General features: G+C 54.7%; 39 protein-coding genes, 2 tRNA genes and 2 pseudogenes (1 of these 43 running past the window's edge). 20 read left to right on the plus strand and 23 right to left on the minus strand.

What is annotated here, in order from left to right:
* From rplO to KB554_RS11955, 11 genes are all read left to right on the plus strand, one after another.
* Positions 1-189 carry the 3' portion of a 50S ribosomal protein L15 gene (rplO, locus tag KB554_RS11905; RefSeq protein ID WP_211036295.1) on the plus strand. 258 nt of this gene lie to the left of the window's left edge, so only the last 189 of its 447 coding nucleotides appear in the window; the start codon falls outside the window, past its left edge; it ends in the stop codon at positions 187-189.
* Positions 190-208: 19 nt separating this feature from the next.
* Complete coding sequence (secY, locus tag KB554_RS11910) at positions 209-1591, plus strand: preprotein translocase subunit SecY (RefSeq protein ID WP_211036296.1); 1383 nt, start codon at positions 209-211, stop codon at positions 1589-1591.
* A gap of 30 nt (positions 1592-1621) precedes the next feature.
* Positions 1622-2398: a type I methionyl aminopeptidase gene (map, locus tag KB554_RS11915; RefSeq protein WP_141428688.1), complete on the plus strand. Its 777-nt coding sequence runs from the start codon at positions 1622-1624 to the stop codon at positions 2396-2398.
* Positions 2399-2404: 6 nt separating this feature from the next.
* On the plus strand, positions 2405-2623 hold the full coding sequence (gene infA, locus KB554_RS11920; protein ID WP_009597667.1) for a translation initiation factor IF-1: 219 nt from the start codon (positions 2405-2407) through the stop codon (positions 2621-2623).
* Positions 2624-2643: 20 nt separating this feature from the next.
* Positions 2644-2760 carry a type B 50S ribosomal protein L36 gene (gene ykgO / locus KB554_RS11925; RefSeq protein WP_010262443.1) on the plus strand — a complete coding sequence of 39 codons (117 nt, stop codon included), beginning with the start codon at positions 2644-2646 and terminating at the stop codon, positions 2758-2760.
* Between the two features lie 36 nt (positions 2761-2796).
* On the plus strand, positions 2797-3177 hold the full coding sequence (rpsM, locus tag KB554_RS11930; RefSeq protein ID WP_087311269.1) for a 30S ribosomal protein S13: 381 nt from the start codon (positions 2797-2799) through the stop codon (positions 3175-3177).
* A gap of 13 nt (positions 3178-3190) precedes the next feature.
* A complete protein-coding gene (rpsK, locus tag KB554_RS11935) occupies positions 3191-3580 on the plus strand; it encodes a 30S ribosomal protein S11 (RefSeq protein WP_022307380.1) in 390 nt (129 codons plus the stop codon).
* A gap of 53 nt (positions 3581-3633) precedes the next feature.
* Positions 3634-4242 carry a 30S ribosomal protein S4 gene (gene rpsD, locus KB554_RS11940; protein ID WP_141428690.1) on the plus strand — a complete coding sequence of 203 codons (609 nt, stop codon included), beginning with the start codon at positions 3634-3636 and terminating at the stop codon, positions 4240-4242.
* 21 nt (positions 4243-4263) lie between these two features.
* The gene (locus KB554_RS11945) at positions 4264-5256 is read left to right on the plus strand and encodes a DNA-directed RNA polymerase subunit alpha (RefSeq protein ID WP_141428692.1); all 993 of its coding nucleotides are present in this window, start codon (positions 4264-4266) and stop codon (positions 5254-5256) included.
* A 2-nt stretch (positions 5257-5258) separates the two neighbouring features.
* Positions 5259-5864 (plus strand): 50S ribosomal protein L17, encoded by a 606-nt coding sequence (gene rplQ / locus KB554_RS11950; protein WP_211036297.1) that lies wholly within the window; start codon positions 5259-5261, stop codon positions 5862-5864.
* Between the two features lie 433 nt (positions 5865-6297).
* Positions 6298-6741, plus strand: a complete 444-nt coding sequence (locus KB554_RS11955; RefSeq protein ID WP_211036298.1) for a PepSY-like domain-containing protein — start codon at positions 6298-6300, stop codon at positions 6739-6741.
* Between the two features lie 121 nt (positions 6742-6862).
* Here the strand turns inward: KB554_RS11955 and tpiA are convergent, their stop codons facing one another.
* From tpiA to KB554_RS11990, 7 genes are all read right to left on the minus strand, one after another.
* On the minus strand, positions 6863-7621 hold the full coding sequence (gene tpiA / locus KB554_RS11960) for a triose-phosphate isomerase (RefSeq protein ID WP_141428698.1): 759 nt from the start codon (positions 7619-7621) through the stop codon (positions 6863-6865).
* 67 nt (positions 7622-7688) lie between these two features.
* A complete protein-coding gene (lysS, locus tag KB554_RS11965; RefSeq protein ID WP_211036299.1) occupies positions 7689-9413 on the minus strand; it encodes a lysine--tRNA ligase in 1725 nt (574 codons plus the stop codon).
* Between the two features lie 67 nt (positions 9414-9480).
* Positions 9481-10149 carry a phosphatase PAP2 family protein gene (locus KB554_RS11970; RefSeq protein WP_211036300.1) on the minus strand — a complete coding sequence of 223 codons (669 nt, stop codon included), beginning with the start codon at positions 10147-10149 and terminating at the stop codon, positions 9481-9483.
* A 6-nt stretch (positions 10150-10155) separates the two neighbouring features.
* The gene (locus KB554_RS11975) at positions 10156-11661 is read right to left on the minus strand and encodes an MBOAT family protein (protein WP_211036301.1); all 1506 of its coding nucleotides are present in this window, start codon (positions 11659-11661) and stop codon (positions 10156-10158) included.
* Positions 11658-13256: a hypothetical protein gene (locus tag KB554_RS11980; RefSeq protein WP_211036302.1), complete on the minus strand. Its 1599-nt coding sequence runs from the start codon at positions 13254-13256 to the stop codon at positions 11658-11660. Before KB554_RS11980 ends, KB554_RS11975 begins: the two co-directional genes overlap by 4 nt.
* 10 nt (positions 13257-13266) lie before the next feature.
* Positions 13267-14031, minus strand: coding sequence for a zinc metallopeptidase (locus KB554_RS11985; RefSeq protein WP_141428705.1), 765 nt, complete (start codon positions 14029-14031; stop codon positions 13267-13269).
* 146 nt (positions 14032-14177) lie between these two features.
* A complete protein-coding gene (locus tag KB554_RS11990; RefSeq protein WP_211036304.1) occupies positions 14178-14936 on the minus strand; it encodes an SDR family NAD(P)-dependent oxidoreductase in 759 nt (252 codons plus the stop codon).
* A gap of 86 nt (positions 14937-15022) precedes the next feature.
* On the opposite strand from KB554_RS11990, the gene KB554_RS11995 reads away from it, so the two are divergent.
* From KB554_RS11995 to KB554_RS12015, 5 genes are read left to right on the plus strand one after another with little or no spacing between them, the layout of a single operon-like run.
* A complete protein-coding gene (locus tag KB554_RS11995) occupies positions 15023-16267 on the plus strand; it encodes an ABC transporter permease (RefSeq protein ID WP_211036307.1) in 1245 nt (414 codons plus the stop codon).
* 7 nt (positions 16268-16274) lie between these two features.
* On the plus strand, positions 16275-16991 hold the full coding sequence (gene ubiE, locus KB554_RS12000) for a bifunctional demethylmenaquinone methyltransferase/2-methoxy-6-polyprenyl-1,4-benzoquinol methylase UbiE (protein ID WP_211036308.1): 717 nt from the start codon (positions 16275-16277) through the stop codon (positions 16989-16991).
* Positions 16988-17521: an LEA type 2 family protein gene (locus KB554_RS12005; protein ID WP_141428711.1), complete on the plus strand. Its 534-nt coding sequence runs from the start codon at positions 16988-16990 to the stop codon at positions 17519-17521. Before ubiE ends, KB554_RS12005 begins: the two co-directional genes overlap by 4 nt.
* Complete coding sequence (locus tag KB554_RS12010; protein WP_242116343.1) at positions 17518-17991, plus strand: hypothetical protein; 474 nt, start codon at positions 17518-17520, stop codon at positions 17989-17991. The genes KB554_RS12005 and KB554_RS12010 overlap by 4 nt, the downstream gene beginning before the upstream one ends.
* 58 nt (positions 17992-18049) lie before the next feature.
* A complete protein-coding gene (locus tag KB554_RS12015; protein WP_141428713.1) occupies positions 18050-18664 on the plus strand; it encodes a flavodoxin family protein in 615 nt (204 codons plus the stop codon).
* 246 nt (positions 18665-18910) lie between these two features.
* On the opposite strand, the gene KB554_RS12020 is transcribed toward KB554_RS12015, so the two are convergent.
* From KB554_RS12020 to KB554_RS12045, 6 genes are all read right to left on the minus strand, one after another.
* Complete coding sequence (locus tag KB554_RS12020; RefSeq protein WP_211036310.1) at positions 18911-21457, minus strand: DUF6562 domain-containing protein; 2547 nt, start codon at positions 21455-21457, stop codon at positions 18911-18913.
* Positions 21458-21610: 153 nt separating this feature from the next.
* Complete coding sequence (locus KB554_RS13320) at positions 21611-24628, minus strand: DUF6562 domain-containing protein (protein ID WP_242116345.1); 3018 nt, start codon at positions 24626-24628, stop codon at positions 21611-21613.
* Between the two features lie 132 nt (positions 24629-24760).
* Positions 24761-25555, minus strand: a complete 795-nt coding sequence (locus tag KB554_RS12030) for a membrane lipoprotein lipid attachment site-containing protein (protein WP_211036312.1) — start codon at positions 25553-25555, stop codon at positions 24761-24763.
* Between the two features lie 12 nt (positions 25556-25567).
* Positions 25568-26608 (minus strand): DUF6562 domain-containing protein, encoded by a 1041-nt coding sequence (locus tag KB554_RS12035; RefSeq protein ID WP_211036314.1) that lies wholly within the window; start codon positions 26606-26608, stop codon positions 25568-25570.
* 14 nt (positions 26609-26622) lie between these two features.
* Complete coding sequence (locus KB554_RS12040; RefSeq protein WP_242116346.1) at positions 26623-27780, minus strand: DUF3575 domain-containing protein; 1158 nt, start codon at positions 27778-27780, stop codon at positions 26623-26625.
* A gap of 568 nt (positions 27781-28348) precedes the next feature.
* Positions 28349-28439 (minus strand) — tRNA-Ser (locus KB554_RS12045).
* Positions 28440-28686: 247 nt separating this feature from the next.
* On the opposite strand from KB554_RS12045, the pseudogene KB554_RS13425 reads away from it, so the two are divergent.
* Positions 28687-28888, plus strand: a pseudogene (locus KB554_RS13425) (DNA primase); the annotation flags it as partial.
* A gap of 147 nt (positions 28889-29035) precedes the next feature.
* Here the strand turns inward: KB554_RS13425 and KB554_RS12050 are convergent.
* The 5 genes from KB554_RS12050 to KB554_RS12070 form a co-directional block, all read right to left on the minus strand.
* Positions 29036-30070: a glycosyl hydrolase family 18 protein gene (locus KB554_RS12050; protein ID WP_211036316.1), complete on the minus strand. Its 1035-nt coding sequence runs from the start codon at positions 30068-30070 to the stop codon at positions 29036-29038.
* A 449-nt stretch (positions 30071-30519) separates the two neighbouring features.
* On the minus strand, positions 30520-30933 hold the full coding sequence (locus KB554_RS12055; protein WP_211036317.1) for a lipocalin family protein: 414 nt from the start codon (positions 30931-30933) through the stop codon (positions 30520-30522).
* Positions 30934-30942: 9 nt separating this feature from the next.
* Complete coding sequence (locus tag KB554_RS12060; protein ID WP_211036318.1) at positions 30943-31482, minus strand: DUF1643 domain-containing protein; 540 nt, start codon at positions 31480-31482, stop codon at positions 30943-30945.
* Between the two features lie 2 nt (positions 31483-31484).
* Positions 31485-31688, minus strand: a complete 204-nt coding sequence (locus KB554_RS12065; protein WP_211036319.1) for a peptidase — start codon at positions 31686-31688, stop codon at positions 31485-31487.
* Between the two features lie 104 nt (positions 31689-31792).
* Positions 31793-32515: a hypothetical protein gene (locus KB554_RS12070; RefSeq protein WP_211036320.1), complete on the minus strand. Its 723-nt coding sequence runs from the start codon at positions 32513-32515 to the stop codon at positions 31793-31795.
* A gap of 559 nt (positions 32516-33074) precedes the next feature.
* On the opposite strand from KB554_RS12070, the gene KB554_RS12075 reads away from it, so the two are divergent.
* Together KB554_RS12075 and KB554_RS12080 are read left to right on the plus strand one after the other, a co-directional pair.
* Positions 33075-33380, plus strand: a complete 306-nt coding sequence (locus KB554_RS12075) for a helix-turn-helix transcriptional regulator (protein ID WP_211036321.1) — start codon at positions 33075-33077, stop codon at positions 33378-33380.
* Positions 33381-33382: 2 nt separating this feature from the next.
* On the plus strand, positions 33383-34642 hold the full coding sequence (locus tag KB554_RS12080; protein WP_211036322.1) for a HipA domain-containing protein: 1260 nt from the start codon (positions 33383-33385) through the stop codon (positions 34640-34642).
* A 19-nt stretch (positions 34643-34661) separates the two neighbouring features.
* Here KB554_RS12080 and KB554_RS12085 read toward each other — a convergent pair whose 3' ends face one another.
* The 5 genes from KB554_RS12085 to KB554_RS12105 all read right to left on the minus strand — a co-directional run bounded on the left by KB554_RS12085 (position 34662) and on the right by KB554_RS12105 (position 41479).
* Positions 34662-36467: a hypothetical protein gene (locus KB554_RS12085; protein WP_211036324.1), complete on the minus strand. Its 1806-nt coding sequence runs from the start codon at positions 36465-36467 to the stop codon at positions 34662-34664.
* A complete protein-coding gene (locus KB554_RS12090; RefSeq protein WP_211036327.1) occupies positions 36464-38980 on the minus strand; it encodes an ATP-binding protein in 2517 nt (838 codons plus the stop codon). Before KB554_RS12090 ends, KB554_RS12085 begins: the two co-directional genes overlap by 4 nt.
* A gap of 4 nt (positions 38981-38984) precedes the next feature.
* Entirely contained in the window at positions 38985-40322 is a 1338-nt protein-coding gene (locus tag KB554_RS12095; protein ID WP_211036328.1) for a hypothetical protein, read from the minus strand.
* Between the two features lie 188 nt (positions 40323-40510).
* A complete protein-coding gene (locus KB554_RS12100) occupies positions 40511-41158 on the minus strand; it encodes an IS1 family transposase (RefSeq protein ID WP_211036330.1) in 648 nt (215 codons plus the stop codon).
* 234 nt (positions 41159-41392) lie between these two features.
* A tRNA-Ser gene (locus tag KB554_RS12105) sits at positions 41393-41479 on the minus strand.
* A 303-nt stretch (positions 41480-41782) separates the two neighbouring features.
* Here KB554_RS12105 and KB554_RS12110 point away from each other — a divergent pair.
* Positions 41783-42500: pseudogene (locus KB554_RS12110) on the plus strand (hypothetical protein); the annotation flags it as partial.

Genomic DNA, 42500 nt, shown 5'->3' on the forward strand with positions numbered 1-42500 from the left:
GCCAAGAAGTCGCTGACGGAGGTTACGATCGACACGCTCGTGGACGCAGGTTTCATCTCGTCGAAGGACAAGGTGAAGATTCTGGGCAACGGCTCGATCACGAAGGCGCTGGCCGTCAAGGCGCACGCCTTCTCGAAGAGCGCCGAGGCGGCGATCACGGCGGCCGGCGGCAGCGTCGAAAAACTGTAACCTTTAGCACTTCACTATTATGAATCAGTATCTCATTGTTGGTATCGTCTTTATAGTGGTCATCGCTCTTCTGGCGACCAACAAGAAATTGGTTGAAACGCTCAAGAACATCTACAAGATCGAGGAGCTGCGCAAGCGTGTGTTGTACACGATCGGGCTGCTGCTGGTCTATCGCTTGGGCAGTTTCGTCGTGATTCCGGGCATCAACCCCAACGCCCTGGGCGAGGGGTCGGCGTATGCCAGCCAGTTGGAAGGCAACGGGCTTCTGGGCCTGCTGAACGTCTTCTCTGGCGGTGCATTTGGCAACGCCGCCATTTTCGCGCTCGGAGTCATGCCGTACATCACCGCCTCGATCATCATTCAGCTCATGGGCATGATGGTCCCGTATTTCCAGAAAATGCAGAAGGAAGGTGAGAGCGGCCGCCGCAAGATGAACCAGTGGACCCGTTTCCTCACGATCGGCGTGCTGATCCTGCAGGGCCCGGCCTACATCGCCAACCTGTACCATCAGGTCCCCACGGCGTTCGTCTACGGCAATACGTTCGGCTTCGTCGCCTATGCCACGACGATTCTGATCGCCGGCACCATGTTCATCATGTGGCTGGGCGAGAAGATCACGGACAAGGGTATCGGTAACGGCATTTCGCTGATCATCATGATCGGTATCGTGGCCCGTCTTCCCCACGCGCTTCTGGCCGAGGTCAATGCGCGTTTCCAGACGGCCTCGGGCAGCGCGATCATGCTGATTCTCGAACTGGTGCTCCTGTTCCTCGTCTTCATGGCGACGATCGCCCTGGTGCAGGCGGTCCGCAAGGTCCCCGTGCAGTATGCGAAGCGTATCGTCGGCAACAAGCAGTACGGCGGTGTGCGGCAGTACATTCCGCTGAAGATGAATGCGGCCAACGTGATGCCCATCATCTTCGCGCAGGCCCTGATGTTCATTCCGGCGCTGTTCTCCAACGCCGCTCCGGGTTTCGCCGCCGCATTCACCTCGATAACCGGCTTCTGGTACAACTTTACGCTCGCGGTGCTGGTAATCGCGTTCACCTACTTCTACACCGCGATTATCATCAATCCTCAAATGATGGCCGATGACATGAAGCGCAATGGCGGCTTCATCCCGGGAGTGAAACCGGGCAAGCAGACCGTGAACTACATCGACACCATCATGACGCGTATCACGCTTCCCGGCTCGTTCTTCCTCGCCATCGTGGCCATTCTGCCCGCGCTGGCGATGAAATTCCTGGGCATCCAGCAGGCGTTCGCCTACTTCTACGGAGGTACGTCGCTGCTGATCATGGTGGGCGTGGTGCTCGACACTCTGAAGCAGATCGAGAGCTACCTGCTGATGCGCCACTACGACGGTCTGATGAAGACCGGCCGTATCCAGGGGCGTCATTAGGATTTTCCGAAGAGTTCTTAACGCGAAGAAATGATTTACTTGAAGACAGACGAGGAGATCGAACTGCTCCGTGAAAACAACGTCCTGGTGTCGAAGACGCTGGCCGAGGTGGGTCGCCACATTCGTCCGGGCGTCACGACCAAGGAGTTGGACACGATCGCCGAGGATTTCATCCGGGCGCACGGAGCGGTTCCCGCTTTCCTCGGGTATCAGGGATTTCCCGCTTCGTTGTGCATTTCGGTAAACGAGCAGGTTGTTCACGGTATCCCATCCTCGAAATGCGTCCTCAAAGAGGGCGACATCGTTTCGGTCGATTGCGGTACGTTTATGAAGGGGTTTGTTGGTGATTCGGCATATACGTTCGCCGTGGGAGAGGTCGCCGAGGAAGTACGGCGGCTGATGGAAGTCACCAAAGAGGCTCTTTATAAAGGTACGGCGCAGGCCAGGGCCGGTAATCGCGTGGGCGACATATCGGCCGCCGTGCAGGAGCACGCCGAGCGTTTCGGCTACGGCGTGGTGCGCGAGCTGGAGGGACACGGTTTGGGTCGGAAAATGCACGAAGACCCCGGTGTTCCGAACTACGGCGCGCGCGGCAGAGGACCCCTTCTCAAAGAGGGCATGGTCATCTGCATCGAGCCCATGATCAACATGGGGACCAAGGCGGTGGTTTTCGAGCAGGATGGCTGGACGGTCCGTACGCGGGACCGCAAGCCGGCGGCGCACTTCGAGTTCGCCGTGGCGGTCCGCAAGTCGGGTCCCGACGTGCTGACGGACTACAGTATCATCGAACAGGCACTAAAAAATTAAGACTCTATGGCAAAACAGGCTGCTATCGAAAGGGACGGCACGATCATCGAGGCGTTGTCCAACGCCATGTTCCGCGTCGAGCTGGACAACGGTCACGTGCTTACGGCCCATATCTCGGGGAAGATGCGCATGCATTACATCAAGATCCTTCCCGGAGATAAAGTAAAAGTGGAGATGACGCCCTACGATCTGACGAAGGGACGTATATCTTTCCGGTACAAATAACATTAGATTGCTTGAAAATCATGAAAGTAAAAGCATCCATCAAGAAGAGAAGCGAGGATTGCAAGATTGTGAAGCGCAAGGGCAAGCTCTACGTCATTTGCAAGAAGAATCCCAAGTTCAAAATGCGCCAGGGTTAATGTTTTAACGGTTAATTAAAGAAGAGAAGATTTTATATGGCACGTATAGTCGGTGTAGATTTACCGAAAAATAAGAGAGGCGAGATCGGCCTGACCTACATTTATGGCATCGGTCGTTCGACGGCTCGCAAGATTCTCGACGCCGCTGGTATCAGCTACGACGTCAAAGTACAGGACTGGACGGACGATCAGGTGGGCGCCATCCGTTCGCAGATCGCCGAAATGGGCATCAAGGTCGAGGGCGAGTGCCGTTCGATGGTCCAGCTCAACATCAAGCGCCTGATGGATATCGGCTGCTATCGCGGCATCCGTCACCGTCTGGGGCTGCCCGTTCGCGGTCAGTCTACCAAGAACAACGCGCGTACCCGCAAGGGCCGCAAGAAGACCGTCGCAAACAAGAAAAAGGCAACGAAGTAATCTTTAGAGAATTATGGCAAAGAAAACTGGAACAGTTAAGAAAAAGGTTGTTAAGGTCGGTGCCGTGGGCAATGCCTATGTGCACTCCACTTTCAACAATGTGATCATCACCATCACCAACGAGGTGGGTGACGTCATCAGTTGGTCGTCGGCCGGCAAGATGGGTTTCCGTGGTTCGAAGAAGAATACTCCGTACGCCGCACAGACGTCGGCCGCCGATTGCGCCAAGGTCGCCTACGACATGGGCCTGCGCAAGGTGAAGGTTTACGTCAAGGGTCCGGGTGCGGGCCGCGAGTCGGCCGTGCGCACCATCCACGGCGCGGGCATCGAGGTCATGGAGATCATCGACGTCACGCCGCTGCCGCACAATGGCTGCCGTGCTCCTAACCGTCGCCGCGTATAGTTTCGGGGAAGAGGTTCAGGACAAATTCAAGGTTTTTTAATTACGTTAAGACAATGGGAAAATACATAGGACCAAAATCGAAAATCGCCCGTAAGTTCGGCGAAGCTATCTATGGTGCGGACAAGGTGCTCGAGAAGCGCAACTTCCCTCCCGGACAGCACGGTCTGGCGCGCAAGCGCAAGAAGGTGTCGGAGTACGGCACGCAGCTCAGCGAGAAGCAGAAGGCGAAGTACACGTACGGCCTGCTGGAGAAGCAGTTCGCCCGTACCTACGAACAGGCTGCGCGCATGGGCGGCATCACGGGCGAGAATCTGCTCAAGCTGCTCGAGTGCCGTCTGGACAACGTCGTTTACCGCTTGGGTATCGCCCCGACGCGTGCAGCTGCCCGCCAGCTCGTTTCGCACTGCCACATCTGCGTGAACGGCAGTGTCGTGAACATTCCCTCGTACTCGCTCCGCGCGGGTGACGTGGTGTCGGTTCGCGAGAAGTCGAAGAGTCTGGAGGTGATCACGGCATCTCTGGCCGGCTCGTCGAAGAGCCGCTACGCCTGGCTCGAATGGGACAACGCCTCGATGAGCGGCAAGTTCCTGCAGAAGCCCGAGCGTGAGGAGATTCCCGAGAACATCAAGGAGCAGCTCATCGTCGAGTTGTACTCGAAGTAGTAATCTATCAAATCAACTATTATGGCAATATTAGCATTCCAGAAACCTGAGAAGGTTATAATGCTCGAGTCCACTTCATCGTTCGGAAAGTTCGAGTTCCGACCGCTGGAGCCCGGATTCGGCATGACTGTCGGTAACGCTTTACGTCGTATTCTGCTCTCTTCGCTGGAGGGTTACGCAATCACGACTGTCAAGGTAGCCGGTGTCGATCACGAGTTTGCCGCTATCCCCGGAGTGATGGAGGATATGTTGAACATCATCCTCAATCTGAAGCAGGTTCGTTTTATCCGCACAGTCGATAATCAGGATGCCGAAAAAGTATCCATTAACGTTGCGGGTGTTACGGAGCTGACTGCCGGATATATCTCGAACTATCTGTCGTTCTTCAAGGTGCTGAATCCCGACCTGGTGATCTGCCACCTCGCTCCCGGTACGAAGATGCAGATGACGCTCACGATCGGCAAGGGCCGCGGCTACGTGCCTGCCGAAGAGAACGCCCCTGCCGAGAGCGAGTTCGGAACGTTGCCGATCGACTCGATCTTCACGCCGATCAAGAACGTGAAATACTCGATCGAAAACTACCGTGTCGAGCAGAAGACCGACTACGAGAAGTTGAATTTGGAAATTACTACCGACGGGTCGATTCACCCCAAGGAGGCTCTGAAGGAGGCCGCCAAAATCCTTATCCAGCACTTCATGCTCTTCTCCGACGAGAAAATCACCGTCAATATGGAGGATACGAACGGAACCGAGGAGTTCGACGAGGATGTGCTCCACATGCGTCAGTTGCTGAAAACCAAGTTGTCGGACCAGGACCTGAGCGTTCGCGCGCTCAACTGCCTGAAGGCCGCCGACGTGGATACGGTGGGCGACCTGGTGAAGCTCAACCGCAACGACCTGCTGAAGTTCCGCAATTTCGGCAAGAAGTCGCTCACGGAGCTGGACGAGCTGCTGGCTTCCCTGAACCTGAAGTTCGGTATGGATGTATCAATCTACAAACTTGACAAAGACTAATTATGAGACACAATAAGAATTTCAACCACCTCGGCCGTCAGGCGGGACACCGCAAGGCGATGCTTTCGAACATGGCCTCGTCGCTGATTCTGCACAAGCGCATTGAGACGACGCTCGCGAAAGCCAAGGCCGTCCGCATGTTCGTGGAGCCTCTGGTGACCAAGTCGAAGGAGGACACGACCCACTCGCGCCGCGTCGTATTCTCGTACCTGAAACAGAAGGAGGCCGTGACGGAGCTGTTCCGCACGATCGCTCCGAAGATCGCCGAGCGTCCGGGCGGCTACACGCGTATCCTGAAGACGGGCTTCCGTCTGGGCGACGCCGCCGACATGTGCATCATCGAGTTCGTGGACTTCAACGAGGCTTATACGCTGGGTATTGCGCCGACCGCTGCCGCAGAGGCGAAACCCAAGACGCGCCGTTCGCGCAAGAGCGCAGCGAAGAAGACCGATGCCGTCGAGGAGGCTACGGTAGTCGAGGGCGAGGCCAAGAAGGCCGCTCCCAAGAAGGCTGCCGCAGCGAAGAAGCCTGCCGCTCCGAAGTCCGCTTCGGCCAAGGCTGCCGCTCCGAAGGTCGCCAAGAAGACCAACGTGGGCAAGAAGATGTAATTCAATCCTGAAAAGGAGCCGAAAATCCGGATGTTCCGCGAAAGCGGGATATCCGGATTTTTCTGTTTCCGGAGACGGGGAATGCTTTCGGGGGCGAGCGATTGCATGATCGTCCGTCCCCGGGAGGGGCGGCCGCCGTTAGGAGAGGAAGAGCCGATTGCCGTGCGGGAGAGGGGCGGCCGGGGGACGGGAGGCTGTCGGCGGAGGATTCGGCAAGGCTCCGGCCGTTGTCGGATGGAACCGGGAAGGGCGGTTTGCTGTTTGCGGGAGGATGGTCTGAACGGCAGGATGCTGCCGGTCGGGTGCATGCGATCGCGTTTTTTCGAAAAAAATACCGGATGAAATGCGGATTTTAGATTCCGTTCAGAATCGAGCCCGATCTTTGTATCGTAAAATAAAACGAAACAGTATTAACCGATAAAAAATTACGATTATGAAAAAGATTCTTGTTGCAGCCGTTCTCTTATTCGCCAGTATCGCTTCTACCTTCGCCGGAGACCGCGAGCGTCCGATCGCCGTGGACAAACTGCCCGCTGTCGCGCAACAGTTCCTCGCGGCCCATTTCAAGGGGCTGACCGTGGCCTTCGCGGTGGAGGACCCGAAGTTCATCGGCTCGGAGTACGAAGTGACCTATACGGACCGGACCGAAGTGGATTTCCGTTCCGACGGCGAGTGGTCCTCCGTGGAGCGGAAGTACGAGGCCGTTCCTGCGTCGGTCGTTCCGGCGCAGATCCAGGAGTATGTCGCCAAGAGCAACTTCCCGAACCAGTATATCCGGAAGATCGAGCGGAACAAGTACACCTGGGAGATCGAGCTTTCGAACGGGCTCGAGATCAAGTTCGACCGTCAGTTCAATGTGATCGGCTTCGACGACTGATCCCCGCGGCTTCCCGCGGATGAAAACGGACCCCTGCTTCCCGATACCGAGAAGCAGGGGTCTTTCGTATTCGCCGGGCTGCCGGATCGCTCCGTGCAGCCGCTTTCTCTCGTGCGGCCGGTTACTTCGTGAAGCCCTTGCCGATGGCGAGGAAGTCCTCCGCCTTGAGGGCTGCGCCGCCGATCAGGCCGCCGTCCACGTCCTCCTTGGCGAAGATCTCGGCTGCGTTCGAGGGCTTGCAGGAACCTCCGTAGAGGATCGGGCACTCTTCGGCCGCCGCGCCGAACTTGGCGGCGAGCACCTTGCGGATGTAGGCGTGGATCTCCTGCGCCTGCTCGGCCGTCGCGGTCTTGCCCGTGCCGATGGCCCAGACGGGCTCGTAGGCGATCACGAGGTTGCGGAACTGCTCTTCCGTGAGGTTATAGACCACCTCCTCGATCTGGGCCTTCACCACGTCGAAGTGCTTGCCGGCCTCGCGTTCCTCGAGGTTCTCGCCCACGCAGTAGATCGGCGTGAGATCGTTGGCATAGGCCTGCGCCATCTTCTTGTTGAGCGTGGCGGAGGTCTCGCCGTAGTACTGGCGGCGCTCCGAGTGTCCGAGGATCACGTACTTGCAGCCCAGCGCCGCGATCATCTGTGCGGCGACCTCGCCCGTATAGGCGCCCTTGGCCTCCGTGGCGCAGTCCTGTGCGCCGAGTGCGATGTCCGAACCTTTCAGCGCCTCGGCCACCATCGAGAGGTGGGTGAACGGCGGACATACGATGAAGTTCACGCACGAGCACACCTCGCCGCGTCCTGCGGCGACTCCTTTGGCCAGTTCGACTCCTTCGGCAGGAAGCGTATTCATCTTCCAGTTGCCGGCTACGATTTTCTTTCTCATGGTAGTTATTCTGTTTCGTTAAACGGTAATTTCGTGTTTTCCGCTTTCGGCCGTATCCGGCCGGCGGTCACTCCCCGGCGCACCAGCCCTTCACCTCCTCCATCGAGGGGGCCTTCAGACCGAGCTTGTTTTTCTTGTTGAAGCCGCAGAGGTCGTTGAAGAACTTGCCCGGGGCGAGTTTCCGGAGCGATTCTACGGTCACGTACCCCATTTTCTGTATGACGGGGACCCACTCCTCGGGAACGCCGATGGCGGTGTAGGCCTCCGCGGGATCCGCGACGGCCTTCTTCTCGGGACGCATCTGCGGGAAGAACAGCACGTCCTGGATCGACGGCTGGCCGGTCATGAACATCGTCAGACGGTCGATTCCGATTCCCATGCCCGAGCAGGTGGGCATTCCGAACTCCAGCGCGCGCACAAAGTCCATGTCGATGAACATGGCCTCGTCGTCGCCCTTCTCCGACAGCCGCAACTGCTCCTGGAAACGCTCCAGTTGGTCGATCGGGTCGTTCAGCTCCGAGTAGGCGTTGCACAGCTCCTTGCCGTTCACGAACAGCTCGAAACGCTCCGTCAGGTCGGGATTCGAGCGGTGACGCTTGCAGAGGGGCGACATTTCGATCGGATAGTCGGTGATGAAGGTGGGCTGTACGAGCTCCTCCTCGCAGTACTGTCCGAAGATGGCGTCGATAAGCTTGCCCTTGCCCATCGTCTCGTCAATCTCGACATTCAGACGCTTGCACGCCTCGCGCAGCTGTTCCTCCGACTGGTCCGTGATGTCGTAGCCGGTCTTCTCGCGGATGGCGTCGGTCATCGTCAGCCGGCGGAACGGGGCCTTGAACGAAACCTCGCGGCCGTCGATCGTAAGCTCCGTCGTGCCGTTCACGGCGAGCGCCACGCGTTCGAGCATCCGTTCGGTGAACTCCATCATCCAGAGGTAGTCCTTGTAGGCCACGTAGATCTCCATGCAGGTGAACTCGGGGTTGTGCGTGCGGTCCATGCCCTCGTTGCGGAAGTTCTTGCCGAACTCGTAAACGCCGTCGAATCCGCCGACGATGAGCTTCTTGAGATACAGCTCCGTGGCGATGCGCAGGTAGAGGTCGATGTCCAGCGAATTGTGGTGCGTGATGAACGGACGGGCCGACGCACCGCCCGGAATGGGTTGCAGAATCGGCGTCTCGACCTCGACGTAGCCCTTCTCGTTGAAGTATTCGCGCATCGTGGCCATGATCTTCGCGCGCTTGACGAAGACCTCCTTGACCTGCGGATTGACGATCAGGTCGAGGTAGCGCTGGCGGTAGCGGACCTCCGGGTCGGTGAAGGCGTCGAACGTCCGGCCGTCCTTCTCCTTGACCACGGGCAGCGGGCGGATCGACTTCGACAGCACGGTGAAGCGGCGGCAGTGCACCGACAGCTCGCCCGTGTTGGTACGGAAGGCGAATCCCTCGACGCCCACGAAGTCGCCGATGTCGAGCAGTTTCTTGAACACGGTGTTGTAGAGCGTCGGATCGCCCTCGGGGCAGATGTCGTCGCGGCGGATGTAGATCTGGATGCGGCCCGTGTGGTCTTGCAGTTCGAAGAACGAGGCGCTGCCCATGATGCGGCGCGACATGATGCGGCCCGCGATGCGCACCTCTCCGTAGTTCTGCTTCGTCTCGTCGTAGTTTTCGGCGATTTCGCGTGCCGTGGCCGTCACCTCGTAGCGCGCGGCGGGGTAGGGCTCGATGCCCAGGTCGCGCAACGCCTTGAGCGACTGCCGGCGCAACTGTTCCTGTTCGCTGAGTTCGATTGCCATATTTCGGTGTTTTTATCGTTTTCGGATTCGACCCCGCAAAGGTAGCGAAAAAAGGGGAGAATCGCAATTATTCCGCCGCTGCGCTCCCGCCGAACCGCCGGTAGATGGCGTAGGCCGCCCGACCCAGCGCGGCGCCCACGAGCGACCCCCACACGAGGTCCATCGGAAAGTGCTTGCCCAGGTAGATGCGCGAGTAGCAGATCGCCGCGGTGCAGAGCACCATCAGCAGGGTGAACCACCTCCGGCGGACGGCCGGGGCGGAGAGCACGGCCAGCGCCACGATCGTCGCGGCATGGGCCGAGACGGTTCCGTAACGGCCGCTCACGGCCTCGGGCGGCACGTGCACGGCCCAGTCGCCGGCATAGCCTGCGGCGGCGAGGGCGTCGGGCGTCATCCGGCGCAGCGCGTGGAGCGAGTCGGGGGTGATCGCCAGCCCTTCGAGCGAGGGGGTGAACATGGGACGCGGACGCGGCTCGAAGCCGGGGAGCAGGCCGCCCAGCAGCCCGTTGTGCTTGAAGATGCCCGAGACCATGTCCGAGAGCGCCAGCGCGGCGATCATCGCCGCGGTGAAGACCGCCAGGCCGCGCCAGCCCGTGCGTCGCCAGACGAGCCAGAGGATCAGGGCGTAGAGCGGCAGCCACATGGTCGTTCCGGAGAGTGCGAGCATGATGCGGTCCAGTTGCGGCCCTCCGTCGAAATTCAGGGCGAGGAACAGGTCGTGGTCGAAGGTGTACATGTCTTTTCAGAATTGGAAATAGATGAACGGCTGGATGTCGCTCGACTTGATCTGCATGACGAACCAGATCATCGCCGCGGCCATCAACACTTGCAGCACCAGCGGCGCGCAGGTCACGATCCGCTGCGCCGCGGCGTCCGCACGGCCCGGCAGCATATGCAGCAGGTAGCCGGCGGCGACGAGGGCGAAGACGCCCGCGTAGCCCGTCAGCACCTGCGGGATCATCGGGGCGTTGAAGTTGTGGACGATCTGGTGCAGCATCAGCTCCACGGTCTGCATCGATTCGGCGCGGAACAGGAGCCAGCCGAAGCATACGAGGTTGAACGTGAGAAAGATGCCTGCCGCGCGGCTCCACCGGTTCATCTGCGCGCCGGTGGGTTTCGCTCCGGGAACGGCGGCCAGCCAGAGCTTGTGGAGCGCGAGCGCCGCGCCGTGCAGCCCGCCCCAGAGGATGAAGCGCACCGCCGCGCCGTGCCACAGGCCGCCCAGCAGCATCGTCAGGAGCAGGTTCAGGTAGGTGCGCAGCCGACCCTTGCGGTTGCCGCCGAGCGAGATGTACAGGTAGTCGCGCAGCCACGTCGAGAGCGAGATGTGCCACCGCCGCCAGAATTCGGTGATCGTGGCCGATTTGTAGGGGGCGTCGAAGTTCTTCGGAAAGCGGAAGCCCATGAACAGCGCGATGCCGATGGCCATGTCCGAGTAGCCCGAGAAGTCGCAGTAGATCTGCAGCGCGTAGCCGTAGATGCCCATGAGGCATTCGAAGCCGGAGTAGAGCAGCGGTTCGTCGAAGATGCGGTCCACGAAGTTGAGCGAGATGTAGTCCGAGACGATCGCCTTCTTGAACAGCCCTGTGAGGATCAGGAAGACGCCCGTGCCGAACATGGCGCGTGTGACGACGACGGGATTCTGGCGGATCTGCGGGATGAAGTCGCGGGCGCGGACGATCGGGCCGGCCACCAGCTGCGGGAAGAACGAGAGGTAGAACAGGTAGTCGAGCCAGTTGGACAGGGGCTTGAGCTGGCCGCGGTAAACGTCTATGGTGTAGCTCATCGACTGGAAGACGAAGAACGAGATGCCCACCGGCAGGAAGATGTTCTGGAACTGCAGGAATCCCTGCCCGAAGAGCTGGTTCGCGATGTCGATGAGAAAGTTCGTGTACTTGAAGTAGCCGAGCATCGAGAGGTTCACCAGGACGCTCAGCGCCACGAGCCCCCGCCGTGCGCCGCGCCGCGTCGTGCGGGCCATCGCCTGTGCGATGGCGAAGTCGCTCGCCGCGGCGAAGACGAGCAGCAGGAAGTAGATGCCGCTCGACTTGTAGTAGAAGTAGAGCGAGAAGAGGATGACATAGACGATGCGGGCCATCGGCGCCCGGCGGAATGCGCCGTAGAGGAGCATGAAGCCGGCGAAGAGGAAGAGGAACAGTCCGCTGCTGAATATCAGCGGCGACGAGGCGTCGTAGGCGAGCAGCGCCAGCAGTTTTTCCGGAAGAGCGTCCGCCGAAGGTAGGATCATCGCCGCGGGTCGTTAAAGGGTTCGGGGCCGACGCCCGGCAGCAGCTGGCGCTCGATCCGCCGCCTTTCGCGCGGCGGGAGAACGCTTTTGCGCATCTGCCGCCGCAACTCCTCGGCGGCGCGGAGCGTGGCGTGCCGGGCCGTGAAGTCGTTGAGCGCATCGACGAGCGCCCAGGCCACGCGGCTGCCGCCGGCGTAGTTGATGTGGGTGAAGTCCTTGCCGGCCCAGCCGTTCTGCACGAACCGCTCCATGCCGCCCTGCGCCCGCATGGCGTCGCACGTCGGCCAGAAGGCGGCGCCCGTGTTCCGGGCCGCGCGCCGCTGGAAGTCGGTCATGTGAGGAATGGCGTCCATCGGTTCGAAGCCCGCGTCGCCCTTCACCGAACGGTCGCTGACGCCCAGCACCAGCACGGCGGCTCCCGGGAAGCAGCGGCGGACGTAGGCCACCATCTTCTCGATCTGCCGCGAGTAGCCGGAGTAGTCCTTCACGCCCGCTTGCATGATGTTGAGCCCGTACTGGAGGATCACCAGGTCGTAGTGCAGCATGGCGTCGATCTGGGCATTGACCGAAGGGTCGGTCCAGAACATGGCCTGGCCGTTGTTGCTGCGCACCGAGTAGTTGTCCACGACCACGCCGGCATCGCTTTCGAACACGGCGCCGTAGCCGGCGAAGCCCTCCGTGCCCGAGAGCACCTCGAACGCCAGGGCGTGCAGATGCGGGGCGCGCACGACGATCCGCCGCACGGCCTCGTCCCCGGGGATGTCGAACGTGCGGCGCAGCGTGTCGTTGAGCGTCAGGCGGACGCGGCTGTCGGAGGGCGAACGGAAAAGCACGTGCGCCGTCGTGCAGGAGTCGAGCCGCTGTCGCGCGTCGGTGCTTTCCCAGCGCGTCGAGGCGCCCGCGGCGGGCTGGCTCATCCATCCCGAGACGTAGAAGTGTCCGCGCAGCGTCTCGGGCGCCCGCTTGCGCTGCATGATATTGTAGGAGGTCCACCCCTTTGCGTCGGTCCGGACGGTGCGGCGGAAGCCGGTCAGCGGCGAGGAGGTCGGGGCGAAGCCCGTGCCGCCTCCGCCGTAGGCGAGTTGCAACTTCTCGCGCAGGTCGGCCGTGAGGATGTCCCCTTCGACGAACGAGTCGCCGAAGAAGGCGATGCGCACGGGCCGCCGGGCGTTGAGCAGCGTGTCGCAGAAGGCCCGCATTCCCCATATGCCCGTGGTGTCGAAGTCCTCGATCGGCGTGAGCTGCGCGACGAGCCGTGCGGTGTCGGGCGCGGCGGTGCGGCGGCGTGCGGCGCTGTCGCGGCGGAGATCCCACGCGAAGGTGGTCTGTACGGCGCGCGGCGCGGTGTCGGCCTCGATGCGTTCGGCCACCCGTTCCATATCGACATGGAATTCCGCCTCGTCGAAAGGCTGCGGCTCCGGCGCGGGGGCTGCGGCGTCGTCGAACGTGACGAGGTCCGAGAGGATGTTGGCCCGGCGGAGCTTGACGCCGCCGAGGCTCTGCGGGGGGATGAAACTGACGGCCACGAGCACTGCGATCAGCGCCGCGGCCGCAATCCATCCCTTGTGCGTGTAGTCTTTTTCGGGGGTGTTCATCCGGGACCGTTCAGTCGCGTCGTCCGCCGAGGATCAGCAGCACGTAGTAGAGAACCGAGGCGATGGCGCTCAGCGCCGCCACGAGGTAGGTGCGGGCCGCCCACGAAAGGGCCTCCCGGGCCTGTGCCAACTGCGCTCCCTCCATCGTGCGGCTCGTCTGCAACCACTCCAGCGCACGGGCCGAGGCGTTGTATTCGACGGGCAGGGTGATGAGCGAGAAGAGCGCCGACATGGCGATCATGCCCACGCCGATCCAGCACAGCAGCTCGTTCTGCGTCGTGGCCAGGATCACCAGCCCCAGCAGGATGACCCACATGGCCGACGACGAGGCGAACTGCACCACGGGAACCAACTGCGAGCGGAGCGCCAGCGGGGCGTAGCCGCGGGCGTGCTGCACGGCGTGGCCGCATTCGTGGGCCGCGACCGCGGCGGCGGCCACGCTCGACGAGGAATAGACCGAGTCGCTCAGATTGACGGTCATCGTCTGCGGGTTGAAGTGGTCGGTGAGGTGGCCGCCCACGTGCGTGACCTTCACGTTGTGGATGTTGTTGTCGCGGAGCATCTTCTCGGCGACTTCGGCGCCCGTGAGCCCGCCCGGGAACTGCACCTTCGAGTACTTTTTGAACACCGACTGCAGGCGCGCCTGCACGATGTAGCCCACGATGCCGATGGCGATGATCAGGAAAAACATGCCGGTCGAGGCGGCCGAATAACGGCTGGCCGCCGGCTCTGCGTAGTAGCCTGCCTGGAGCAGGACGATGAGGGGTTGTAACATGGTCGTAAAAATTTTTGTCTGGTTCGGGAGCCGGTGCGCACCGGCATTTTCTGCCGGGAGCCTTCGCCGCTTGCCGGGAACTTCCGCTTCGCTCCGGTGCTCCGGTCGCCGTGCGGCGTTTCCGGCGGGGCGGCCGCGGGACGGGTTTAACGCTCCGGCGTGTGTTTCCGGTGCGTGTAGTAGGCTCCCGCCTGCTGCGCGGGCATCAGCACCATATCATTAACGTTCATGTGCGCCGGTAATTGTGCGACCCATGCGATAGCCTCCGCAATATCCTCGCCGGTGAGGGGCTCGACCCCGTCATAGACCCGGTCGGCGGCTTCGCGGTCGCCGTGGAAGCGGACGAGCGAGAACTCCGTCTCGACCATGCCCGGGCGGATCTCGGTCACCTTCACGCCCGCTGCGAGCAGGTCGGCGCGCATCGACTGCGAAATGGCGTGCACGGCGTGCTTCGAAGCGCAGTAGACCGCGCCGTTCTCGTAAGGCTCCGTGCCGGCGATCGAGCCGATGTTGAAGATGTGGCCGCGGCCCGCGGCGACCATCTTGGGCGCGATGACGCGCGTGACGTAGAGCAGTCCCTTGACATTGGTGTCGATCATGGCGTCCCAGTCGCGCGTGTCGCCCCGGTCGATGTGCTCCAGCCCGGCGGCCAGTCCGGCGTTGTTCACCAGCAGATCGACCCGCTCGAGCGGTTCCAGCGCCCGGCGCACCTCCTCCTCCGAGCGGACGTCGAATGCGAGCGTCGTGCAGCGGCCGCCCGCGGCGGCGATCTCCCGGGCGAGTTGCGCGAGGCGTTCGGCGCGGCGGCCCGTCGCCGTGATGTCGTATCCCTCCCGGGCCAGCCGGAGCGCCGTGGCGCGTCCGATTCCCGAGGTGGCTCCCGTGATGAGTGCCTGTTTATTCATGACGATTCACAAAAAACGGTTCTTTCGGGCAAAAATACGAAATTATGTGTTACTTTGCATAAATTTTCGGACAAAATACCGCTGTCGTGAACCTGTCGTTTTTCATTGCCCGCCGCATGGCCCGTCCCTCGCCGGAGAACCGGCCCGGCGTGATGGAGCGCATCGCCGTGGTGTCGGTGGCGTTGGGTGTGGCCGTGATGATTCTCGCGCTGGCCGTCATCCTGGGTTTCAAGCGCGAGGTGGCGGCCAAGATGACGGGATTCGCGGGCCATGTCGCCGTGACCGACGTGCGGGGCGTGGGGACGCTCGACGCCGAACCCGTCGTGCGGAACGCGCATGTCGAGGAGCTGATCCGCACGACGGAGGGCTTCCGCGCGATGGCCCCCTACGCCCTTCGGGGCGGCATCGTCCGCACGGCCGACGCCGTGGAGGGCATCGTGCTCAAAGGCGTGGACGGGAGTTTCGACTGGCGCTTCTTCCGGGAGTGGCTCACGGAGGGAGAACTGCCCCGCGTGGGGGATTCGGTCCGCACGAAGGACGCGCTGCTGTCGCGGACGCTGGCCGACCGGTTGCGGCTGGGCGTGGGCGACCGTGTCGAGATGCTCTTCGTCGAGCCGGGCGAGCTGCCGCGCCGCGACCGGTTCAAGGTCTCGGGCATCTATGCTTCGGGGCTGGAGGACATGGACGGGGCGGTGGTGCTGACCGATCTGCGCAACGTGCAGCGGCTGGCCGAATGGACGCCGGAGAAGGTCTCGGGCTACGAGATTCTGCTCGACGACCTCGCCGGGGCGGACGCCTTCGCCGCGCGGCTGAGCGACGCGCTGCTCTACGACGAGTCGGACGATACGCGCAATCTGGTGGCCACGAGCGTCATGGAGCGCTATCCGAACATCTTCGACTGGCTCCGGGCGCACGACGTGAACGGGGCGGTGATCGTCGTCATCATGCTCGTCGTGGCCTTTTTCAACATGGCCTCGGCGCTGATGATCCTCGTGCTCGAACGCACGCGGATGATCGGGCTGCTCAAGGCGTTCGGAATGCCCGACGGGCAGTTGCGGCGCATCTTCCTGTGGCGGGCCGCCTTCATCACGCTGCGCGGGCTGGCGTGGGGAAACGCTGCGGGCGTTGGGCTGTGCCTGTTGCAGCGGGCGACGCATCTGGTGAAGCTCGACGCCGAGGGATACCTGCTCTCCGAGGTGCCCGTGGCGTTGGGGTGGGGCTGGTGGCTGCTGCTCAACGCGGGATTCGTCGCGGCGATCGTCGCGCTGCTCGTCGTGCCGGCCTGCGTGGTCTCCACCGTCAAGCCCGAAGAGACGATAAGATACGAATGAGAAAGAGATGAAACCGTACGATACCGATCAGACCAAGAAGGAGGAGGTCCGCGAGATGTTCGACCGCATCGCACCGCGTTACGACCTTCTGAACCACACGCTTTCGATGAACGTGGACCGCCTGTGGCGCCGCCGCGTGGTGCGCGAGGTGCGGCGGGCCGCGCCGCGGCGGATTCTGGACGTGGCCACCGGCACGGGTGACCTGGCCATCGAGATGGCGCGCCGCATCGCCGGAGTGCAGGTGCTCGGGGTGGACCTCTCGGAGGAGATGCTCGCCGTGGCGCGCCGCAAGGTCGAACAGCGGGGGCTGGACGGACGGATCGTCCTCGACTGCGGGGATGCCGAACGCCTCGCGGCGGCCGACGGCTCGGTGGATGTGGCGACCGTGGCGTTCGGGGTCCGGAACTTCGGCGACCTCGAGGCGGGGCTCCGGGAGATGGCCCGGGTCGTGAGGCCCGGGGGGCGCGTCGTGATTCTGGAGTTCTCGCGTCCCCGGAACCGGCTGTTCCGGACGTTGTACGAATTTTACTCCTACCGGATTCTGCCGCGTATCGGCGGGGCGGTGTCGCACGACCGGCGGGCGTACGCGTATCTTCCGGCTTCGGTCGGGGAGTTTCCCCCGCCGGAGGAGTTCCTTGGGATGATGGCCCGGGCCGGATTCCGCGACTGCCGGGCCCGGAGCCAGAGTTTCGGCATCGCGCAAATCTATGTCGGGGAGCGATGACGGCGCGGTGCGGAGGTGTCGGACGGACGCTGCGCCGTGCTGCGGCGAGGCTGCTGCTCGTGTCGCTGGCGGCGCTGGCTGCCGCCGCGTGCGGCAGGACGGAGCCGGAGGCCGTGCGCGTCGAGGCCGTCGAACGTTTCGAACGGCTGGGGTCGGCCGGGGCCGATGCGGTGCTGCGCGTGCATAACGGGACGGGGCATACCCTGAAGATCCGGCGCGTGCGTCTGGACGTCTTCTATGCCGGGAAGCGCGTGGGGACGCTCCGTCTGCACGAGCCGGTCCGCATTCCGCGCCGGGCGACGACCCTCGTCGGAACCCGCTGGCGGCTGGAGACGTCGGATCCGATGGCCTTCTACGTCGTCGAGCGGCGCCTCGGCGAGGGTGATCTCTCGCGGATCGGGCTGTCGTACGAGCTCCGGGCGCGCAGCGGCGTGGTTCCCGTGAAAATTTCCGGCGATATGATGCCGTTGTCGGAATTTTTGAATACCTTTGGACTGTCGGAAGACGACATTAAAGAGTACCTGAAATGATGCGCAGATTGCTGTTCCTCTCCCTCGCACTGTCTTTCGCGGCCGTCTTCGGGGCGGCGGCGCAGTCGCTCGACGCCTTCAAGCGGCAGTTGGCCGCGCCCGCCGCCGCGCCGGGGTTGCTCTTCGGCCGGGCGCAGGTGATCGCCGTCGAATACGGCGATGCAGCGCGCACGGTGGCGGAAGCCTCCCGCGCCGAACGCCGCGACCGCTTCCCGGGGTATCGGGTCTGCATCTTCTCGGACAACGGCCCGGAGGCCCGCGAAGGGGCGTTCGCCGCGCGGAAACTCTTCGAGGAGACCTTTCCGGGCGTGAAAGTCTGCATGGGCTACGACATTCCCTATTTCAAGGTGTCGGTAGGCAACTGCCTGACGACCGAGGAGGCGATTATCCTCAAGGAGCGCGTGTCGGCGACCTTCCCCAAGGCTTTCGTCAAGAGCGAGGAGCTTTCGGCGGCCGATCTGACGGAGTAGCGCCGGGGAGCGCGGCCCGTGCGGTGCTGCTCCGGCGAATCAATAAAGACAACTGTCCATGAAAGTACTGTTGATAAACGGAAGTCCGCGGCATGCGGGCAATACCTTCATCGCCCTGTCCGAAGTGGCCGGGGCGCTCGAAGCGGAAGGCGTACGGACGCAGATCGTCCAACTGGGGAACAAACCCGTGCGGGGATGTATCGCCTGCGGGAAGTGTGCCGACCTGGGGCGTTGCGTATTCGACGATCCGCTCTACGACGAGGTGCGCGTCGCCCTGCGCGATGCGGACGGGCTGGTCGTGGGATCGCCCGTCTATTATGCCGGGCCGAACGGATCGCTCTGCGCGCTGCTCGACCGGGTCTTCTACTCCTGTTCGGAACTGCTGGCCTACAAACCCGCCGCAGCGGTGGTCGTTTGCCGCCGGGGCGGGGCGAGTGCGGCGTTCGACCGGCTGAACAAGTATTTCACCATCTCGAACATGCCTGTCGTCTCGTCGCAGTACTGGAACAGCGTGCACGGACGGCTGCCCGGCGAGGCGGCGCAGGATGCCGAAGGATTGCAGACGATGCGGGTGTTGGGACGCAACATGGCGCGGCTGCTCAAGGCCGGCCCGCTCGCTTCGGAGGCGCGGCCTGAAAAGGAGGAGCGCGTCTGGACGCATTTTATCCGGTAGTCCGGTCGCCGGAACCGGAGGAACGGGATGCGGACGCCTTTTTTCGGGGCGGGGGCGGAGACGGAGGAGTCTCCGGATATTCTCTCGTCGCCCGATAATATGAACGGCCCTGCAACGACATCGTATATTCGTTGCAGGGCCGTTTCCTTTTGTATCCGCAGGGAGCGGTCTGGCTTTTGCGGATTATGTGTGTTTCATCGGAAAACTCTCCGATTTTTCAGTGGCCGACGATCGGTTTGCAGTCCGTCACAACGATTGGGCGACGACCTCCCATTTCAGATCGCCGGGCTGATTGCCTGCGCCGTCGATCGCCTGCCACTTGTAGCCCTCGGCCGGCTCGTAAACGACCTTGGTCACCGTGTTGTAGGCTTTGCCGCTGAATTTGCCGCCTTTAAGAATTACGCTTCCGGTCGGCAGATTCACGTCGTTGTCGCCCGATACGACCGCGCTGGTCCCTTCGATCTGCAATCCCGACCAGTCGTTGGGCGCGGAAAACTCTCCGCCCGTGATCGTGACCTTCGCGCCGTTGGTTATATACACCGGATAAAAGGCATCTTTCTCCCCCGGCGTATTCACCGTATAGTATTTGCCGCCGCTGATTACGGCATCCTGGCAGCTTTCGATGGAAATACCGCCCTGAATACCCTTGACTTCGCAGTTGTCGATCCGCACTTTCGACCCGAACAGACGCATCGCGTAAGCCCAATGCTTACCATTGTCCTTATTCGAGGACGTGGACTCGAAGTAACTGTCGGTGAGCGTGATCTCGCCGCTTGCGACGTCACGCCCCATACCGCAGACGGTGAACTCGCCCGAGATGATCCGGGCATTCCTGATGGTTACGTTCGCATCGTTCCAATAGGCGATCGCCGCACTGTTGTAGGGATGTCCCGTAGCTGAGCTGCCGTGCCAATGATAGTCGGGGTCGTTGATCAGGGTGACACCGTCGATAACGCAATCCCCGCCCGTAACGTGAATCAGGGATTTCTGGTAACCTTCACCCCCCCCCTTCAGGCCGCTATCGTTTTCCGAAGAGTTGTCGATCGTCCCCTTACCGGTCAGCGTGAGGCCCTTTTCGGCCGTCAGGAAGTTCTCGCTGCCGAGCCGGACGGTCGTCCCCTCCTTGATGTCGATGGTTTTGTGTTCGGTGAACGAGAGATTTTCCGCCGGTACGGAGGCGAGGTCTATATCGGAAGCCACGGCGATTTTGGCAATGGCCGGATTGGACAGTGCTCCGGTCAGATCCGCTGCGTCATTGACTTCCACGGGAACGCTCGCCTGTCCTCCTGCCGGAACGACTTCGTAGGTGCCGTTCGGTGCGGGAGTTGTACTTACTTTTACAGTCGTGGAACTCTTTGCAACGAAATTCTTGACCGGATTTTCCGTCATTGAATTCGACGGGTCGAAATTGATGAACGTGCCGCCGTACACATTGATGGCAGCGTTCGAATTGTCTTTCAGATTCAGCACCCAATAGCCGCGCTCATTGGCACATGCCGACTCGAACCGGCCGCCGTAGATGTTGATAACGGCATTTTGATCCGCATAGATGAGGTCGAGCTGGGCGTTACCGTCGTTGAATTCCTGATCGTTGTAGAAATTGCCGCCGTAGATGTTCACTTTCGCATCACCGTAAGCATATACTGCCATGCGGTAGCCGTCCTCGTTGGGTTCGGTTCCGATGGCACGGATGTCGCCGTCTCCCCTGATGTTCAGCGTGGCGCCTCCTTTCACCTCGAATACGGTGGTGTTGCCGTATTGTCCGTCTGGGAGCGATGTCTCGTTGATGATGTTCTTGCCGTTCAGGTCGATCTCGACCGTCTTGTTCCCTTCGACGACCAGCGGCGCCTTGACCGTTACGTCCTCCGACAGGGCGACGCTGCCGCCGTTTGCCAGCGCGGCACGCAGTTCGGGATAGTCGTCGATGTCGGGTTGGTCGAAGTCCGGATTGATCGTCACGTCGAGTGTACCCTGTTTGGTCAGCAGGTTGCCCGAAACATTGGTGCGGTAGTTGCGGCGGATGGGAATGTTCTTGAAGTCGCTGTTGGTCGCTATTTCGGTATCGTCGGAACCGTAGAAGGTCATCGAGAAATCGGCCAGCGTGGCCTCCTCGACGGGCGCCCAGATATAATCGACCGTAAGATCGCCGTCGGCGCTGAGTACGTCGGCCGTATATTCCACCGCGGCCGTCTCCTGGCCGACCTCGCCTTTCTTGGCGTCGAACGAAGTCGGAACGGCCGTGAAAGCCACTTTCACCTTCGTCGGCTTCAGTGCGGGATCGGGGATCGCAGTCATGTCGAACGTCTTGACGTTCAACTGGCCGAAAGGACGACGCAGGGTGATGTTCTCCGAGAACGATCCTGTTACCTTGTAGTCGGACAGTATGCCGGTAAAGGCGTCGAATTCGTCGTCGTTGCCCGCATAGGCGCCCTTCACCGTAATATGGGTCAGATCGTCCGTGTCATAGTGGTCTCCGGTCGAGCAGTCGGCCCAGAAAACGAAATCGTAGGTCTGCGAAGCCACCAGACGCAGGTTGAACGTCGCGGCATTACCCGTTACCGCCGCAGTCTGCTGCTCCCCGTAGGGTTGCCCGTTCCGGTAGATTTGAAGCAGACAGCGGTCGATTTTCGCTCCGTTGCCGAAGTCCGCCGCCGTGGCGCGTGTCCGCGTTCCTTGCGGGATGGCAATCGTAATGGTCTGGGCGGCCCCTCCGTCGGACACGAGCCCCTCGTCCTTCTGACATGCGGTGAGGGTCAGTGCGAGACCCGCCGCCAACAAGAATAGTTTTTTCATGGTTTGTTGAGTTTTTGTGAATTACCCCCCCCCTCCGATTTTTCGGAAGGAGGGGATGTAACTCAACGGTTTGTAATTGATTTTTTAAGAACTTGTTTTCTTTTTCCTCTTGTATCCGCAAGGGCGGTCAGTCCTCTGCGGGTTATGACCGGTCTATTCGATGATCAGTTCGCCGTCGTTGCTGTTGGGGCTGTATTTACGTCCGGTAATCCGGTTGCCGGCCACCTCTGCCGAGCGATCTTCTCCGTTCAGATTGCTCGAAAGCGTCCCGTCGAACCGGCAGTTGCGGAAAGTTACCGATCCGGCGGTCGAGTTCATCCATACGCCTGCGATGCCGCCGATTTCCAGTTGGTCGCCGGCGTCGTTCGCATGTACCAGCGTTACGTTCCCTGTGCAGACGCAGTTCTCGAAGGTGTTTCCGTAGTGGGCGATGCCGGTAATACCTCCGACGTCGCACGTCGAACCGATTACGTCGATATTGGATTCCACGTTGGAGAGCACATTGTTTCCTTCGCCCATGAAGCCAACTACGCCGCCGACATAGGTACGATAGGTTTCGCTTTGGGCTTTCACATAGCTGCCTTTATCCGCACGGATCATCAGGTTGTTCGCGCTTTTATAGAGATTCTTGCCGAACATTCCGCCCACGTAGCTGTAACCGTCGATCTGCACCGTGCCCGTCAGCGTAATATCGGAATATTTCGAGGTGAAGGGCGTACCGGCGATCGCGCCGACATTCAGACCTCCCTTTACGGATGCGTTGCGGAGCGTAAAGTTCCGGATTTCGCCGTTCGAGGTATATCCGAACAAGCCGATATCGGAGCTCGAGGCAGCCGCACTCACGGATCTTGCGATCTTCAAATTGCTGATCGTATGGCCGCAGCCGTCGAATATGCCCTGAAAAGCCTTGCCCGTCGTTCCGATCGGCGTCCATTCTTTACTTTCCAAATCGATATCGTCAGCCAGTTTGATCGTTTTTTTGGCGAAGGACGTACCGGCATTTACCATCGAAGCCAGAGCCGCTAGTTGTCCTCTTGTCGAGATATGGATATCCGTGTCGCTGTTGGTGATCTTTACCGTGCCTTTGCCGTATCGCTGTCCGCCGAGCAGATCGCCGTAGGTTGAAACGAACGATTGAGCCATCTCGTTCATACCTTTGAGCGCGACGTTCTTCACCGAGCAGTTGTCGATCGAAACGATGTCTGTAGCCTGGTCCCCCTGGAAGCAGCCGATGAATTTGCTGATCGTGCGATCCTCCCGGTTCATATACGCATTGATCGCGGAGTTTTCCACCGAACAGTTCGTAAACGAGCAGGTGGAGTTGTAGAGGTTGCCCAGATAACCGGCGAAACCGCCGATCTGGCCCGATTCTTCTGTCACATCGATGTTGGAGATCGTACAGCCGACGACTTTACAGCCGGTTGCTTCGATGTGATTCTCGGCGACGAAACCGATCATGCCGCCCACTTTGTTCACTCCTTCTACCGTCGAATTGACAGCCTGGCAGTTGTCGAAGACGGTCGTACCGTACGAACGGCCGACGAATACGCCGGCATAAGCGTTGCCGTTACCGTCATTGACAGCTTTCACGGCAGCGTTTTCAACGATAAGGTTGCGGAACGTCACCGAAACGGCGTTGCAGACCAGACCGGCTGTCTGGGTGTTTTCCACCTTGTAATTCGACAGCTTATGTCCCTGTCCGTCGAACTCTATGTTTCTCGCATCCTCGATTTGGAACGCCGCATCCTTGAAATTGATGTCGGCATCGAGTACGATCTTGTTGTAGAGATTCGTTCCCGTTTTCACGCCTGCGGCGAACTCCTGCAACTTGGCAGCCGTCGATGCATGGAGCGTCACGGTCGCAGCAGCAGGTTTCGAGGCTATGGCTTTTACCGTACCGTAAACTTCGACGTTGCCGCTTTTGACGGTCAGTTTGTCGATCGTCGTCTCTTCGCTGACGATGAGTGTATTGGCTGCCGTGGTAGCCGTTACATCTGCGTAGCTTGTTCCGGCAAGCGAAACCGTCGATGCTGCGGTTTCGATTTCGACAGCAGCACTGCTCGATGCCGTCAAATTGAACGAAACAGGCTTCTGCGCGCCTTCCATGCTGGAATATTGAACTTTCAGTTTCGTCGTCAGTGCGGGCAGGGTAGCCGATACGGGGGCTGTGGTCGAAGGAAGTACGAGCGTGGCTTCTTCCGTCGGCGCGTCGGTCACGACTACGTTGGTCTTACCCTTCGCAAATGCTTCGTTGGCTGCCGCAATATCCTTTACCTGATCGACATCCTGCGGAATGTCCCCTTCGAATTCCGGGTCGATCGTTACGCTGATCGTGCCCTTCCTGGTCAGCAGGTTGCCCGACACGTTGGTGCGATAGTTGCGGCGGATCGGAATGTTGGTGAAGGCGTCGTTGGTGCAGATCTCCGTACCGCCGTTGTAGAATGTCATCGTGAAATCGGAGAGCGCGGCCCCGGATTCCGTGGCCCAGAGGAAATCCATCGAGATCGTGCCGTCGGTCTTGGCGAATTCTGTCGCCTTATAGCTGACGTCGGCCGATCCGCTCACTTCGCCCGTCAGGGCGTTGAACGTCGTGGGAAGGCCCTTGAAAGCGACCTCGTATCCCGTGGGTTTCAGCGCCTCGTCTCGGATTTCGTTCAGGTCGTTGGTCTTTACCACCAGCAGACCGAAAGGACGTTTCAGGGTTACGGGCCTGGAGAAAGAGCCCGTCACTTCGAACGTCTCGTGGGCGAAGAACGCATCCCGCTCGTCGCTGTTGCCGACGAACGGCCCGATTTCCGTGATCGACTTCAGATTCGCCGTATTGTAGGTCTTGTCCGTGAAGCTGCCTTCGCTGCCTTCGGCGCAGTCGGCCCAGAATACGAAGTCGTAGGTCTGCTGGGCGACCAGCCGCAGGTCGTCGAAGGTAACCGTCTCGCCGGTGACGCCCTTCTCGATACGGTTGTAGAGTTTGTCGTTGCGGTAGATCTCCAGAATACAGCGGTTGGCCGAGGTGCCGGCGCCGAAATCGTCGGTAACCGCACGGGTTCCGTTCTGCGGAATGGTGACCGTAAACGAGGAGGAAGATGTCGTGTCCGAAACGACACCTTCGTCCTTCTGACATGCGGTGAGGGTCAGTGCAAGGCCCGCCGCCAACAGGAAGAGTTTTTTCATGGTTTGTTGAGCTTTTGCGAATTACCCCCCCCCTCCGATTTTTCGGAAGGAGAGGATGTAACTCAACGGTTTGTAATTTATTTTGAGGAACTTCGTTTTGGGATTTAGGTGAGATTCGGATTCGGTCGTCCGTCATTCGAACGTCGCCGTCACGCGGGACGTGCAGTTCGGTCGCAGCGGCAGTACGTCGAGTGTCCTGGTCGTACTTCCCACCGTGACCGAAAGGCCGACGGAGTGTTCCGCGCTGGACGGAACGAAGAGGAAGTCTTCGCCGACCGAGTCCGATCCGGCGGTCGTCGTCGGGAATGCGAGCGTTAAGGTTTGCGGGGCGGATGCCGTTCCGGTCAGCACGTCGTACTGCGTCGGCACGTCCGTGTAGGTAACCGCAACCGCTTCGCCGCCTGTGCCGAACGCCTTCCTGTTCCGCATCTTCAGCTTGGCCAGCGGGCGCTTCAGCTCGGCCGATACGGCGTTGCCGCCGTTCCATTGCACGTCGGTCAGGACGCAGGCGAAGGCGTCGCGTTCGCTTGCGGCTGCGGGCGTGTATTTTTTCGCGGCGACCTGCCGCAGGTCGCCGGTCTCGTAGGCTCCCGTGCCGTAATCGGCCCAGAAGAGGAAATCGTAGGAGCCGGGAACCAGCGCGATCTCGATAGCGGCTTCGGTGAGTGTTCCCGCCGCTGTCTTATGCAGCACGCAGCGGGGATTGGCGCCCCGTGTCCACGCCTCGAAGGTGTAGGTCAGCGCCTGTTCTGCGGCAGTCTCGCGGCGCGTCGCCGCCTTGGCTGCGGGCTCGTTCTCCAGCGCGCCCTCCGAGCGCAGGGAGATCGCACCGCCCACGGGCTCCGCCGGGGCGGGCGTGGGGCTCTCGTCCTTGCTGCATCCGGCAAGGACGGTCAGTGCGAGAAACAGTGTCAATATCTTTTTCATGCGAATAGCGTTTTAGTCGGGGATCACGATATCTATTTCTCCGTCAAACCCGGGGTCGATGCCGATGCCGGGGGCGTAGTCGCGCGTGAGAAACTCGTCGCGTACGGTCGTCAGCTTGCCCCGTACGATCGGCACGTCGATGCCCTCGATACGGTTCAGCAGGTTGCCCTCGCTGTCGCGGATGGTAAGATCGACCTTCACGGCCGATTCGGAGCCATTGACGAAGATGTAGTCGCTGGCCAGGTGCGCCTCCTTGTCCGTCAGCGGCGTCATGTTGCATCCGAATGACATGCCCGTTCGGGCGTCGTTGGGTTTGTTCGTGTAGGCGTTGAAGCCCGACGGGAAGTACCCCGCATACTCCACCTGCACCCGGATTGTCGAAAGATCGGGATTCTTGACGAGCAGATTTTCGGCAATGGTGCCGGCTTTCGCCCGCCGTGCGGCCAACTCGTCGAGAAACTTGTCGATGTCGGTGGTGATGAATTCGATCTTGGCCATCGGACGCTGAAGCGTCACGGTCGCATCCGCGGTCGCGTTCCACCGGTCGCGGTAATCCTTGAGGTCGATCTCCTGTTGTGCGATGTAGGCGTCCTTGTGGTCTTCGTTGCCGATGTAATCCCCGGCTTCGGGAACGCTGATCGACGAAAGGGAGTTTACGTGGTAGTATTTGTCGGCCGTCGAGCCGTCGTCCACATAGTCCATCCACGCTACGACGTGATACCGGGCGGCATGCACCGCCAGCGAGGTGCGGATCGCATGATGTCCGTCCGCCGCCTGCTCGCAACTGAGCACCTGCTGCTCTACGGGTTCGCCGCCGATCTCGTCGCGGAACACCTCGACGATCCAGCGCACGTCGTGCGTGTCGGCTTCCGGCGCTTCGGAACGCCCCGTCGGCTCGTAGGGTTCTATTTTCGGGTCGATCGCCAGGGTCAGGTTCATATTGACCAGCGTGGGATCCACGCCTCCGTTTTCCGGAAATTCCAGTACGGTCTTGTCGCAGCCTGTCGATACGAGGACGAGCAAACAGGCGATATATGTTGTCGGTTTTTTCATCTTCCGCTCCTCCTTTATTTTCCGAATCGGTAAACCAGACCGATTCCCACTTTCGTCAGTCCCCAATAATTATAAGCTATTCCCTTCTCGAAGCGGGTGCCGTTCGGGATATTATAATAGGTATCGTATTTCGTGTGGACGTATCCCGCTCCGATGGTGAACTCTGCCGCCCAGTGGCGGGCGAAGGGCAGCACGTAGCCGTAGCTCAGACCTGCGCCGTAGAAACCGTCGGGCGACTGGTAGCGGTTCTTGTCGTCCACGGCGATATTGAAGGCTCCGATATTGAGGTGAGCTCCGAGGAAATGACCTTTCATCGGCTCTTTCAGCCAGTAACGGAATTCCGGCTGAACAGCCAGAAAACGCAGCCGGTAGTCGCGCGCTACGGTGTAGGGACTGTATATGATCGGAAGATCGACCGAGCAATGCTTGCCGAAACCGTACTCTATGCCGATGTTGGCGACCGTGGCGGCCAGATAGGCTACGTTGGTTTTGACCGCCCAGCGGTAGGAGGAACATACGGGATCGGACTGCGCTCCTTCCGGAACCCCGGCGACCGGTTGCGCCGGTTGCGGTTCCGGCCCGACGGGCGTCTTCTCGTCAGGCGTATCGGGTTCGGCCGGGGATTCCGGTGTTCGCGATTCCGGCCGGCTTTCGGATTTTTCGTTTTCGGGCAACGAACCGGCCGGCACGACGTCTCTCTCGGACAGCGTGTCGGGAACCGTATCCGCCTTCGCACTCGGAAGCATATAGGTTACGGCGGTCACATCTGTCATCCCGCGCCACCGTTGTGTGGAATTCGTCGTCCTGAAATGGTCTTCTTTCAATCCCTCGTGGACGATGAAGTAGGATTTGACCTGGTTGCTTCGGTTCTTCGCGGCCGCGAGGTTCTCCTTGCGGGAGTTGTACGAGGAGCAGAATCCCAGTACGCGCACTTTCATGTCGCCCGATTCGATCGAGAGCCTGTGTTGCCGAATGGACCGGGTGAGCAAGTCGATAGCGGCTGCGTTTCCCTTGTAGTCGGCCCAGAACATGCGTTTCTTCGGAGCGAACCGGAAGACCGCCGTATCTCCCCGGACGAATGGCTCCGCAGACATGCCGGCATCCTGCCCTGATGCCATACCGCAGGCAAACGACAGGATCGGCAGAAATAGCAGTTTACACTTCAGTTTCATCGGATGAATAGCTGTTTTCATGCTTGTTTCCTTCCGCCGCGCGGCATCGGAAAACCTGTTCAAACCGCTAATGGCAGATGAAAACGTTCGTTAAATCGGCATGTCGGAAAAAGACGACGCATAAAGCCGACGAATGAAAGAGCAGGAAGGAGAAAAGAGTTGATATGTAAATTTTTAGCAATACTTTTTTTGCCGATACGAATAAAAAATTATACCTTTGGAGTATTAAACGAACGTTTTTCCGCCGTCTGCATTTCATGTCGTCCGGGATCGAAGCGGTCCGGCGACATCGCCCGGGCGTACAAGGCGTGATATGGTTGTATTTTCCTGATTTTCATCGTCCCCGGGTTCGGGGAAAACCTGTCGGGCGTTTTGTGGCGTGTTTCGTGTATCCGTGGGAAGACTTGGAGATTCGGTTTGACCGTGTGAGAAGTGTGCGTTTGTGTTTTGGAACAATGTCCGCATTCGTAAATGGGATGTACCTTACTTCGTTTTACGATCGTGGGCCTTAATGTATAAAACCCTGCAAATATATAATTTGCAGGGTTTTGCTTCTGTTCGTGCCACTTGGCGGAGAGAAGGGGATTCGAACCCCTGAAACACTTTTGATGTTTACTCGCTTTCCAGGCGGGCCAGTTCAACCACTCCTGCATCTCTCCGAAAACGCCCCCAAAAGTACGCAATATTTCCCGATTCTGCAAATGACGGCCGTTTTTTCTCCTTTCGGGATCCGGGTGTCCGCTCCGTTTCGGTCCGGTGGTGTCTTGCTCTCCGCTCCGTTTGCGGCCCGTTTGCCGTCCCCGGAAGGAACAGGTTCTCTGCCGATTCCGGGGAAACGAAAACGGGACGACCCGCGGACCTTCCGTTTTCCAGGCGGAGAGAGGCAGCATCGTTGAACTACCAGTATCTACCGACTATGTACTATATCGGTTGGAGCGTATCGCCGAACAGATACCGCACGTGCGTCCGGTATCATTCTCTTTTTGGAAGCAAACCTCTTCCGAGCCGGTCTTCCGGTGGCAGGCGATAGTGTTCCGCTGTCATCTCTTGTCCTGTTTACTTGCAGGAAGGAGGAATAAAGATAGCGCTGTTGAAAAGAGAATGCAACGTTGTCGCTTTTCCCAACGTATCGGGCGAATCTGGGTTAGCGATTTTATGGCTAAATATTCGGCTTAAATAAAGCGCAATACCTTGTACGGCCTCGCCGGAATTTCTGAAAAGTGCCTCCGGAGGGGTTGTATAGTTTGTCTTTAAATTAGCGTCCGAGGAGTTCTCCTGCAACCGTACGTGTGAGACTCATGCTGTCGTCATCAAGTTCACTGCGCCAGTACATGCCGCCTCTGAGACCTTTTTCCTTGATATAGTCACATTTGATTTTCAACGATTTCGGATTTTCATATCCGACGATGAGGGTGCCGAGACTGTCAACGATATAAGGAACGCAAGCTATCGAGTCCCAGCGCTCTTCCATGCCCTCGGCCGCCAGATTGCGGTTCACGATATCGCGGTAATCGGTCCAACCCTTGAAATCCTTGTCGTTACCGCGACCGTAGAACGCAAGGCCGAGAACCATGTCCTTGTAGTCAAGACCTTTTGTTAGGAAAGAGTCGATTGACTCCTCAATCGTCGAAACTCCGGCCAGCTCCGAGCGGCGCAACGCAGTGTGATGATAGGGAGCCTGCCAGCCCATGTCGTAGGTCATCAGATTGACATAATCAAGATATTTCATCGCTTCGCGCATGTCGAAACCGTTGCCGAAAAAGCCTGCTGCAGCCGAAACCACTTTATCTCTGCCGAGTGCGTTGCGAACGTCGCTGAAAAGACGGATGTAGTTGGCCTGCTCTTCTTCATTGGCCGGAAACTCCCAGTCGAAATCAACCCCGTCGAGTTCATATTTGTCCACAATGCGTTTACAGTCAGTTGCAAATGCCAGACGAAGCGAGTCACGGCCTGTCATCTCTGCCCATCCAGATTCGGCTCCTGCGCCACCCATCGAAAGTATGACTTTAAGTGCCGGATTCTCTTTTTTGAGATTGAGTATCCGCTGAAGGCGGGGTATGTTGTTGATCTGTACGCCATCGTGGGTCCGATTGGGGATGGCGGCAAGATAATTTATGGCGGTCACCATATTGGCTGGCGGCAGTTTGCCCTCTTCTTGCCACACGTAGGCGATACATTCGTATTCGGGTTCGGCGGCCTTTCCTGAAGTCCTTTTGCACGAAACCGCGGCACCCATGAGAACAAGTGCAGCGAAGCCGATCGAAATCTTTTTTATCTTTACATTCATCATTAATGTATTATATCAGTTAAATTTATTCGTCTAAACCGAAAAATGCACGAACCGCTGCGTATGCAAACCGTATGTTGTAGGGATGGAATTCGATGTAAACAAAACACTCGGTTTTACATTATTTGATGTAAAACCGAGTGTCTGTTTCGCAATTTGCTGATTTTTAGCGTTTATTGCGGAGAGAGAGGAAAATGAACCTTTCCCGTATTCCGCCGTATATCAGTCTTTTATACTTTGACCTCACTTTAAGTACACCGAATAGCCCACAGCCGATTTGCATCGTTTCACCCTGTGTTGCACTTGGTTAACACAAAGATAGAAAAATATCTTTAGTTTTCAAAGTAAATTCCTTGTCTTAACTAATTTTGTAAATATTAAAAACTCCTGCCAAAAGTATGTCTGGCAGGAGTAAAATATAAAAGTAAGTTTGTTAGGCAACTTTTCCGCATCTATTGTTTTCGCGTATAATATTCGATAAGTTCTTCATTGTTGCCTTCATCGTAAATCCATTTCATCGTCGAAACGGTTATTTTGGTCTGACAAGTCTTTTTATTCGCTCCGTCGTTTGTAGTCAGCATACCCGACGTCGCGTCATAGGAGTAGGAGCCGTCGTAGTACTCTTCGGGTGGGTAATCGTAATAACGGAAAGTCCCGTCTTCCCGGAAAATAGCGATCATCTTATCTTCGTCCTCTACGGCCGTGAAACTATCGATCAATTTCCCGTTCCGGTAGTATTCGTTTTTCTGGAATACCCATTCGCCGATGATTGATCCGGGCTCGTCGTTCGGTTCGTCTTTTTCATCGGAACAAGCTACGGCCAAACAAGCCAAAACCCACAGGCTTGCAAAAAACAGTTTTTTCATTGTCAATCGTTATTTAAGTTTTGTCATATATTTTTCTACCTCGAACGACACTAATCCCCAGTCGTATCGGGCATAAAGCGGATGGCGGGGATTTCCTTTCACCGTGAGTTTCCCGATTTGGAACCATTGGCCATGACTTGTACGCAGCACGTCGTATAAATCCCAATGAAAAAGAAAACATCGTTTCAGATAAGGTTTCGCCGAAATATCGTTTCCGAAAGCGACCAATATGTCCGCTGCCGGATAACGTTGCAGCAGATCGGCCGCGACATCCAGATTTTTCCGGTGCATCGGTTCGTCCAACGTTGCCGACAAACTCCATTTATCCGTCGCACGTTCCGATGAAAGATTCAACATTGCAAATCCGTCGTAACCGCCACCCTCGGCGAATCCTATGACTTTGTGCATCGTAAGGTCGGGATGTGTTTCGTCCGCAGTGCTCGGATTAAGGCCGACGACCAACAGCATCTTTTTGCCGGGTTGCTCCAGCACGAACCGATGATCCTCCTGCAATTTTCCGGTTTCATTGCAGATAGGTAGGTAATCCATAATCAACTCAATTTTACGATTTCGAAATTTCCATATCCGCAATGGCAACTCGCAACGGTTACACCGTACTTATCTTCAATCGCTTCGATAATCTGTTTTGCATTCGGACGCGCCGAGGTCCCTGTTACAAGGATTTCTACAGACATTCCTTTTGTCAATTTGCCGGCACTCTTGATTGCCGTAACACTCCATAACGTACCTGCCATGATTCAAAAATATAAGAGTTCGTAATTTATTTATAAAGGATTTGAGTTGTTTCGGGAATATAATCGGGACTGCGATTTTTATTAATCCCGTCGACCATATTCTGTCACCCGTCTTTCAGATACAGCGCTTCCAGTGTCTCCATCGGAGCACAATACAAGGGATTCTGATAATAGGAATCTCCACCTCGCAATGTAGTCTGGCTGACATCCAATTCTTTCAATTTGTTGTTTTGACAACGTATCACCTTAAGCGAAAAACAACCGCTCAACGACAGACTTACCAATTCATTGTCACAGCAAGACAAATGTTGTAACTCAGTTAGATTGCCGCAATTCAGGGATTTCAATTGCGTACCTCGAATTTCTATATTGTTCACATTCCAACATCGTTGCACATCGATTGCTTCCAAACCGCAAAATAGAATGACAAGGCTCTCTAATGTTTCCGATTTAGGTAGAACCAGACCTGTCAGATTTGTATATTCAATAGTCAATCTGCGCAGTTGCGGTGTGTTGTTACATAAATCCAACCGGTCCAATTTACCACAATGCTGAATGTGCACATATTCCAACCGCTCGCATTGTGCCATATCGATCGTTTTAAGATCAAACAGATAGCTGATGCTAAGATGTTTCAATTTTTGATTTCGGGACAGATTTAATTCCTGTATTTCTTGGCATTTCCCAATATGCAAATAGATCAGATTGGAAAAATTGCTGATCGTCTCTAAAGATTTGATCGTTCTTTGGGACAGAAATATTGTATCGACTTTTGCCGCTTCCCACTCCGAAATGACTCCATCGCCATCTGCATCGAAATGTTCCAAACAATAATCTTCGAATTACTCATCGTCGAAGGTCAAAAAGCGATCTTTTTCTTTGCCATCCTCCTTGACACAACATACACAGAAATACATTATAACCGTAATAATCCCAAAAGAATACAAACATTTCATCATAATGACATCATCTGTGTACGCCCCTTGCTCCTGAGGAAAACTATCCGAAAAAGAAAGTGTGGAGCCAATTCCGCTTATCCGTCAGATGGTTGTGGAAAGACCAATAACAACGATAAACGATACGATACCCCACACTTGATAGATATGGGGGATAGGCGTAGAAAATACGCCTTGCCATATGCTAACAAGAAATGAGTGCTGTTCGTCGTCCCGTTGTTATCGAAAACTTCCACATTTTCTGACGAGGACAGTGCGAAAACACTTTCTTACTTTACGATAACATCGGAACATCGCTATGTCGGCCTGCGTTGTTGCTGAAACCCGTACGAAAAAGCTATTCGGGAGTAGTCTGTAAAATAAATCTGTATAATGCAAATTATTCTGCGCAATAATACTTATATTTGCACATAATCGTTAATGTTATTGTATGAAACGGGCATTATTGCCGAGCCAGCGGAAGACGCTTACGGCTCTGGGCGAAAATATAAAGATAGCACGCCTGCGCCGGGAACTATCCTCGGAGCAGGTGGCCGAGCGCGCCGGAATCTCCCGTAACACCCTAACCAAGATCGAGCGGGGTGAGGAGGGAGTTGCGATGGGATACTATTTCCGGGTGCTGGCTATCCTCGGCCTGGAAAAAGATTTGCTGTTCGTAGCTAAAGACGACGAGTTAGGGCGTGCCCTTCAGGATGCCAAACTTGTGGTCGGGGAACGGGTTTCTAAAAAACGGTAAACATGGTAACGCAACGCGACATATACGTATATATGGACTGTCCCGAGGATGCGGAGTCGGTCTATATGGGTGTGCTTCACAGCGAAACGATCCGGGGTAAAGAGGTCTTTTCCTATGAGAACGATCCCGCATGGCTGGCCCATCCCCGTTTCCGTGCGCTGGATCCCGACCTGTCGGCATTTACCGGGAAGCAATACCAACCTTCGGACAAGAGCAATTTCGGATTGTTCCTCGACTCCGCACCAGACCGCTGGGGACGTACGCTTATGCGCAGGCGGGAAGCTATCAATGCCCGGTCGCAGGACCGAAAACCGCGAACGCTTACCGAGGCGGATTACCTGATGGGCGTGTATGACGGAAACCGCATGGGAGCCCTGCGCTTCAAGTTCTCGAAAGAAGGGGATTTTATGGACAACGACCGGTCGCTGGCCACGCCACCCTGGGCATCGATCCGGGAACTGGAACATGCCAGCCTGCAAATAGAGCGGGAAGATCATGTCGATACGCCGGAGCATACGCGATGGATCGATATGCTCGTCGCACCCGGTTCGTCATTGGGCGGGGCAAGGCCCAAAGCTAATGTGGTAGATGAGAACGGACACCTGTGGATTGTCAAGTTCTCGAGTGCCGGAGATACGAAAGATTCCGGGGCATGGGAGATGGTCACGGCCGAGATGGCCCGCTCGTGCGGTATCGAGATGTCCGAATGCCGGGCGCAGCGGTTCGGCAGTCGGCACCACAGTTTTATGACCGAGCGTTTTGACCGGACCGATAGGGGCCGACGGATACATTTTGCTTCGGCCATGACATTGCTCGGTTATACGGACGGTGCGAGTCATACAGAAGGAGCCAGCTACCTCGAACTGGCCGAATGGATCATCGCCAACTGCGACGATACGGACCGGAACCTGGAACAGCTTTGGCGCAGGATCGTGTTCAATATCGCCGTTTCGAACTGCGACGACCATCTGCGGAACCATGGTTTCCTGCTTACGTCGCAAGGGTGGCGGCTGTCACCGGCTTACGATATGAACCCTGACGAGTACGGCACGGGACTAAAGCTCAATATATCGGAGAATGACAATTCTTTGGATTTTGACTTGGCCATGAGTGTCACGCCGTATTTCGGGCTGGAACCCGCCCGTGCGGAAGCAATACTTGCAGAGGTTAAGCGTGCTGTTTCAGGTTGGAGAAAGCTCGCTACTAAATACGGTATTCCCAAGTCTGAGCAGGATACCATGGCGAGGGCGTTTAGGTATTGAGGATTAAATATATTCTTCTTTACACAAAAGGATGTGGAAACCCCGTTCTCGAAATATAATGAGAGAACTGAGTTAATAAATCATCGGAATATGGACTCCTGTAATGTCCTATTCGTTCTATCTGCAATGTGATTTTATCAGATTCAATACTCTTGAATTTTAATTCCTGAGAATATTTAGAGAGTAATTCTTTGAGATCAATAAGCTTTTGGCATTCATTATTGCATTGTTCGCCAACGTTCTGTTTGATTCTTGTCCAATTTTTAAATCGCTCTATAATGTTCTTATGCCGGGTGACTAAATTTCGATGAAGCCCTTTGGGTAAATCTGTTGAGTTGAAATCAATTATAGCTTTTCCCTCTTTATTGAAAGAAACATTATCTAATAGTGACAAACTAAAAGTTTGAAAATCTTTTAATCGAATCGTATATAGTTTTCCTGGATTTCCTATTTCGAATTCCAAAGGAATATTTGCAGAATTTTCTAATTCAAATAGTTTTTGAATTTCTTTTTTGTATGATTTCAGTTCATCGGGGACTGGACGACCGTCTTTTTGAAACACACTTTCAACACCACTCCATACAGAAAAGAAAGGATGATTTTTAGATACACCTATGTTTTTAGTTAGAGTAAGCTTTACTAAAAAACCCGTATCATAGTCATTGTTGCCTCTCTTGCCATCAGAACGTATCGAGATATTACAAGGCTGGCATAAGAGTATATACAGAGTATTATTTATCTTAAAAATATCTCCATTTTGTAATGGCGTGTAAAGAGTGTTTATGATATTCCCATCTAAAAATCTCTCGTCTTTGATAAAACCCTTAGCTTGTTTATCAACTTCAGGATATTGATGGACAATATCCGTAGAATGAATAGTCGAAATCAAATTTATTTCGCTATTAATTCGGGAAAGTATATCTTCAGTTATTGCCCCTTTAATCTCTTTATCCAGAATTATTTGAATAAGCCTCAATGTTGTATCAATCTCCCTACAGCCTTCCTTTTGCGAACTATCGACAATGATTTGCTTATAAGCAGGCGGTTGAATATCATGGTATCTATCAATAGTTTTATTGAATGCGTCTTGAAAAATTTTTTCCGTGTGTTTTTTCAAGGATTCTATATGTTTGACCCATAATATATTTTTCAATCCCGATATAAATGGCTCATAATCTTCCATCTTTACAATAAGGCGATCCTTGGATAGAGGGTATATGTAGTAACCTGGCTGTTGTTTTATATAATCGTTTCGCTTTTTAAACTCTCCTTCAGTTCTAAATTGGTTCGATATAATGCCACAATAGGTACAATCAACGGCCCCCGGTGTTTGAAGGATATCTTCTGCATATTGAAATCCATTACGTTTATTGGAGAACTCGTAATCGAACAACAGTAACACAGATTCTTTTCTTCCTATTTTGTCCAATGCCTCTGCTTTGTAGTTGTTATTCCACTCAGAAGGAGAGCAACACGTACATTGGTTATCCATGATTTCTCTGACTAATAATGCAGGGCGAATATTTTCTGCACCTCCAATGACATATTTTTCAAGCTTTTGTTGCTTTTGCTCAGTTGTCATCCCTGACCACCAAGCTCGCACTTCAGCATCAAGATTGTCATTGCCAGCGAATCGAACATGTTCGGGGAAATCGTCGATTTGTCCATTTGCATAACATTTTTCAATAGCGATCAGAAATTTCTCAATGTGATCGTCAATTTCCACATCCTTTTGAAATTTGTCGTCAACGTAATACACTGCTTTAATATCTGTAGCAGTCAGAAGGTGATTAACTACAGTTTTGGCGTGATCAAGGTCCATCATATCAATACATTGGAGAGGTTAATAGCAAAGATATAACGTTTATTATATTCGTTCCTCCGTTGTTCTAACATAATCGAACATCCAACAGCATCAAGAAGCTGGCTGATAATAAATAGTCCCAGACCTCGCCCTTTCCCTCGTGGTTTTGTTGTGACAAATGGTTCGAACAGCGAATCTTCAACGGAATTTGCTATTCCGTAGCCGTTATCGTAAATATAAAGCCAAGGCTTGTCTATTATGATTGAAATTTGAGGAGCGTATGACGGATCTTGTTCTTTTCGGACCTTAATCCAGTATAATGAATTATTGATGATGTTGTCGATGATTTGTATCAAACGTCCTTTGTTAATTGTTATTGAGAAGTTAACCTCTGATACAACTGTATATTTAATATCGTATGCCTCAAATGAATTTTGAAAATATGGCATTTCTTCTGATTCGAAAAAATGAGTTAATTCGATTTGTTCCTTTTGTTCTTTCGTATATCGTAATGTAGGATCTATATGCTTTAATTGTACTTTCAAACCATTGATGGCTGTGTTGATATATCCCGAAAGGAGTCTTGCCTCATTCTCATTAAATTGAGAATGTGCCATTTTATTTCTAAATAGACGATTTTTATCAGAAAGGCGTTCAATAATTTGTCCCAGTTCATGAGTAATACTCTCAGAAGTAAGACCTATGGCCGCTAATTCTGAAAAATCTTGGAGTTGTTGTTCTAATACGTCTATTTTAGGCTTTATTATATCAAGGACATCTCCTAATTGTTGGGATTTTCGCAAAATTCCCTCAACGGAGACCAATAAAGTATTCGCTTTGGCAAGCAAGGTCTGAACCTCGTTAAGCAGTTCGGAAACTTCTTTGTCTTCCTCTTTAGAGAATAGAGACCCCTCTTTTTTTGTCTCATACATCCTTTGGGCTTTATCATGAATGGAGGAAATCTCTTTTTTGATAGGCTCAATAGATTCATATATTTCAACGCTTGTTTTTCCTGCGTCATTCATCAAAGAATAAGCCTCTGAAATAGTTTTTATTTTACTACTCGTTTGCTTGTTCTCCTTGATATACTCATTGTAAGTTCTACGAATCCGTTCTACAAAACTATTGCTCTCATCGACAATCCGTTTAGCTAAAACGAAGAAATTGTCAGAGTATTCGTTTTTGATAAAACCTGTTCTATCTGTTTTATCTTTCAAGTTAGAGTTCACTCCTTCACTAATCGCGAAAAATCCCACTGTATTGTCGGACCTTAGGCCATAGAATGATGATCCAGAAGTTGTGCCAGTTCTTAATCCTAGCCAATCATTATCTCCAAGACCATAAGGAAAGACCGAAAATCCATCTCGATAGATTTTTATTCCTGTCTGGCTTTTTATAAACGCTTTATATTCTGAGAAACTATTAAATATACTTTCGTCACCTTCCTTGTTGTTATTCAGAGAGAAGTCATATATATTACCATGAAACGATCCGGGGTCACATTTCTTTCCATCGAGAATCTTTAATCCTGGGACATCAGATAAAATTGACAATCTTTTTTTAAATGCGAGAATACCTCCGTCTGTTGGGATAAAACAAGTAGAATCATTCTTTTTAGCAAGAAAATAGTTGGCAAATTTTTTACCATTATCGGATTCAATGTAAACTCGATAATTATCCTTGGATTCAGCATTGTTACCTATTAATTTAGGAGCTTTGATCGTACCTGAAATTTCCAATACTTTTCCGTCAAATGTAAAAGAATAGTTTGCCAAAGAAACATTGATTAGGTCTGCAAATTCCTGTACAATATTAATAGACTCTCCGTTTACAGTCATGTACACCTGAAACGGTCGATTTTCTACAAATGGAGAGATTAATTGAGATAATTGACCTTTCAAAGCAGCTAATTCATCTCCTTCCCACGTTGAGGGGCGATGGAGATTTGTCAAAATCAATTTAGTCCCTTTGCTTTGCGATGTAGGTATTCGGTCAAAAAAAACAGGAACTTTAGAGAGCTGATCAGCCTTATCGAATTCTCTCCAGTCAAACGCTACATGCAATTTTTCTATCGAGTCATCCGTACAAGTGAAAATTTCACAACAATCAGCAAGTCTTTGGGTACTCAAACGTCCAAGGCCTTTGTCTCCCAGTGGAGTGCGCCCCAATGGAGTTTTAGGTTTGACATTATTTTCATCTGCCCTTTTCTGCGAATACGAAATAGTGAGCCAAGATTTCAGAATGACCGTTTCGTTCATGCCAAATCCGCCATCTTCGATAATAATATAACCTTTATTATTCGGGTATTTCAATTTTTCATCACCATAAGACTCTTTGGTATTGATATTAATTCTTACGTATGGTGAGTCTGCGTCATAAGCATTTTTAACTAACTCCATTAATGCTGTAATGTCATCAGGTACAAGTTCACCACCTAATTGACGTACTATATGCGGATTTATATCGAACCGGACATTGCCGGACTGAATGTCCGGGATTTCCGGTTCATGTATTATATTTATAATTTCCGCCATACCTTTAATACTGTCTTTGAAAGATTAATATCCGCTCCTTTTCCATCGTTTTTGAAGATCGATTTCTTTTCGACTGTTTCTTATTTAGAATTTCTCGTTCTACATTGAAAATCAAATCGACTCCCTTGTTCCTCATCAAGTCAATTAATATTTTATCGTTGGGGATTTCTCTTTTGTTTACATTGCGATTCCCAATAGTCCAAACATAAAATGCTTTCTCTTTCATGGAGCGAACAATGACATCCAATGACTTTTCAAAATCCTGGATGAAACTAATGGTCTTGTTATAAAGAGGACGTTCCTGGTAAGGAAGATTATCGTAGAATTCTTTTAGAGATGGAATATTATTAAGAATCTCTGATAATTTTTTTGTAAGTCCTTTTGAATCTATCCGTCCTCCTAAACTTTGCCGATCAATTTCTTGTGTTGATCTCAAATAATCATAATCAATCGAAAAGTCTAAGTCCGATGAGTCGATCCATTGCAATTGCAGATAAGAATGTTGACCATATGTTACAGTAGTATGATTATCACCATATGGAGGAGAAGAAACCAAAAGGTCAAATTTCAAGTCTGAATGAATCTTTTCAGCGGTATTACCCCAACAAATTGTATTTGGTTTTATGTATATATTATTTTGTAGTAGTTTGCTATTATCTAATTTGTTTCGGAATAAAGTTATATCCAATATACCTCTTTTGCATAGGGTTTCGAAGTCTGAAATAACATTTACAGTACGCTTTGAAATATCTTCCTCTGCGCGTCTGTGAAGTTTAAATGTAGATGTTCTATCATTACTATCGATACGTATAACTTCAGACATTATCACCCAAAATAGTTTTCGAATATCCTTGTTATTTACATTTTGAATATTTCTGCGAATTTTGGATAGGTCTATCTGAACTTGTTTTGTAAACCATTTATCAATGCCTGGAAAATTAACATTAATAGAATCGGATGAGTCTGCTTTAATGCGAGACATTAGCTCCTCCAGAGTATTTGTTATTAATTCTATATCGAAAGAAGAAATTTTAGCTTGAGCTATTAATACAGCTAAAGGGTTTATATCCTGTCCATAAATACCTAATCCATATTCCATACAAGACATTAACGAAGTTGCAGATCCCATATAGGGATCAATTGCCATTGCATTTATGGGCAGGTCTCCTGAAATAGCTTCTATAATCAAACTTTGAGTAACAGGAACCATCATGGCAGGATATAGGAAGAGACGGTGTAAATTATCGGCTCTTTTTGCGGTCATTCCATTTAAATCACCATAATCCTGCACCCATTTAAGGCGCCTCATTAAATCCGATTGTTGGTATGCGGTACCATTCATGGTTCTATATGTTAAAATTCATTTCCCCATGCAAATATAATAAAAGTTATCTTCTTTGAAAATCTTGCATTGGGTAACAAAAGGTACAGATTAAATTAAGAGAGGGTTATTAATTGATAATTGAAAGATTTCATCGGTTTGCTATTACCTTATTTACTTGTTGAGGAACACACTCTCTAAATCGCTCATTATCCCCAGAAATAAATCTTTAACACCGCATAAAGCATGATTGCTTTCCGACTGAAACAGATTGTGCGACGGGCCAGGCGCTTGATATGTGTGCGGATGGTCAGGTTATGACGTTCGATATGGTTGGTGCCGCGGTGAGCAGTCCTATGGATTTCCGGTGAGATGAGTGTTTTATATTGCCGGAGTTTATCCGTATAGATCAATATGGCATTGGCCAGTTTGTCGGTAACCTTACTCAGCGTTTCATTGGTGCGAGGGCCGACAGAGAAACATACCACCGAGCTGTCTATGCGATTTAGGGCGTATGCCACCCAGATATGATCTTTTTTACGGCCGACAAAGGTTTTGATCTCATCGACTTCATACTCTGCATTGGCTGTTACATGCGGAGCAGTTATATCTTTGGAGATGGAAATGATTCTTCTAATGAGGGTAGTCGTCGATATTTCCAGTAACCTTGCGATGCCTCTGATCCCTACGCCCTCTTTGATATATTCCGAGATCGTCCGGTTTAATTCCGGGATATAGGCTTGGTAAGAATAATCCGCCTGTTGTTTCCTATGGCAGAGTTTGCATTTATAGCGTTGTTTCCCGTTCTCTTGATAGCCATTTTTGATACAAGTTCCTCCGCAAAATTTGCAAGTCATTTTTTTTCGTGCCCTAATCTGATACATGAAGGTTCCTATCCGGAACCTTCGGCCGATTTTCAGCCGATTTGAGGGCGCAAAAATACAAAAGACGACCCGAAAGTCGTCTTCTTTATTATGTTTTTCTTTAAGCCCTTATAATGATTTTCAGTTAGTTGCAGTTCTGTGCCCTAATCTGATACATTACCAAAAAGGGTGTAAATCTTGCAAATGCCTGATTTACACCCTTTATTGCGGAGAGAGAGGGATTCGAACCCCCGGTACAGTTGCCCGTACACCGCATTTCGAGTGCGGCCCGATCGACCACTCCGGCATCTCTCCTTGAAGATCGTTCCCCGAAACCATCGTTTTGGGACTGCAAATATAGACATATTTTTTATATCCGCGCATTTTCGGACGGAAAAAATTGCGTCCGAGCGAAAAAAAAGCTCCGGACGGGGGCGTTTGCCCTCCCCGGGTTGCTTCCGGTTCCGGAATAATTCCTATCTTTGTCCCGAAAGGACCGCCTGCCGGGAGCAGTATTTCGCCGCCGGGAGCGTTTATTGAACAGGGGAGCGACAGGAATACTAAAACCGGTACGGTTTTCGTTCTCTCCGAAAGAACCCACGCAAATCGAAGTGTGTTATGAAAACGTTGAATCTTTGGATCGGGGCCTTCCTGGCGGCCGCGGGGCTTGCGGGCTGTTCGTCGGCCTATTACGCCTCTTCGGGATACGCCTCCGACGACCTCTATGCCCTGCACGACCGGACGCAGATCGCCCGTAAGCAGCAGGCGCAGGCCGAGGCGCGCAAGGCCGCGGCCGAAGCGCGCCGCGCCGAATGGGAGGCCCGGCTGGCCGAAGCCGAGGCCGCAGCCGCCGAAAACGGATATTACGAATACGACGCCAATCCCTACCGGAGCGTGCTGGCCGACGATTACGAGAGCGCCTATGCCCGCCGGCTGCGCGGCTTCGAGTCGCCGTCGTACAACATGCCCTCGAGCTATATCAACGCCCGTTACAGCCGGGCGTTCGACTACGTTTCCGCCTACGATCCGGCCTTCTATAACGTGATCGTGATGGGCGACGAGGTGTGGGTCGAGCCCAAATACATTACCTCCATGTTCGGTACGTGGGGGCGGCCCGTCGTCTTCCTCGATCCGTGGTATTACGGCTGGAGTACGCCCGGACTGTCCTTCTCGATCGGCAGTTGGGGCTGGAGTTTCGGCTGGAACTCGTGGTACAGTCCCTGGTACAGCCCGTGGCACGGTCCGTGGTACGGCTCCTGGTACAATCCGTGGTGGGGGCCGTCGTGGGGCTGGGGTCCCGGCTGGCACGGCCACCCGCACTGGGGCGGCTGGGGCC

The organism is Alistipes sp. Marseille-P2263, assembly GCF_018101075.1.
Lineage (GTDB): Bacteria > Bacteroidota > Bacteroidia > Bacteroidales > Rikenellaceae > Alistipes > Alistipes dispar.

Bases quoted from the DNA above. Each gene is read 5' to 3' on its own strand.
- KB554_RS12075 (WP_211036321.1), top strand. From the start codon at position 33,075: ATGAAACGGGCATTATTGCCGAGCCAGCGGAAGACGCTTACGGCTCTG.
- rpsM (WP_087311269.1), top strand. From the start codon at position 2,797: ATGGCACGTATAGTCGGTGTAGATTTACCGAAAAATAAGAGAGGCGAG.
- KB554_RS12040 (WP_242116346.1), bottom strand. From the start codon at position 27,780: ATGAAACTGAAGTGTAAACTGCTATTTCTGCCGATCCTGTCGTTTGCC.
- KB554_RS12050 (WP_211036316.1), bottom strand. From the start codon at position 30,070: ATGATGAATGTAAAGATAAAAAAGATTTCGATCGGCTTCGCTGCACTT.
- KB554_RS11975 (WP_211036301.1), bottom strand. From the start codon at position 11,661: ATGATCCTACCTTCGGCGGACGCTCTTCCGGAAAAACTGCTGGCGCTG.
- KB554_RS12030 (WP_211036312.1), bottom strand. From the start codon at position 25,555: ATGAAAAAGATATTGACACTGTTTCTCGCACTGACCGTCCTTGCCGGA.
- KB554_RS12020 (WP_211036310.1), bottom strand. From the start codon at position 21,457: ATGAAAAAACTATTCTTGTTGGCGGCGGGTCTCGCACTGACCCTCACC.
- tpiA (WP_141428698.1), bottom strand. From the start codon at position 7,621: ATGAGAAAGAAAATCGTAGCCGGCAACTGGAAGATGAATACGCTTCCT.
- KB554_RS12065 (WP_211036319.1), bottom strand. From the start codon at position 31,688: ATGGCAGGTACGTTATGGAGTGTTACGGCAATCAAGAGTGCCGGCAAA.
- secY (WP_211036296.1), top strand. From the start codon at position 209: ATGAATCAGTATCTCATTGTTGGTATCGTCTTTATAGTGGTCATCGCT.
- KB554_RS12100 (WP_211036330.1), bottom strand. From the start codon at position 41,158: ATGACTTGCAAATTTTGCGGAGGAACTTGTATCAAAAATGGCTATCAA.
- ubiE (WP_211036308.1), top strand. From the start codon at position 16,275: ATGAAACCGTACGATACCGATCAGACCAAGAAGGAGGAGGTCCGCGAG.
- KB554_RS12010 (WP_242116343.1), top strand. From the start codon at position 17,518: ATGATGCGCAGATTGCTGTTCCTCTCCCTCGCACTGTCTTTCGCGGCC.
- infA (WP_009597667.1), top strand. From the start codon at position 2,405: ATGGCAAAACAGGCTGCTATCGAAAGGGACGGCACGATCATCGAGGCG.
- ykgO (WP_010262443.1), top strand. From the start codon at position 2,644: ATGAAAGTAAAAGCATCCATCAAGAAGAGAAGCGAGGATTGCAAGATT.
- KB554_RS11985 (WP_141428705.1), bottom strand. From the start codon at position 14,031: ATGTTACAACCCCTCATCGTCCTGCTCCAGGCAGGCTACTACGCAGAG.
- KB554_RS11970 (WP_211036300.1), bottom strand. From the start codon at position 10,149: ATGTACACCTTCGACCACGACCTGTTCCTCGCCCTGAATTTCGACGGA.
- rplQ (WP_211036297.1), top strand. From the start codon at position 5,259: ATGAGACACAATAAGAATTTCAACCACCTCGGCCGTCAGGCGGGACAC.
- KB554_RS11955 (WP_211036298.1), top strand. From the start codon at position 6,298: ATGAAAAAGATTCTTGTTGCAGCCGTTCTCTTATTCGCCAGTATCGCT.
- KB554_RS12035 (WP_211036314.1), bottom strand. From the start codon at position 26,608: ATGAAAAAACCGACAACATATATCGCCTGTTTGCTCGTCCTCGTATCG.
- lysS (WP_211036299.1), bottom strand. From the start codon at position 9,413: ATGGCAATCGAACTCAGCGAACAGGAACAGTTGCGCCGGCAGTCGCTC.
- KB554_RS12060 (WP_211036318.1), bottom strand. From the start codon at position 31,482: ATGGATTACCTACCTATCTGCAATGAAACCGGAAAATTGCAGGAGGAT.
- KB554_RS11945 (WP_141428692.1), top strand. From the start codon at position 4,264: ATGGCAATATTAGCATTCCAGAAACCTGAGAAGGTTATAATGCTCGAG.
- KB554_RS12005 (WP_141428711.1), top strand. From the start codon at position 16,988: ATGACGGCGCGGTGCGGAGGTGTCGGACGGACGCTGCGCCGTGCTGCG.
- rpsK (WP_022307380.1), top strand. From the start codon at position 3,191: ATGGCAAAGAAAACTGGAACAGTTAAGAAAAAGGTTGTTAAGGTCGGT.
- KB554_RS12095 (WP_211036328.1), bottom strand. From the start codon at position 40,322: ATGAATGGTACCGCATACCAACAATCGGATTTAATGAGGCGCCTTAAA.
- KB554_RS13320 (WP_242116345.1), bottom strand. From the start codon at position 24,628: ATGAAAAAACTCTTCCTGTTGGCGGCGGGCCTTGCACTGACCCTCACC.
- KB554_RS12090 (WP_211036327.1), bottom strand. From the start codon at position 38,980: ATGGCGGAAATTATAAATATAATACATGAACCGGAAATCCCGGACATT.
- KB554_RS11980 (WP_211036302.1), bottom strand. From the start codon at position 13,256: ATGAACACCCCCGAAAAAGACTACACGCACAAGGGATGGATTGCGGCC.
- KB554_RS12015 (WP_141428713.1), top strand. From the start codon at position 18,050: ATGAAAGTACTGTTGATAAACGGAAGTCCGCGGCATGCGGGCAATACC.
- KB554_RS12055 (WP_211036317.1), bottom strand. From the start codon at position 30,933: ATGAAAAAACTGTTTTTTGCAAGCCTGTGGGTTTTGGCTTGTTTGGCC.
- map (WP_141428688.1), top strand. From the start codon at position 1,622: ATGATTTACTTGAAGACAGACGAGGAGATCGAACTGCTCCGTGAAAAC.
- KB554_RS12080 (WP_211036322.1), top strand. From the start codon at position 33,383: ATGGTAACGCAACGCGACATATACGTATATATGGACTGTCCCGAGGAT.
- KB554_RS12085 (WP_211036324.1), bottom strand. From the start codon at position 36,467: ATGATGGACCTTGATCACGCCAAAACTGTAGTTAATCACCTTCTGACT.
- KB554_RS11990 (WP_211036304.1), bottom strand. From the start codon at position 14,936: ATGAATAAACAGGCACTCATCACGGGAGCCACCTCGGGAATCGGACGC.
- rpsD (WP_141428690.1), top strand. From the start codon at position 3,634: ATGGGAAAATACATAGGACCAAAATCGAAAATCGCCCGTAAGTTCGGC.